Source organism: Ruegeria sp. B10, assembly GCF_056539825.1.
In genome coordinates this window covers 115,343-169,919 of the sequence record NZ_JBQFVP010000004.1, presented here as the reverse complement: position 1 = coordinate 169,919, position 54,577 = coordinate 115,343, and the positions used below count along the sequence as shown (strand labels likewise).

Sequence of the window (54,577 nt, the reverse complement as noted above, 5' to 3'; positions counted from 1 at the left end):
CTGATGCTGATCCGGGCCTACCGGATCCGAGGCCATCTGGCCGCAGATCTGGATCCGCTGGGCATGCGCGCGGCCAGCACACACCCGGAACTCGATCCGAAGACCTATGGCTTTACCGAGGCCGACATGGACCGGCCGATCTTTATCGACAATGTTCTGGGCCTGCAGATGGCCTCGATGCGGCAGATCGTCGAGATCGTGAAGCGCACCTATTGCGGCACCTTTGCGCTGCAATACATGCATATCTCAGACCCGGAACAAGCCGCGTGGCTGAAGGAGCGGATCGAAGGTTACGGCAAAGAAATCGCCTTTACCAAGGAAGGCCGTAAGGCGATCCTAAACAAGATGGTCGAGGCCGAGGGTTTCGAGAAATTCCTGCATGTCAAATACATGGGCACCAAACGGTTCGGTCTGGATGGTGGCGAAAGCCTGATCCCGGCGATGGAGCAGATTATCAAACGCGGTGGTGCTCTGGGCGTCAGCGACATTGTCATCGGCATGCCGCACAGAGGCCGCCTGAATATTCTGGCCAACGTGATGGGCAAGCCCTACCGCGCAATTTTCAATGAGTTCCAGGGCGGCAGCTTCAAGCCTGAAGATGTGGATGGCTCTGGCGACGTGAAGTATCATCTCGGTGCCTCCAGCGACCGTGAGTTTGACGGCAACAGCGTCCACCTGTCGCTTACTGCCAACCCCTCGCACCTAGAAGCCGTGAACCCGGTGGTTTTGGGCAAGGTCCGCGCCAAACAGGATCAGTTGAACGACACCGACCGCACCAAGGTTATGGGCATCCTGCTGCACGGTGACGCGGCCTTTGCCGGTCAGGGTGTGGTCGCCGAAGGGTTTGGCCTGTCCGGCCTCAAGGGCCACAAGACCGGCGGCACTATGCATATCGTCGTGAACAACCAGATCGGCTTTACCACCGCGCCGCACTTCTCGCGATCCAGCCCGTATCCGACCGATATCGCGCTGATGGTCGAAGCGCCGATCTTCCACGTGAATGGCGACGACCCCGAGGCGGTTGTTCACGCAGCCAAAGTCGCGACAGAGTTCCGCCAGAAGTTCCACAAGGACGTGGTCATCGACATCTTCTGCTACCGCCGCTTTGGTCACAACGAGGGCGATGAGCCCATGTTCACCAACCCGATCATGTACAAGAAGATCAAGACGCATAAGACCACTCTGTCGCTCTATACCGAGCGTCTGGTCAAAGACGGCCTGATCCCGGAAGGTGAGATCGAGGATATGAAGGCCGCCTTCCAGGCCCATCTGAATGATGAGTTCGAGGCCGGCAAAGACTATAAACCCAACAAGGCCGACTGGCTGGACGGGCGCTGGTCTCACCTGGACAAGAACAAAGAGGACTATGTGCGCGGCGAAACCGCCATCGCCCCGGCGACTCTGGCCGAGATCGGCAACGCGCTGACCCACGCCCCTGCGGATATTGCGGTACACAAAACCGTTGCGCGTCTGCTGGACCACAAGAAACAGATGTTCGACAGTGGCAAGGGCTTTGACTGGGCCACAGGTGAAGCGCTGGCCTTTGGCTCGTTGCTGACCGAGGGCTTTCCGGTTCGACTGTCCGGTCAGGACGCGACGCGCGGGACGTTCAGTCAACGTCACTCGGGCTTTGTCCATCAGGAAACGGAAGAGCGGTTTTATCCGCTGAACAACATCCGCGAGGGTCAGTCGCACTACGAAGTGATCGACTCGATGCTGTCTGAATATGCGGTTCTGGGTTTTGAATACGGCTACTCGCTGGCCGAACCCAACGCTCTGGTCCTGTGGGAGGCGCAGTTTGGTGACTTTGCCAACGGGGCGCAGATCATGTTCGACCAGTTCATCAGCTCGGGCGAAAGCAAATGGTTGCGGATGTCGGGTCTGGTGACGCTGCTGCCGCACGGGTTCGAGGGGCAAGGCCCCGAACACAGCTCGGCGCGTTTGGAGCGGTTCCTGCAGATGTGTGGTCAGGACAACTGGATCGTGGCGAACTGCACGACACCGGCGAACTATTTTCACATCCTGCGCCGCCAGCTGCACCGTACCTTCCGTAAACCGCTGATCCTGGTGACCCCGAAATCGTTGCTTCGTCACAAGCTGGCGGTCAGCACGGCCGAGGATTTCACCACTGGCTCCAGCTTCCACCGGGTGCTGTGGGACGATGCGCAGCGGGGCAACTCAGACACCAAGCTGGCAGCGGACGACAAAATCAAGCGCGTGGTTCTGTGTTCCGGCAAGGTCTACTACGACCTGCTAGAGGAACGCGACGCCCGTGGTATCGACGACGTCTACCTGATGCGGATCGAGCAGTATTACCCCTTCCCAGCGCACTCGCTGATCAACGAGCTTGAGCGTTTCAAAGGGGCTGAGATCGTCTGGTGCCAGGAAGAGCCTAAAAACCAAGGTGCCTGGACCTTCATTGAGCCCAATATCGAATGGGTGCTGACCCGTATCGGCGCCAAACATACACGGCCGCTCTATGTCGGCCGCGCAACCTCGGCCTCGCCTGCGACGGGTCTGGCCAGCCAACACAAAGCTCAACAAGAAGCGCTCGTGAACGAAGCGCTGAGCCTCGAAGGAAAGTAAACGATGACCATTGAAGTTCGTGTTCCCACGCTAGGCGAGTCTGTTACCGAAGCCACGGTTGCGACCTGGTTCAAGAAACCCGGTGATGCCGTGGCCGTGGATGAGATGCTCTGTGAGCTTGAAACCGACAAGGTGACGGTCGAAGTCCCCGCGCCCGCCGCTGGCGTTATGGGCGAGATCGTCGCCGCCGAGGGTGAAACCGTTGGCGTCGACGCCCTGCTGGCGACCATCGCTGCAGGCGAAGGTGCAGCCCCTGTCCCGGCCGCAGCAGCGCCCGCCCCTGCGGCCGCTCCGGCAGCGTCGGGTGGCAATGTTGATGTGATGGTGCCCACGCTGGGTGAATCGGTCACCGAAGCCACCGTCTCGACATGGTTCAAACAGGTTGGTGACGCGGTCGCGCAGGACGAGATGCTGTGTGAACTGGAGACCGACAAGGTCTCGGTCGAGGTTCCCGCCCCTGCTGCTGGCGTTCTGGCGGAAATCGTTGCGCCTGAAGGCACAACCGTGGATGCCTCGGCCAAACTGGCCGTGATCTCGGGCGCCGGCGCCGGCGCTACTCCTGCACCCGCCCCTGCCGCCGCCGCAGCCCCGGCCGCAGCAGCAACTGGCAAAGATGTCGCCAACGCTCCGTCGGCAGAGAAAGCCATGGCCGAGGCCGGTCTGTCCGCCGCTCAAGTCTCGGGCACCGGACGTGATGGCCGCATCATGAAAGAAGACGTGGCCCGCGCCGTGGCAACGGCTGCTGCACCCGCGCCTGCTGCCGCTCCGGCTCCGGCCCCTGCGCCACGCGCGCCTGTGGCCGCCGATGACGCCGCGCGCGAGGAACGGGTCAAGATGACACGCCTGCGCCAGACCATCGCCAAGCGTCTGAAAGACAGCCAGAACACCGCTGCCATGCTGACCACCTATAACGAGGTGGACATGACTGAGGTGATGGCCCTGCGCAGCCAGTACAAGGACCAGTTCGAAAAGAAGCACGGCGTGCGTCTGGGCTTTATGTCCTTCTTCACCAAGGCCTGCTGCCATGCGCTGAAAGAAGTGCCCGAGGTGAATGCCGAGATCGACGGCACCGACATCGTCTACAAGAACTTCGTCCACATGGGTGTCGCCGCCGGTACGCCCACAGGCCTGGTGGTTCCGGTCATTCGCGATGCGGACTCGATGTCTTTTGCAGCAATCGAAAAGGCCATCGCGGAGAAAGGTAAACGCGCCCGTGACGGCAAGCTGAGCATGGCCGAAATGCAAGGCGGCACCTTCACCATCTCGAACGGTGGCGTCTATGGCTCGCTGATGTCTTCGCCGATCCTGAACCCCCCGCAATCGGGTATTCTGGGCATGCACAAGATCCAGGACCGCCCGATGGCGATCAACGGTCAGGTTGTGATCCGTCCGATGATGTATCTGGCGCTGTCCTATGACCACCGGATCGTTGACGGCAAAGGCGCGGTGACCTTCCTTGTCCGCGTGAAAGAGGCGCTAGAAGACCCGCGCCGCCTGCTGATGGATCTGTAATCATGGCAACGCATGTTCTGTGGCAAGCCGATGTGGCAGACTTTGATGCCTGGCTGAAGGTGTTTCGCGAAGACATCGCGATGCGCCAGGCCGCTGGTATCCACGACCTACATGTCTGGCGTGACCCCGATCAAAAGGATCACGCCATCGCCATGTTCGAAGTGGATGACATACAAAAAGCCCGCGCTTTCTTCGACTCGGAAGAGCTGGCCATGCATCTCGAACGCGGTGGGGTCGCCCATATCCAGGTGAAACTTCTGGACCCGGTCTTACCGTAAAAACTCTGCTGTGTGCGGGACCACCCCGCACACAGTCCCGCAAATACACGTGAAGCGCGCCTGCTATTGATGTCAGAGAATGCTAACCGACAAACGGACTCTGGTTGAAAAAGGATACTCGTCATGTCTTCCGAACTTTCCATTCTTGCTCTGTACGGCCTTCTGATCGTCGTAGTGGTTTTGCTGAATGTGCTGACAGCCATGTCGCAGGTCGGGTTGATGACATTGGGTGGCGCACGAGATGATATGCCCGCCCTGACCGGCGTTGCGGGCCGGGTCGAGCGGGCTCTGACCAATTCGGTCGTCGCCATGGCCCTGTTTGCCCCTGCCGTTCTGATCCTGTCCGCCAAGGACGCCTTCACCTCCGGATCGCTGCTAGCCGCGCAGATTTTTCTGATCGCGCGTGTCGTTTTCGTTCCGGTCTACGCCTTCGCAATCCCGGTTCCCTTCCTGCGCACTATCGTGTGGATGGCTGGGTTTCTTGCGACGATCTACCTTTACCTGCTAGCCCTATAGCTTAGTACGCCGCGCCAGGATGCGGCCAAGACACACCAAGGAGTGCCCTCAATGTCCAGCTATGACGTCATCGTAATTGGAGCCGGTCCCGGCGGCTATGTCTGTGCCATCCGCTGCGCCCAGCTGGGTCTGAAAACCGCCGTTGTCGAAGGGCGTGAGACGCTGGGCGGCACCTGCCTGAACGTGGGCTGCATCCCGTCGAAGGCGCTGTTGCATGCCTCTCATCAGCTGCACGAGGCAGAGCATAACTTTGCCAAGATGGGCCTGAAGGGCAAATCTCCGTCCGTCGACTGGAAACAGATGCAGGCCTACAAGGACGAGGTGATCGAGGGCAACACCAAGGGCATCGAGTTCCTCTTCAAGAAGAACAAGATCGACTGGCTGAAAGGCTGGGGGTCAATCCCGGCTGCCGGCAAGGTCAAAGTGGGTGATGAGGTTCACGACACCAAGAACATCATCATCGCATCAGGCTCCGAGCCTTCGGCCCTGCCGGGTGTCGAGGTTGACGAGAAGGTCGTCGTGACCTCAACCGGGGCGCTGTCGCTGGGCAAGATCCCGAAGAAGATGGTAGTGATTGGTGCCGGTGTGATCGGTCTGGAACTGGGCTCGGTTTACAGCCGTCTGGGCGCTGAAGTGACGGTGATCGAATTCCTCAAGGAAATCACCCCCGGCATGGACCCCGAGGTGCAGAAGACCTTCCAGCGGATCCTCAAGAAGCAGGGTCTAAACTTCGTGATGGGTGCGGCGGTGCAAAAGACCGAAGCGTCAAAAACCAAAGCGAAAGTCACCTACAAGCTGCTCAAGGATGACAGTGAACATGTAATTGAAGCCGATACCGTTCTGGTCGCCACCGGACGCAAGCCATACTCGGACGGGCTGGGGCTGGATGCGCTGGGTGTCGAGATGACGCCGCGCGGTCAGATCAAGGTCGGCTCGGACTGGCAGACCAACGTGCCGGGCATCTACGCGATCGGCGACGTCACCGAAGGCCCGATGCTGGCCCACAAGGCCGAAGACGAAGGCATGGCCGCCGCCGAGCAGGTGGCCGGCAAGCACGGCCACGTGAACTACGGCGTCATCCCCGGCGTGATCTACACCTGGCCCGAAGTTGCCAATGTGGGTGAAACCGAGGCGACTCTGAAAGAACACGGCCGCGCCTACAAGGTCGGCAAGTTCATGTTCATGGGCAATGGCCGGGCCAAGGCCAACTTTGCCTCTGACGGATTCGTCAAGATTCTGGCCGACAAGGAAACCGACCGGATTCTGGGTGCCCATATCATCGGCCCCGCTGCGGGCGACCTGATCCACGAGGTTTGCGTCGCGATGGAGTTCGGCGCCTCAGCCGAAGATCTCGCCCTGACCTGCCACGCCCACCCGACCTATTCGGAAGCCGTGCGTGAGGCCGCTCTGGCCTGTGGTGACGGCCCAATTCATAGCTAAAGCTTTCTGACCCCGGCAGCGATCAGCCTGTCGGGGTCAACCAGGCATCCAGATAAGTTTCCAGCCTGTCGGTGAACGTTGTTGCCGAATGCAACGCGCAGAACCTGAGAGACATGGCCTGAATCGCAAAGGCCTGAACACCTTCGGCCAAAAGTTCGGACGGCACATCCTTGCGCGTCTCGGCCACTTCAAGCCACATCATCACCACCCGGAAATACCGCTCAAAGCAATAGGCGATCGGCCCAACATCCGCGATGGCGGTTGCGCCGGAATACCGGATCAGCAGATCAAATACATACCGTTCGGACATCATGAAGCTGTGGACCGGTTCCAAGGCAGCGATAAGCTGTTTGACGGTTTTGGGCGATTGCCCCGCTTCGGCCTGATCCAGACACGCATTCAATCTGTCCGCGATCAGGATTTCCATTAACGCGTCCTTGTCGCGAAAATGCGCAAAGAAGGTGCCCTTGGCGACACCGGCCGTTTGCACCACCTCTTCCACCCGAAGGCCCTCATACCCACTTTTCTGAATTAACTCTTGCGACACCGCCACCAGGCGGGCGCGGGTTTTCAACTTGCGTTTCTGAACTGTCTTTTGCATGAGGCCAGATTGCATGTTTTTTGACCGTGGTCAAATTTTATATTGACCGTGGTCATTTTTACATTTTATAAACTGACCACGGTCATTTTTAGGAGACATCCCATGCACGCCAAGAAAATCCTGATCCTCGACGGACACCCTGCCGAAAGCAGCCTGTCCCGTACTTTTGCGAAAACATACGGCGACGCTGCGCGCCAGAACGGTCATGACGTCCGCCTGATCCATCTGAGCGACCTTCAGTTCGATCTCGATTTTGGACAGGGCAACTATCACGAGTTCAAACCCCTCGAACCCGAGCTTGAGCAGCTGCTGCAGGATTTCGAATGGAGCGACCATCTCGTTATGACCGCGCCGATGTGGTGGGGTGGCCTGCCCGCAAAGCTTAAAGGCCTGATTGATCGCATGTTCATCCCGGGACGAACGTTCGATACGAGAAACACCACCAAACTGGGCTTTCCGGCCCCGATGCTGACCGGTCGCACCGCGCGCGTCATCCTGACCTCGGACACACCCGGCTGGTTCATGCGCCTGATCTACCGTCAAGCACTGATCCGGCAAGTCCGCGATCAGATACTCGGCTTTGTCGGCTTCAAGCCAACGCGGTTCACATATTTCGCAGGGGCCAGCGAGCCAAAGCCAGGAAGCGTCGATCGCTGGATTTCCAAGGTCGCCAGAATTGGCGCAGAGGCTATCTAGGTGCCCTATCTACCACATTGTCTTTGCGGCGCGCGCGCGCCATTCGGAGTCGTATTGCGCGCCGCCTTCCTCACCGGATGAGGCTTCTGCAAGGATCTCGCCAACCGTGGGCAATCCACTGCTTTGATCTCCGCCGGTCCATGTCCCAGCCCGCATCAAGGCCCGGGCGCATTGGGTGTAGATCTCGGCAATCTGGATAACGATCACGGTGGCCGGTTGCTTGCCTTGCTTGTCGAACCGCGCCCTCAACCCTTGATCCGCAGATACCCGTGCCGTCCCGTTCAGGCGAACCACAGTGTTGGAGCCGGGCACGATAAACAACACCGAAACCCTCGGATCGCGCACGATATTGCGCAAGGAATCCAGACGGTTGTTCCCCCGCCAATCCGGCATGGCCAGCGTATTGGGATCAAGCTCCAAAACAACGGGCCCATCGTCCCCGCGCGGGCTGCCATCGACGCCTTCGGGGCCAACGGTGCTGAGGACACATAGGCGCGATGCCATGATCCATTGCCGGTAGAGCGGCGTCAGGCTGTGCGCTACCTTGCGCAACGACGGCGCTGCGGGCGTGCCATAGAGCGCCTCTAGGCTCGGGATGTCTTCAATGAACTCCATCCGGATCAAACCCCACTTCTTTCATCAAAGCGTCTGAGCGTGTCTCGATCACATCTTCCAAACGGTTCAGAAACGCGTCCCGTTCGACGCCCGGTTCGATCGGGTCGAGGAAATCGACGATCGCCAACCCCGGTTTGCGCAAGATACCACTGCGCGGCCAGAATACGCCGGCATTGGTCGCAACTGGCACACAGGGAAAGCCCAGCCCGCTGTACAGGATCGCCGTGCCGACCTTGTATGGTTTGGACACGCCCGGCGCGACGCGGGTGCCCTGAGGGTAAATCACCAGTTGGCCGGGTTCGGCGAATTCCTTGGCGACGTCTTTAACCATCTTGGCCACTGCCGCCCCCTTCTTACCGCGATTGACCGGGATGCAGCCCAAACGACGCGCATACATTCCGATGACCGGGGTCCAGAGAAGCTCTCGCTTCATGATGAATTTACCATGCGGGATGGCGTTGAAGATCATGATGATATCAAGGAAAGACTGGTGCTTGGCCCCGATGACAACCTCGCCGGTGGGTACCGTGCCACGCACCTCGCACCTTATGCCGACCATCCATCGCGCCAACCACATCGTGCTGCGCGCGTAAGTTTTGCATGCGCGCAAAGCGCCCTGTTTCGTGAAGATCGCGTATGGCAGATAGACGATTCCAAGGATCAACATCCAAACGTAAATCACAATCATGAAGATCAGGGAACGGATCCATTGAAAGCCCTGTGACATCAGGAAAGCTCCTTCAACTTGCGGCGGGCGGCGGTCCAGGTGGCGAAGAAGGCAACCACAGCGCCCAGAACGGGGATCAGCAAGGGCAACACCCAGCCAAGCCCCTGAAACCCTACTCCGGTCAGAAATCCGCCCTCGTCCGAGGGGTCGGGCAAGAGCAAAACGCCCGTCATCCCCAACATCGTCCCGACAAATGCGCCGAAGAAGGCGCGGTAGGTAAAGCGGCGGACAAATGCGCCGGCGATGAACCGATCCCGCGCGCCCACTTGCCGCAGCACTGCGATGATGCTGGCATTCGCAGCAAGCGAGGCGTTGGCTGCCAGCGTGATCATAGCCGCGGTAGCGCCTCCGATCAGCAGGATCGAGACCCAGCCCAGCCGTCGCAGGGACATCGCCGCATCCACCAGGGGCTCGCGCCAACGGGTGTGGTCATCCAGAACCGCTCCGGGCACTTCGGCGCCCAATCGCAGACGGAGACCAGCCGTATCCAGACCCGGCTCACCTTCAACGATTTCAACCAGTTGCGGGATGGGTAGTGTCTCAATCGGCAAGTCCGGCCCAAACCACGGGGACAGCAGCGCGGCCTGTTCCTCGGCCGTCAACGCGCGGGCCGAGGCGACGCCGGGTGTCTGGCCAAGAACGGTCAGCGCGGTTTCCGTCTGTGCCGCCATCTGCTCGGCCGGGGCGTTGATACGCAAGGTGGCAGCCCCCGCCAGCTCCGAGGCCCAACGGTCTGCAATCCGGCCCGAGGCAAGTGACAGCGCCAGCGCAAACACCGCCAGAAACGCCATTGCGCCTGAGACAAATAGGGTCAGATGCGCCGTGTACCCGGTCGGAGGGACAACGCGATCTGCGCGCGTATCCCGGCGCAGCAGGTTGCGGAGGTCGCCATTGCTCATAGGTCCGCTCCAGCCAGATGCAGTTTACGCTGCGAGATACGCAACACGCGGGCCTGAACTTGGCTTTTGGCCGCGCGGATCAGACTCAGGTCGTGGGTAGCGATCAAGACGGTCTTGCCCATGCGGTTCAGCTCGATCAGCAGACGCAGCAGCCGTTGCGACATCTCCCAATCGACGTTGCCAGTCGGCTCATCCGCCAGCACCACGTCGGGCGACAAGATCACGGCTCGGGCCAAAGCCGCGCGTTGGCGTTCACCACCCGACAGTTCGGGCGGATGGGCGTCAAGCCGGGCCCCTAGCCCAACCCAGGACAAAAGCTCGGTCAAGTTGTCTTGCTCTTCCGACTCGGCCCGTCCCGACACCATCAGAGGCAGGGCCACGTTTTCAGCCAGCGTCATGTGGTCCAGAAACTGGCAGTCCTGATGCACCACACCGACCCGGCGCCGCAGCAGGGCCATCTGATCCCGATCCAGACGCGCGATATCTTCGTCAAGCACGCTCAACCGACCCGAGGTCGGCAACAACGCGCCATAGCACAGCTTCAGCAACGTGGTTTTGCCTGCGCCCGAAGGTCCGGTCAGGAAATGGAACGAGCCGGGCTGCAATTTGACTGAGACATCGCTCAGCAATGCGCCGTCGCCATAGGTATAGCTGACATTTTCCAGCTCGATCACAGGTGTCCCCAGTTCTTTTGCCGATCTTCTTGCCCGAGCTTGCCTGCGGTTTCAATGCCTGCACCGAGTCCAATTGGCGACACTTGCCCCGTGAAACCGAAAACGCCCTTTGCTGTTGGGTCTTAACGGAATATCATCCCTGAAAAAACTACTATCGGGCCGAACGTCAGGCCGGGGAGGCAGTATGAGACTTACATGTCCGAATTGCGGCGCTCAGTACGAAGTGCCGGACGAGGTTATCCCCGAAGAGGGGCGCGATGTGCAGTGCTCCGCCTGTGACCAGACGTGGTTTCAGCCCAAGCACCCGGAAGACGCAGCACCCACTGCCGACGCGCCTGAAGCCACCGCCGAGCCGGACGCTAAGCCAGAGCCGACCCCTGAACCCGACACAAAAGTTGAGTTTGTTGATGAGCCGCCGTCCGATACTGGCAAAACCGGCAATGTCGACCCGGCCGTTGCGAGCATTCTGAAGGAAGAGGCCGCGCGTGAGGCGGAGCTGCGCTCTCAAGAAGGCAGCAGCCTTGAGACGCAACCAGATCTGGCGCTGGAGGATTCTGTCGAACCCGAGTTTCAGATCAAGCACCCAACTGCGACCGAGACCGCCGAGGATGCGGGTCAAAAGGATGAGCTTCCTGACGTTGAGACCATCAATTCAGGCATGATGAGCGACGAGGGCGACGACACGCCCCCGGCCAAACAATCCCGTGGCTTCGTGCGCGGTTTTGCCGTGATGCTGATCATCGGCGTGATCCTCTATTTGATCTACGGCAATGCGCAACAAATCAGCGAGGCCGTGCCGCAAGCAGATCCGGTGCTGGACTCCTACGTCTCTTTGATTGATCAGGCCCGTATCTGGCTTGAGACGCAGGCCGGGGCAGGCGCGCCGCAGGAATAATGCGTTCGGGTTTTACCTTAGTCATCAAGTGACACGAATGTCCCGATAACGCTGAAGGCGTGGCAGGGTATTTGTGTCTCAGGTTTAAGCCGAAACGATATAGCGGCTCAGAACCGTTCCAACAGACGCTTGAGGTATTCCAGCTCGATCTCGGGCCGGTCGGTTTCTCCGGTCCGACGGCGGATTTCGTCCAGCAACTCACGCGCGCGGCGGTAAACGTCTTCACCCTGCAACAGGTTGTCATCGGTGGAGATCGACCCGGCCGCACCGGGATTTCGGCCCAGCGGGTCGCGGCTGTTGGCTTGCGCCTCACCTTCCTCGGTGCCTTGTCCGGATTGGTTCTGCTGATTCTGCGCCATGGCTTCACCCAGTGATCGCATGCCTTCGCGTAGAGCCTCCATCGCCTCGGACTGCCGGTCGATCGCTTCGGCCAGATCATTGCCGCGCAGCGCCTCTTCCGCCTCTTCCATGGCACCTTCCGCGCGGCCCAGCGCATCGCGCGCCGCGTCGCCTTCGGGGGTGCCTGCACCTGGCAAACCCTGTTGCTGTCGGTTCAGTTCCTGCCGCAGGGCCTGCTGCCGATCCGCCAAAGACCCCTCACCAGGTTGGCCTTCACCAGCCTGATCCGAACCCTGACCCTGACCGCCCTGACCCTCGTGGCTTTCGCCACGGCCCTGACCGCCATTGCGGCCTTCATTGCCCTGGTTTTCTCCGGCCTGAGCGCCGGGGTTGAACTGTTCCTGCAGATCGCGGAATGCCTGATCACTCAAGCCTTGCTGTTCGCGCAGAGTCTCGGCCAAGCCTTCCATGGCCTGTTGCCCCTCGGATTGACCACCCTGCCCCTGGCCTTGGGTGACACGCATGTTCTCCATCATCTGCTGGAACTCTTCCAGCGCCTGCTGCGCCTCGGCCATGCGGCCCTGTTCCATCAATTCCTGAATGCGATCCATCATGGCCTGCAGATCGTCCTGCGTCATTTGCATGCTTTCGCCATTCTGACCGGACTGGCGCTCATCACTGTCGCCGTTTTCCTGCGCAAGACGCTGCAACTGGTTCAGGTAATCCTGCGTGGCCTCTCGCAGTTCCTGCATCAGTTCAGCGATTTCCTCATCGCTGGCCCCGTTTTGCATCGCCTCAGTGAGACGCTCCTGCGCCCGGCGCATCCGCTCCAGCGCATCAGCCAGAGTGCCCTCTTCGATCAAAACCGCCAGATCCCAAAGGGCCTGCGCGATCTCGGCCTGTTGTTTATCCTTCAAACCGTAGTCGTTGAAGTTTTCCAACCGCCGCAGGGTGACCCGCAAGCGCAGATAGGCGGTATCGGAGCGAAACAGTTCCTCGGGCCGGTGCGAGATCGCCCGCAGAACCTGGGCCACACGCGGCGCATTGGTCCGCGACCAGAGTAGATCGCGGCGCTGTTCGATCACCGCAGCCGCCAGGGGATCAAAGAATCGGCGCGCAGGTAGATCGGTCAAATATGGCTCGGACGTGCTTTCCTGGTCCGAGGCGTCGCGCGCCATCAACGTGATGCGAACCGGCAGATGCGCCCATGGGTGCTGTGAGAAATCCTCGATAAGATCTTCGGTGAAATCCGCGCGGTCTCCGGTGATCGGCATTGGCAATTCGACCTCGATCACCTCGCGCGGTTCAGGGTCAGCCGTCAGACCATAGCGACGATCTACCGAGGCCATGTCCAACTCGATAACCGCCGAGCCAGAGACAATCCCATAGTCATCCGAAGCCGTAAAGGGCAGCTTCATCTGCCCGCCTGCCTCGGCTTCGGCCTTATCAGCAACCGCAATGCTCGGCGGGGTGTCGGGAATGACGTCCACCATCCAATCCCGTCCTGCGGGGCCATCAATGCGCATCTGGCCTGAACGGGCGACGGTGAAATCCTGCTCAGTTTCGGTCGCGGCCTCGGCACCTAAGGGAGAGCTTGTTTCGGTCAGGCTATGCGCGCCGACCTCGCCATAAAAACGCAGAGTAACGCGACTGCCTTGAGGGATCGACAGCGTGGGACCCGTCTGATCGGCCAGATAGAGAGTCGGCAGTCCGGTATAGCGTGGGGGTTCGACCCAACCTTCCCATGTTGGTCCTTGCCCCGCCACTGCAGTTCCGGGGGCCATCTCGGCCACCGAGCCAATCCGCCAGAACGAACCGAACAGGGCTGCGACCACCAGCGCCAGCAAAGCTGCGTAGCGCAGAGCGTAAGGATCGCGCGAGGCCAGTCTCAGGTCGGGTTTGGCAACGCGCGCTTGCGCGGCACTGTCCGCCATCCGCGCCTTGTGCGCCTGCCAGAGGGCAACCGAATCCGCATCCCCCGCACCAATCGCCTGATCATCCATCAATGCCTGAATCGGACGCCCGGGCAGGGTTTCATCCAATCGGGCCAGCGCTTCGGCTCGTGATGGCAGGTGGAATTGCCGAATCCCCCAGATCGCGCTGACAAGCAGCGCAATGGCTACGACGACAGCTGCGCCCCACACGATCTCAACCCGCACAACATCATGCAGACCCAGCATCAACGCGGCCAAAACAGCCATCAAAACCGAGAAAAACGGCCAAAACGCGCGCGAAACCTGCTCGGCCAGCAATCCGGCATGTGTCATCCACACGGACAGACGGGGAACGGGCAGGTTTGGTTTGTCGCTCAAAGCGGGCCTCCGGGTGTTGGCCCGCGCGCCTACCGCGTCAGAGCCACTCAGGTATGGTATCGCGGTTTATGATTTCGTCAAAGCTTGGGCGTTCACGAATTACGGCAAATTGATCCCCATTCACCAAAACCTCGGGGATCAGGGGGCGCGTGTTGTATTCGCTGGCCATCACCGCGCCATAGGCACCGGCGCTGCGGAAAGCGATCAGATCACCCGGTGCAAGCGGTGGCATGTTGCGCTGTTTGGCAAAGGTATCACCGGATTCGCAGACCGGGCCCACGATGTCATAGGGTTGTTGTTCGACCCCCGCTGTTGGTTCCTGTACCGCAACGATATCGTGATGCGCCTCATACATGGCCGGGCGGATCAGATCGTTCATCGCTCCGTCAAGGATGAGAAAATCTCGCCCTTCGCCGGATTTCACATAGATCACCTTGCTGACCATCAGACCGGCATTGCCCGCAATCAGGCGACCGGGTTCGATTTCGATCTCGCAGCCCAGATGGCCCAAAGTTTTCTTGATCAGAGCGCCATATTCCAACGGCAAAGGCGGCGCGTCGTTCGAGCGTGTGTAGGGAATGCCAAGCCCACCGCCCAGATCGAGGCGGCGGATGTTGTGGCCCTCTGCCCGCAGCTGCTCGGTCAGTTCGGCGACCTTGGTATAAGCCAGCTCAAACGGCTCAAGCTCGGTCAGTTGCGAGCCGATATGGACGTCGATGCCGATGACCTCCAACCCCGGTAGCGAGGCCGCGTTGGCATAGACCTCGGACGCGCGCGAGATCGGGATGCCAAACTTGTTCTCGGACTTGCCGGTTGCGATTTTGGCATGGGTCTTGGCGTCCACATCCGGGTTCACCCGAACGGTGATCGGCGCGACAACACCGAGGTCTGTCGCCACCGCGTTGATCACTTCCATCTCGGGCTCAGATTCGACGTTGAACTGGCGGATGCCGCCGGTCAGCGCTGTGCGAATCTCATCCGCCGTCTTGCCAACGCCCGAAAAGACGATTTTGTCGCCCGGCACACCGGCGGCCTTAGCGCGCAGGTATTCCCCGCCCGAGACCACATCCATTCCAGCACCCGCCTGCGCCAGCGTTTTCAGGATCGCCTGATTGCTGGCGGCCTTCATCGCATAGCAGACAAGGTGATCAGTGCCTTCAAGCGCGTCATCGAACAGCTTGAAATGCCGCAACAGGGTCGCAGTCGAATAGACATAGAACGGGGTTCCGACCGCGGCTGCGATTTCGGAGATCGGGACATCCTCGGCGTAAAGCGCGCCGTCGCGGTAGAGAAAGTGATCCATAAAAGCGCGATTAGACCAAAACCGCCCTGTGGATCAATGGATTCGCGCTGAAACGATATGCCGCAGAGCGATCAGAAATCGTTCGACACCCCGACACGCGCATAGCCGGACACTGAGACTCCGGTTGAACTGGGCTCTTTTTGCGGCGCCGGCCGTTGGCTGGAGGTCGGCTCGCAAGCCGCAAGCGCGACGAGCGCCAAAAGAAATACGAAAATTCGCATGAGGTCAGTCTCTGAGTATTAGAACGAAGGGCCGCGCCTCGGCGTGCCAGACACTACTTGGGTGTTTTACCCGGAATTACAACGAGATCAGCGATTAAACGCCCAGATAGAGGCCAAAGCCCCCGCGGCGGAAGCCGATGCCTCCGCCTACATGCGTTCCGCTCGAGCCGACGCCAACACCCACGCTTGCCGTTGGCTGAACCGGCTCACCATCCGCGCCACATCCGGCCAGCGCGAACCCAGCCGCCAAAATCACCGCTATGCGTAGAACTGTCATCACACCAGCGCCTTCCATCGCTCAACCTGCACCCGCACCTGATCCGGGGCGGTGCCACCATAGGACTGACGTGAGTTTACAGAGTTTTGGACAGTAAGGACAGAATAGACGTCATCGGTGATATCAGCATGGACCGACTGCATGTCTTCCAAGGTCAGATCAGGTAGGTCGCAGCCCTTGTTTTCAGCCATCGCAACCAGCGATCCAGTGACATGGTGAGCGTCGCGGAACGGCAGGCCCAGAACCCTCACCAGCCAATCGGCCAAATCGGTCGCGGTCGAGAATCCCGACCCCGCAGCGGCAGCAAGGCTGTCGCGGTTGGCGGTCATGTCCTTAACCATGCCTTCCATCGCGGCCAGAGCCAGCATCCAGTTGTCGGCGGCGTCAAAGACCTGTTCTTTGTCTTCCTGCATGTCCTTGGAATAGGCCAGCGGCAGGCCTTTCATCACCATCATCAGCGCGGTGTTTGCGCCGTAGATGCGGCCGACTTTGGCGCGGATCAGCTCCGCTGCGTCGGGGTTTTTCTTCTGCGGCATGATCGAGGACCCGGTCGAGAACCGATCCGAGAGCGTCACAAACCGGAACTGAGCCGAGGACCAGATCACCAGCTCTTCGGCAAAGCGCGACAGGTGAACGGCGCAGATCGAGGCATTGGACAGAAACTCCAGCGCGAAGTCGCGGTCGCTGACGGCATCCAGCGAGTTCGCGGCGGGGCGGTCAAAGCCCAGCGCCTCGGCCGTCATGTGACGGTCGATAGGGAAGGACGTTCCGGCCAGCGCGGCGGCACCAAGGGGAGATTCGTTCATCCGAGCGCGCGCATCACGCACACGGCTGAGATCGCGGCCAAACATCTCGACATAAGCCATCATGTGATGGCCCCATGTCACCGGCTGCGCTGTTTGCAGATGTGTGAAGCCGGGCATGACCCAATCTGCCCCGGCCTCGGCCTGCGCCAAAAGCGCGCGGATGAGGGCCAGTAGGCCGGTTTCTGCCGCGTCCAACTGATCACGCACCCAGAGTTTGAAATCGGTTGCCACCTGATCATTGCGCGACCGACCCGTGTGCAGACGGCCCGCGGGCTCTCCGATCACCTCTTTCAGGCGCGCTTCGACGTTCATGTGGATGTCTTCCAGCGCGGTCGAGAACTGAAATTCTCCGTTCTGGATTTCTGACAAGACTGTGAGTAGCCCTTCCCGAATGGCCTGCGCGTCACTATCACTAATAACGCCTGTCGCCGCCAGCATAGCGGCATGGGCGCGCGAGCCTGCGATGTCCTGGGCTGCCATCCGCTGATCGAACCCGATCGAGGCATTGATTGCCTCCATGATCGCGTCTGGACCGGCGGCAAAGCGGCCGCCCCACATCTGGTTCGAGGATTGATCGGTCATGTAAGAAAACCCGGAGTTGATATGCGCCTATTTCGTCTGATCCCCCTTTATATGGCCCTTGCGCTGGGTGCAAATGCCGCTTTGGCGACCGATGCCGAAACGCTCGGCCCCTTGCGTGAAGACAGCCTGAAACGACTGATCCTGCATAAAGAACCCAAACCGGTGACGCCGGTTGATTTCCAGCTGGAAGATGACGGCGGGACAGCCTCACTTGCGGACTACAAGGGCAAATACGTCCTGCTGAACTTCTGGGCCACCTGGTGCGCGCCCTGCCGCAAGGAAATGCCCCAGATCGCCGAACTACAGGACGAATTCGGAGGCGACAAGTTCGAGGTTCTGACGCTGGCGACCGGGCGCAACTCGCCTGCCGGAATCAAGAAGTTCTTTGAGGAAAACGGCATCGCCAACCTACCCCGCCATCAGGATCCCTCGCAAGCAGTGGCACGTGAGATGGGTGTCATCGGTCTGCCGATCACGGTCATCATCGACCCGGACGGCAATGAAATCGCCCGCCTGATCGGCGATGCCGAATGGAACTCGGACAGCGCGAAGGCGATCATTTCGACTCTGGTCGAGGCCAACAGCTAAGCTGACGCAACGCCACCTTTGACAGCCCATCCTCCGATCCGCACTCTGTACGCAGGAGGATGGAATGCCACTGGAAATTCTGTTGGTGCTTGTGGTCGGTGGGATCGCCGGGGTCACTCTGTTGCTGCATCTGACCGGCAGATCGCAGCGGTGCGTTCTGTCTCCTGAAACCGCGCGTGATCAATGGGTCCGGCATTTCCCGGAAGACACAATTATCGACGTCACAGTTGCCCATGATCGCCACGCCGCGCTGGTACGGACGGAAAAAGGGCCGGGTCTCATCTGGTCCTTTGGCGCGGATACTGTGGCGCAGCATCTGCTGGACTATGACTTGCTGGATCGCACCGACGGGTTCGAGATTCTGTTCCACGATTTCGGCACCCCCAAAGCCATCATCCATCTGGATGAGTTTGAGCGCCCCCACTGGCGCAACCTGATGGAGCCCGCATGACCGACCAGATCACCTATCCCGACGCTGTCCAATGGGCCGTCCCGTTCTTCATCGCCGCCATTTTGGCCGAGTTCGTCTGGATCGCAGTCAAAGGTCGCGGCGGGCGGTATGAGACGCGCGATGCCGTGACCTCTCTGATCATGGGGGCAGGCAATATTGCATCGGGGTTTCTACTGGGGTTCATCGCCTATGGGTTCTTCATGTGGCTGTGGCGGATCACGCCGCTCGATCTGGGCACGTCGATCCCGATCATCATCCTTTGCTTTGTGCTGGATGACCTGCGGTATTACTGGGTGCATCGGTTCGGCCACCGTATCCGCTGGGTCTGGGCCAGCCATGTGAACCATCACAGCTCGCAGCACTACAACCTGACCACCGCGCTGCGGCAGACCTGGACCTATACGTTTACCTTCATGATGGTGGTGCGCGCGCCGCTGATCCTGCTGGGTTTTCACCCGGCGATGGTGCTGTTCGTGGGCGGCATCAACCTGATCTACCAGTTTTGGATTCACACCGAAGCCATCGGCAAAATGCCCCGTTGGTTCGAAGCGGTCATGAACACTCCCAGCCATCACCGGGCGCATCACGGCCGCAACGCGCGCTATCTGGATTGCAACTATGCTGGCGTTTTCATCATCTGGGACAAGATGTTCGGCACTTTTGTCCCCGAGCAAGAGAACGACCGGGTCGACTATGGGCTGGTTCACAACATCGCCACCTTCAACCCGCTGCGCGTCGCCTTTCACGAATGGGTCGGCATCTGGCGCGATGCGACCCAACCCGGCCTGAAGCTGAAGCAACGCCTCGCCTATTGTTTTGCCCCGCCCGGCTATAGCCACGATGGAAGCCGGGATAGCTCAGAGCAGATCAAGGCAAAGCATCTGGCCCGCCATCCTGAAGATCTCGGAACGCCCGGATTCGAGCAAACCCGCGAAAACCTGCCTAATTCCGCAGCAAAACAGGCCTGATCCCGGCGTTACACCACGTCGCTTTGGTTGAAATCTGGCCTGAACGGTCCATATGGAGTGTCACGCGTGACATAACCAGTGACCGGAGGCCGGAATGACCCGAGTAACAACCGTATCAACCACAGTCGGACTGCTGGGCGTGCTTCTGGCCATGTTCGCCGCCATCGCAACGGCAGCATCAGCGCTTGTCCTGATCGGGTTTTCCATGATGATCCTTGGCGTAATGGGCGCGGTGTTCGGAGCAGCGGCCTCCCTCAGCCATGCGTGGCAATCTGCGCGCTAATCATCACCTGCATTAACCACAGATTCATCTGTTTCCTGCGACACTGCAACCGAAGAGCCATTCGGGATCAGCGCGCATGCGGGACAAGACAGTTGCAGAGTCAGGGGAAGGGCCAGACAGCCCTTTGACCTCGGCAGTTTCCGGTCGGGATCAATCAGTACTGCAGATGGCCTCGGATGCAGTTCGGCACAAACAATGTAAACTGGCCTTTCAGCCGGTGATGCAGGCACAGGCCCCTCATAACGTTGCCTTCTACGAAGGGCTGATCCGCGTTTTGGATGAAACCGGACGGGTCATCCCTGCGCGGGATTTCTTGCCTCAGGTGGAAAACACGCCGATCGGGCGCGAGCTGGATTGCATCGCGCTAGAGATGGGGTTGCAAACGCTGGTCAAGAACCCTCAGATCCGGTTGTCGATCAACATGTCGGCGCGCTCGATCGGGTATTCGCACTGGTCCCGTATTCTGGATCGTTTTCTCAAACGGGACAGCAATCTGGGCGAACGACTGATTTTGGAGATCTCCGAGAAGTCCGCGATGCAGGTGCCCGAGCTGGTGATCGACCTGATGGACAGGTTGCAGGAGCGTGGTATTGCCTTTGCTCTGGACGATTTCGGCGCAAGCAATTTCAGTTTTCGGCATTTCCGCGAATTCCTGTTCGATGCCGCCAAGATCGACGGTCAGTTCATTCGCGGTATCAGTACCGACCCCGACAACCAGGCCCTCGTCCGCGCATTGATCGCAGTCGCGCGAGAGTTCGAAATTCTGGTCACAGCCGAATCAGTCGAGAATCCGCAAGACGCAGCTTTTCTGAGCGCAAGCGGTGTCGACTGCATGCAGGGTTTCCTATTTGGCGCGCCGTCGCTGTTGCCGCTGTGGAACGCAGAAAGAAATTCCAAAACAGGGACTTAGTTGGGCAATCGGCACGCGAACACTTGCCTGATTGCCGCCTGAGGCAAGCTGTCCGTTGCTGCAAGTGCAGCATTGCGCTATTGCAGAAGTCACTAGAGGGGGGAGAAATTGGCGCTCTGGTACGGGCAGAGGGAGCCCTCTGCGGTCCGCGTCGTCACATTTCCCGCTGGACCACGACGGTAAAGGACAAATTATATGACCAATGTAGTAATCGCATCCGCCGCACGCACAGGTGTGGGCAGCTTTGGCGGCTCGTTTGCCAATACCCCCGCACATGATCTGGGCGCTGCCGTCCTCGAAGCCGTCGTCGAACGCGCCGGCGTCGACAAAGGCGAAGTCAGCGAAACCATCATGGGTCAGGTCCTGACCGCCGCTCAGGGCCAGAACCCCGCACGTCAGGCGCATATCAACGCCGGGCTGCCGCAAGAAAGCGCGGCTTGGGGCATTAACCAGGTTTGTGGTTCGGGCCTGCGCGCTGTTGCGCTGGGTGCTCAGCACATCCAACTGGGCGACGCGGATATCGTCGCCGCTGGCGGGCAAGAAAACATGACCCTGTCTCCCCACGCCGCTGCCCTGCGCGCGGGTCACAAGATGGGCGACATGAAATACATCGACACCATGATCCGCGACGGTCTGTGGGATGCGTTCAACGGCTACCATATGGGCCAAACCGCCGAGAACGTCGCCGAGAAATGGCAGATCAGCCGCGACATGCAGGACGAATTCGCCGTTGCCTCGCAAAATAAAGCCGAGGCTGCGCAGAACGCAGGCAAATTTGCCGACGAGATCGTTCCGTTCACCATCAAAACCCGCAAGGGCGACATCGTGATGGATAAGGACGAATACATCCGTCACGGCGCAACAATGGAAGCAATGGCCAAACTGCGCCCGGCCTTCACCAAAGACGGCTCGGTCACTGCGGCAAACGCCTCGGGCCTGAACGACGGCGCGGCGGCGACCCTGCTGATGTCGGCTGAAAACGCCGAAAAACGTGGGATTGAGCCTCTGGCCCGTATCGCATCCTACGCGACTGCCGGTCTTGACCCGTCGATCATGGGCGTTGGCCCGATCTACGCTTCGCGCAAAGCGTTGGAGAAAGCAGGTTGGTCGGTTGACGATCTGGATCTGGTCGAAGCCAACGAAGCCTTCGCCGCGCAGGCCTGCGCCGTGAACAAGGACATGGGCTGGGATCCTTCGATCGTGAACGTGAACGGTGGCGCGATTGCCATCGGCCATCCGATCGGAGCATCCGGCTGCCGTGTTCTGAACACGCTGCTATTCGAAATGAAGCGCCGTGATGCCAAGAAGGGTCTGGCCACCCTCTGCATTGGTGGCGGCATGGGTGTCGCCCTCTGCGTGGAGCGCGACTAAGTGCGTTGACATCTAAATAGAAAAGGGCGTCCACTGGACGCCCTTTTTTGTTACAATCAAGCTTTACACAACCGCTGCGACAATATCGCCAGACAGAAAGACAAGATCGAACACGAAACGATATTGCGCAATATTCTCTCTCAGAGTAACAGAATTACCAAGACGACCAAAATTGGAGGAGTCATCCATGGCACGTACAGCACTCGTAACCGGCGGTTCTCGCGGCATCGGCGCAGCAATTTCCAAGGCGCTCAAGGCCGAAGGATACAATGTTGCCGCCACCTATGCGGGGAATGACGAAGCCGCAGCAAAATTCACCGAGGAAACCGGCATCGCCACCTACAAGTGGAACGTGGCCGACTATGACGAATCCAAAGCGGGCATCGAAAAGGTCGAGGCCGAGGTCGGTCCCATCGACATCGTCGTCGCTAATGCGGGCATCACGCGCGACGCGCCCTTCCACAAGATGACGCCTGAACAGTGGCATCAGGTCATCGACACCAACCTGACCGGCGTTTTCAACACCGTACACCCCGTCTGGCCCGGCATGCGCGAGCGTAAGTTCGGCCGCGTCATCGTCATCAGCTCGATCAACGGTCAGAAAGGCCAGTTCGCTCAGGTGAACTACGCAGCCACCAAAGCGGGCGATCTGGGTATCGTGAAGTCTCTGGCGCAGGAAGGTGCCCGTGCGGGAATCACCGCCAACGCGATCTGCCCCGGCTACATCGCAACCGAAATGGTTATGGCTGTGCCTGAGAAGGTCCGCGAGTCGATCATCGGCCAGATTCCTGCCGGCCGGTTGGGTGAGCCAGAGGAAATCGCGCGCTGCGTCGCCTTCCTGGCATCGGACGATTCGCAGTTCATCAATGGTTCGACCATCTCGGCCAACGGCGCTCAGTTCTTCGTCTGATTTCGGCGCACTAAACGAAAACGGGCCGGTCCTTTTGGACCGGCCCTTCTTTATCCCGTAAGTCCGCGCGCGCTGCGGTCAGCGGGAACCAAACACCCATCCCAGAACTTTGTGAACAAGCTTGCTGCGCTCTTCATGGGCACGACGAATTGCAATCTGGACAGACGGGTTTGTTGACATCTCGATCATGGCGGATCCCCTTTGCTAAAGCTGAACTTGACTTGCCCTAAACATGACCCTTGATTGAAAAAGGCACAAACGAGAGTTTTCAAATCTTCAGATAAGTATTACTTAAGTGACATGAGTGATCGCCTCCCACCTCTCACCGCTTTGCGCGCCTTTGACGCTGCCGCGCGGCACATGTCCTTTGCCAAAGCCGCAGAAGAGTTGAACGTCACGCCCGCGGCGCTGTCCTTCCAGATCAAGTCGCTTGAGGACCATTTGGGCCATCCGCTGTTTCGCCGCCTGAATCGCGCGGTCGAGCTGACCGAGGCGGGCAAAGCCCTCGCTCCAGGAGCTGCCGAGGGGTTTGCGTCACTCAAGGCTGCGTGGGCCGCAACACGCAGGCTTCAGGACAACACCACCCTCACCGTGACGGCCGGTCCCGCGCTGACCGCCAAATGGCTGGCTCCGCGCCTTTATGATTTTGCCCGCGCCCATCCCGAAATCGACCTGAGGTTCTCAGCCACCCTGCGCAATATGGACCTTGAGCGGGATGACGTGGATGTCGCGATCCGGTTTGGCTATGGCGGGGATGATGGGCTCTATTGCGTACCGGTTCGTAAAGAGTGGCTAACCCCTGTCATGACACCCGAATTGGCCGCCGAGTTCACAACTCCCGAAAGCCTGCGCGACGCGCCTCTGATTCATGACGATTCGATTGCGTTTTTGAAACCTCCGGCGGATTGGCCGACGTGGTTCCGCGCTGTTGGCGTCGAGTTCACGCCGACCCACGGGGCACATTTTTCCAACGCGGATCACGCGATTGACGCGGCTGTCGCCGGAGTGGGCGTGGCCTTAGGGCGACGGGCGATGATCATCAAGGACATGATGGAGGGGCGGCTTGTCGCGCCGTTCAAAACCGCCATCGAGACCAAAGGCCGCTTTCGCTTTCTTTGCCTGCCCGGCGCGGAGAACCGGCCTCAAGTCGCAGCATTTCGCGATTGGTTTGTTGCGGAGATTGAAAAAACCGCTCATATCTCGGATGAATTCACCATCGTTCCTGTAGAAGACGTCTCATCCACATGACCAGACAACGCGCCACCGCCATCGGCTTCATTGCGGTTTTGCTTTGGGCGCTGCTGGCCCTGTTCACAGTCGGGTCAGCCCCAACACCGCCGCTTCTACTGAATGCGATCTGCTTCAGTATCGGCGGTACTTTGGGGCTTGTCTGGACGTGGCGATCGGGCGGATTGTCCCAGCTGCGCCGCATCAGTTGGAAAGTCTACGCTTTTGGAACGGTGGGCCTGTTCGGCTACCACGCGCTATACTTCTCGGCCCTTCGGATGGCCCCGGCGGCCGAGGCGGGGCTGATCGCCTATCTCTGGCCACTGCTTATCGTCCTGTTCTCGGGCCTGTTGCCCGGAGAGAATCTACGCGCTGGCCACCTGATCGGGGCCTGTTTGGGCTTTGCCGGGGCTGCGCTGATCATCACCGGAGGCGGCAGCGCCGGGTTTCAAGCCGACCACCTACCGGGATACGCGCTGGCGTTCCTATGCGCATTGACATGGTCGGGCTATTCCGTGTTGTCACGGAAGCTGGGAGAAACGCCCACAAGCTCGGTCGCGGTGTTCTGCGTGTTCACGGCGATCGCCTCATGGGGCTTGCATTTCGCGCTTGAGGCACCTGTCTGGCCGGACACCGCGCTCAGTTGGTTATCGACACTGGCCCTTGGTCTGGGGCCGGTCGGTCTGGCGTTCTATGTCTGGGATATCGGGGTCAAGCAGGGCGACATTCAGATGCTGGGCACCAGCTCTTACGCGGCGCCTTTGCTGTCTACCGTGGTTCTGGTTTTTGCCGGGATCGCCATGCCGACATGGACATTGGCGATCGCGGCGGTCTTGATCACCGGCGGGGCCGTGGTTGCGGCGCGCGCCAGTCTTAAAGGTTAGGTCGATAAGCGCTCGATCTCTTCCTTCAGCCTTAGCTTCTGTTTCTTTAGCTGGGCGATATGAAGATCATCAATGCCTGGCGCGCGTTGAGCTTGTTCCACTTCGAGACCGAGAGATTCGTGCTTCTTCTTCAGTTCCGTCAGATGTGCGCTCACGCTCATGGCGATCCTCCTTGTTTACGTGTCTAGATGTCACGTAAGAAGTTGAGCATATCGTTTCCACCCTGTCACGCCGCAGACGCGAAGAAAAAGTGATAAATCCGACAAATTCGGCTGGTCATTGCCGATTGACGTGAAACGGCCCCAACGCCGCGCCCAGCCGCAGCACATCCGAGAGTTCCGGCGTATAGCTGTCGCCATCGCGCTCATGCCGTTGACCCTCATGCAGGATGATAGGCGCATGCAGCCGGAACGCAGCCCGCCCGCCTTTTCGGGCCCGTAGAATCACAAGCTCGGCCTCTCGCCCCACGCGGGCTGCAAGCGGTAGCACTTCGACCGAGCCCAGACGTCCCCGACAGGCCAAAAGCATATCTTGCAGACGATCCGCCTTTTGGATCATGTGCAGATAGCCGCGGGGGACCAGCCGTTTGGCCGCGACATCAATCCAATCGGCAAGAGGTGTCTGCTCCCCCAAAGCCACACTGCGCCCCCGGTCCATGGCTGCGCTATGTGCGCCTGCGCGATAGTAGGGCGGGTTGGCAATCACATGGTCGAACTGGCGCTGCTTCAGATCGGAGGGCAGTTCGGTCAGATCAGCCGAAACGACCTCCAACACCATATTGTTATCTGCGGCATTGCGTCGAGCCAGATCCGCATAGGCCGTTTGCAGTTCAGCACCGCACAGGTCCAATCCGGGGACTCGTGTCGCTAAGCACAGTATTGCCGCCCCTGCCCCGCAGCCAAGTTCTAGCACCGATTGGCCGCTGGTGGCAGGCACGCTGGCCGCCAGTAGAACGGGGTCTACGCCGGCGCGATAGCCCGACACGGGTTGCCAAAGACGCAGCCGCCCGCCGAGGAAATCGTTCCGGCTTAGCTCATCCTCCTTGAACCCGGTCATCGCCCCAGTGGGATCTCGTTGTCGCGCATCACGCGCTCTGCTCGGGTCAGGTCATCGGCCCGAACCATCAGACGACGAGGGAAAATTCCGATACCGCCTTCGAGGATGCTCATATTTACGTCCATCTGAAAGCAGTCTATATCCTCGCCCTCAAGAAGAGCGGATGCAAAGGCCAGGATTGTCGGATCGGTGCTGCGCAATAGTTCTTTCATGGGGATGGATGTAAGGGCAAGGCAAGGCGAAAGTCGAGCCTTGTATCAGGAGTGTGATGGGCATCAGCACAATCTCGAAGCCGCACGAACGGCTGGCCGAAATGTTGACCGGCGAAATGGAGGCGGTGAATACGCTGATCCGGACCCGCATGGCGTCCGAACACGCGCCCCGTATCCCCGAGGTGACTGCGCATCTGGTCGAAGCGGGCGGCAAGCGCCTGCGCCCGATGCTGACATTGGCTGCGGCGCGGCTGTTTGGCTATTCGGGCGAGCATCACGTGCGTCTGGCCGCGACTGTTGAGTTCATTCACACCGCGACTCTGTTGCATGACGATGTGGTCGACGAAAGCGCCCAGCGACGCGGGCGGCCCACAGCGAACCTGTTGTGGGACAACAAATCCAGTGTGTTGGTCGGCGATTATCTGTTTTCTCGCAGTTTCCAGTTGATGGTTGAAACTGGATCGCTGCGCGTTCTGGATATCCTCGCCAATGCATCGGCCACGATTGCCGAAGGTGAGGTGCTGCAGATGACCGCCGCCACCGATTTGAACACGGATGAGAGCATCTATCTGCAGGTCGTACGCGGCAAGACCGCAGCCCTGTTTTCCGCAGCGACCGAGGTTGGCGGCGTGATTGCGGAAGCCTCAGACGCGCAGGTCAAAGCTCTGTTCGACTATGGCGACGCCCTGGGCATTGCCTTCCAAATTGCTGACGATCTGTTGGATTATCAGGGTGATAGCAAGGCAACCGGCAAGAATGTGGGTGACGATTTCCGCGAGCGCAAACTGACCCTGCCTGTGATCAAAGCCGTTGCGCAGGCCACAGCGGATGAGCGTATCTTCTGGGAGCGCACGATCGAAAAAGGCCGCCAGCAGGATGGCGATCTGGAATATGCGCTTGGGCTTATGAACAAGTACCAGACGCTCGAGGCGACCCGTCAGGACGCGCTGGGATGGGCGAACAAGGCCAAAGCCTCGCTTGTGGTTCTGCCAAATCACGAAATCCGCACTCTGCTGCGCGATCTGGCCGACTACGTGGTCTCGCGCCTTAACTGAGCATAGTTGCGCGGCACCACCAATCTGGCTGGGCCGCGCCGATCTCATAGGCTGCGAAATGCGCGGCCTTCATCGACGGGTAGAGCGCAAAACAGGTCGACCCTGACCCCGACATTCGGGCCAGCAGCACATCCCTTGTGTCCGCCAATTCCTCCAACACACGCCCGATTTGCGGGGCCTGGCTTATGGCGGGCTGTTCAAGGTCGTTTCTTTGGACGGCAAGCCAAGCGGCGTAATCTTCCACGCCTGCGAATGAAGGGATTTGATCCGGCAAGCCCGGATTGTCCCGCGACGACATAGCGCTAAAGACCGATCCGGTCGGAACCTCAACCCCAGGATTGACCAGCAGGACAGGCAATGGGGGCAAAGCGACCCGGTCCACCTGCTCGCCAATCCCCCGCATCCGCGCAGCCTCGGCCACCATGCAGACCGGTATATCGGCCCCTAACGCGGTCGGAAGATGCGTTGGGATATCAAATCCTTGCGCCGCCGCGTGGCGCAGCATGGCCGCCGCGTCCGAGGACCCTCCGCCAATGCCGCCGCCATGGGGCAGAACCTTGTTCAACGTGATATGGCCTGTCCAACCGGTGCCCTCGGCGGCTTTCCAGACGAGATTTCGGCTGTCCGTCGGAACCCCGTCGGCATGCTCTCCGCTGACCGAGAGCGAAAGGCTTTCGCCCGGCTCAAACGCCAGCTGATCGCCAATGTCAGCAAAAGCCACCAGCGAATCCAACAGATGATAGCCATCCGCGCGCTGGCCGGTGACATGCAGGGTTAGATTGACCTTCGCGGGCGCAAAGCCGCTAGTTGCCATTTGCAACCTTCAACGGATCCGCGCCCTCTTCGGACAGAACCGTATCCAGACCGACCTCAAGCTTGCGACGGATGCGTTCGGGATCAGCCTCACCATCGGTGTCTTCGGGATCAACGAAGGACAGGGCCCGTTTCCACTGGAACTCAGCCTCACGGGCGCGTCCAACGGCCCAGTAGACGTCGCCCAGATGGTCGTTGACCACAGGATCCACCGGCATCAGCTCAACCGCGCGCTCCATATGCTCGACCGCTTCGTCATAGCGACCAAGGCGGAACAGGACCCAGCCCAGGCTGTCGACGATATAACCACTGTCGGGGCGAGCCGCGACGGCGCGTTCGATCATGTCCAGCGCCTCATCGAGTTTTTCGCGACGTTCGACAAGCGAATAGCCCAGATAGTTCAGAACCTGCGGCTGATCCGGGTTCAGCTCAAGCGCGCGACGGAAATCGGCTTCGGCCTGATCCCATTGCTTGAGGCGCTCATGAGAAATCCCGCGCGCGTAGTGCAGGAACCAATTCGCGGTCGAGACACCCTCCGCCAGATCAATTGCGGTGTTGTAGGAATCAACCGCGGCGGCATAGTTTTCCTCGCGGCGCTGCAGATCGGCCAAAGCGACATGGACACTGGGAAGATCAGGCTTTTCCGCAGCCAGCGATTGCAAAACCTCAACCGCCGCATCGGTTTTGCCGGATTGCCCCAGAACATCAGCCCGGCCCAGTTCGGCCACGTGGTGATCGGTGCTGTCCTTGGGAACCGCGCGATACGCTTCGACCGCAAGATCAAGCTGGCTGAGTTCCGACAGAAGCTCAGCGCTCATCAGAAGGGCGTCGACGTGATCAGGCCGCAGGAAGCTGGCCGTGCGAGCATAGAGCAGAACGTAGTCCGGCGCGGCCTCGTCATTCAACGCGGCACCCACCGAAAAGAAGATCTCGGCCATGCCGTCTTGCGCCGTTCCTGCATGGGTGAAGGGCAGCGTTTCGCCATCAGACAATCGGCTTGTGTAATCTGCGATCGACGGATCGCTTCCGGCCTGAAACACATCGGCCAGGAAGGTCAGAGCGTCCTCATTCCGGTCAAGCTGCGACAGAACCTCGGTCCGGGCTAACGCGGTGCGGCGTGTGAACCGGGCCACGACCCCGTCATCGGCCGCGAAAATCGCCTCAGCCCCCTCGAAATCACCGATCGACGCCAAAGCCATCGCTTTGTGATAGAGGGCAAACTCGCGCAACCCTTCCTGGGTTGTAACCGAGTCGAACTGCTCCATCGCCTTGGTCATCTCACCCTGACCAAGATAGGCCCAGGCAATCATCAACCCATCGACCAATGGACCCACGCCCTGCGTTTCGGGATCACGTGACAGCAGGGTCTCCCAATCGCCCTCTGCGATCAGGTTTGCGGCGATGGCAATCCGGGCTGCTTGGCTCGGAAGGCCATTCTCTTCAATCGTCTCAGCGATGGGCAGTGCGCGCTCAACTTCGCCCAGCGCCAGCCGCGCGACGACGACGCTTTCCAACAGCAATGCGTTCTGCGGATCAGACCGCAACGCCTGCGCATAATACCTTTCGGCGGCGGCATAGTCGTTTTCGTAGATTGCCTGACGTCCGGCCAAATAGGCCCCGGACCCGGTATCCGAAAATGCCGGGATTGCGACCGAGGATGAAAGCAGCGCGGCCAGTGCCACGCGACGAACCAAGGAAACCACCAAAATCCTGCCTTGCTATCGTTGACTGCACGTTAAGCTAGGGCCTCGGCCGGCAAGAGGCAATGGCTCAAGGTTCACGACGCCGCCATTGCACCGGTTTTCGCCTAAGAACTGGCCGCCCTGTTGCACGGATCAAGCAGGAGCGCCGTCCAACACTCAATGGCAGCTCATCAATAGGGCTTTTGGTTGGCTCACCCTGGCGGAGGATTTGGGTGCCCTTCGCGTTTCATAAAGCACATGTTCGGTTTGGGTGATTTCAACTCATTCAGAGTGAAATATTTTTGCGATTGCGCAATAGGCCGACTGACGGAATGGTGCTTCCAAACACTGTTGGCAAACCAGACACGGTATAAACATACGATGAAGTCACATGCGAAAGTAGTTGTGGTCGGGGGCGGCTGCGTTGGGGCCTCTATCCTTTATGGTCTGACCGAACATGGCTGCACAGATGCGGTGATGTTGGAGCGGACGACGCTAACGTCAGGGTCCACTTGGCACGCCGCCGGTTTGCTTGTGACCTTTGTACGGTCGCGAAACGTGTCGAAGATGACCATGGAAACCATCCGCATTTATACCGAGGTTGAGGAAAAGATGGGGACCTCGGTGGGCCTTCGCAAAGTGGGCCAGCTGCGCGTTGCCAATACCGAAAAGCGCTGGGATGAGTTCCAGTCCTATATCTCGATCGCCGAAGCCGCCGGGGTGCCATGCAAGCTGCTGACACCGGAAGAGATTGCCGAGGTTCACCCTCTACTGAACCAAAGCCCGGATATTCGTGGCGGCATCCTGCATACCGAAGACGGCTATGTGAATCCCGCCGACATCACCATGGCGCTGGCCAAGCTGGCGCGCGATGCCGGGGCCAAAGTCTATCAGAACACCGAAGCCACCGCTTATGAAAAGCTTGAGAACGGCCACTGGAAAGTGACCACCAACCAAGGTGAGATCACTTGCGAGCATCTGATCTTTGCTACCGGCAACTACGCCCGAGAAAATGCGCGCCGTGTGGGTCTGGACCTGCCCTGCATCCCGATCGTTCACCAATATTGGACGACCGAGACCGTTCCCTTGCTGAAAGAACGCAAGGCACAGGGTCTGCCGGAATTCCCGATCCTGCGGGACGAGGATTATGGCGCCTATCTGCGCGAGGACGTGGGCGGCATCCAGTTTGGCCCCTATGAATTCACCAAGGACCTCAAGCTGTTCGCCGAAGACCGCGTGCCGCCTGATTTCGGGGCCGACCTTCTGCCCGAAGATTTCGATGCCGTGGAAACCCAGTGGGAACGCGCCATCGAACGGGTTCCGACACTGGGCGAGGTTGGAATCAAGGCCAATACCCGCGGCCCGTTCCAGATGACCCCGGACGAGCTGCCTCTGGCTGGCCCCGCGCCGGGGCACGAGAACCTGTGGCTGGCCGAAGGGATGCCCGGCGGTATCCTGTGGGGCGGCACGGTCGGGAACCGTCTGGCCAAGTGGATCGTGGATGGCGATCCGGGCATGGACATGTCGGAACTCGACCCGCGCCGGTTCTCGGACTACGCCTCGAAACGGTGGACCATGGACAAGGTGCGCGAGACCTGGGGCACCCATATGGATGCGCACATCCCCGGTGAGGATTTCCCCGAAGCCCGTCCGATGAAAACCGCAGGCTCCTACGATCTGTTGACCGCCCATGGCGCCGTCTGGACCAGCTTCAACGGTTATGAATTCCCGCGCTGGTTTGCCAAATCGCCCGAAGAGGCGATCCCCGAACACTCCTTCCGCCGCACCAATCATATGGGGTTGGTACAAGAAGAAGTGCGCCGCACTCGCGAAGAGGCGGGCTTCATCGAGATGTCTCCGATGACCAAATTCACCGTGCGCGGGCCGGGCGCGGCCAAATGGTTGGACGGCCTGATGGCGAACAAACTGCCCAAGGTGGGGCGTATGACCCTGTCGCTGATGCTGAACGACAAGGGCGGGATGGATGCGGAATATTCCATCGTGCGCAAGGCGCAGGATGATTTCTACCTGATCTCGACCCCGAATTGGCAAGCCTATAACTGGGACCAGATGCAGCGTCTGCTGCCCAAAGACGGCTCGGTCGTGATGGAGGACATCTCGGAACAGCTGGGCGTGATCGCTCTAGCTGGTCCGAAATCGCGCGAGATCCTGTCGAACCTGACCGACAATGATCTGTCGAACGAGGCCTTCCCCTGGCTTTCGGCGCAAATGGGTGAGGTAGGCTATGCCAAAGGCGTTCACCTGCTGCGCGTCTCCTACACCGGTGAGCTGGGATGGGAGTTGCACCATCCGGCGGGCTACAACCGTCACCTCGTGGATCTGCTGCTTAAGGCGGGCGTAAAACCCTTCGGCCTTGAAGCGCTGGAGTCCATGCGGCTCGAGAAATCCTACCGGGCCATCAACCGCGAGATCTGCAAGGACCTGACCCCGTTTGAAGCCGATCTGGGCCGGTTCGTCGCCATGACCGAAAAGATCGGCGGGCAAGTGGTCGAACGGGACTTCATCGGCAAACCCGCTCTGCTGAAACAGCAGGAGACGGGAGGATACAACACTCTGGTCACGTTGAAATTGCCATATTGCGATACGTCGGTGATGTTTGACGAAGGCGTCTATTCCGACGGCAAACTGATTGGGCGCGTTACCTCGGGCGGGTTCTCATACTATTGCAACCACGACATCGCGATGGCGCTGGTGCCGCAGAACATGACGGCACCGGGCACCAGAATGCAGGTTCTGGTCCATAACGAGATGCGCGAGGCCGAGGTCATCGACACCTGCGCCGTGGACCCCACCAGCGCCCGCGCACGCGCCTGAAAAGAACAACAAGGGGGCTTGCGGTCCCTTTCACGAACACAAGGACAGGATCTAGCAGATGACCGATATCTCAACGAAAACGCTCTCACTCCAAGAGGTTAGGGAATTGGCGAAATCCGTCCTTGTGGCTGCGGGCATGGATGATACGGGCAGCGACATGATCGCTGAGATCGTCGTGAAATCCGAACGTGACGGTCCTCGCAGCCACGGTTTGCGCATGCTGCCGGTCTACGCGCAGAGCTTTACCTCGGGTTATGCCAACCCCGCTGCCCACCCCACGTGCGAGCGTATCGCACCGGGCGTTCTGCGCGGCGACGCAGACAACGGGTACTACCAGATCGCCGCAGCCGCAGCCCGGGACGAGCTGATTGCTATGGCGCGCGAAAACGGGATCGCTGCCTTTACCTGCGCAAATAGTCACCACCTAGGCGCGTTGCGCTTTGACACCGAACCGCTTGCCGAGGCGGGTTTGGTGGCCTTGGCCGTCGTCAACTCGCTGTCGATGGTGGTGCCGCAGGGTGGCGTGCGCCCTGTCTTTGGCACCAACCCGATGTCATTTGCCTGCCCGCGCGACGGCATGGAGCCCATCGTTTGGGATCAGGCGTCCTCGACGGTTGCGTTGATGGATATCCGCATGGCCGCCGCCGAAGGGCATGACCTGCCGCGCCCTGCGGGTCTGGCCCCGGACGGCCAGCCTAGCGCCGACCCAAACGCCATTCTGGAAACCCGCAGTCTGTTGCCCTTTGGCGAGCACAAAGGGGCCGCGATTGCCTTCCTGATCGAGGTCATGGGCGCTGCATTGGCCGGAGGTACCCTCTCGGTCGACAATGCCGAGCGCGAGGCGCATGGCGCGTTGAACGTCAAGGGCGGCGCGACCCTGATTGCGATGGATCCGACACGGTTCGGAAATGCCGCCTTCAACGACTATGTCACGCGCATCTGTGCCGAGATCGAAGGCAACGGAACCGCGCGCATACCCGGTGACGGGCGGCTAAAGAACCGCGCCGCGTCTCAGGCCGGAGGCGTCAGCGTCAGCACCGAGTTGTTGTCGCAGTTGCAAGACTTGCAGTAAGGCGTCCAACCGATGGCAAAGGTGGTTGTGATCGGCGGAGGCGTCGTGGGAACCTCCTGCGCGCTGGCGTTGCAGGCCGATGGGCACGCGGTTTCGGTTGTCGAGCCCGGACCCGTGGGTGAAGGGGCTAGCTGGGCCTCGTGCGGCTGTATCGCCGTAGGTGAGATCGTACCGCTGTCCCAGCCGGGCATGCTGATGAAGGTGCCGGGCTAGCTGTTGGACCCCGAGGCGCCCTTGGCGCTGCGCCCTTCCTCGGCGCTGCGGATCCTGCCCTGGTTCGCGCGCTTCACCGCAAATGCGCGTCGGGCGCGGATACGGGCCATCGCGGCGGATCTGGCGCGGCTGACCTTTGCCGCCACCGATGATTTCAAGGCGCAACTGGCCGATATCGGTCGACCGGAATTGCTGGTAGAAAAGCCGGTGATCAAACTGTTCGACGATGACAGCGACCGCGCCACCATGGCCGCCGCCTTTGATCTGGCCCGAGAGCTGGGCTGTTCTATCGAATACATCCCCGGCCCCGCAGCGCATGAGATTGATCCGGCCATCGCGCCCGATTTCAAACACGCCGCCCTGCTGCATGACTGGAGCTTCGTGACCGAGCCCAAGCGCCTGGTCGAAGCCCTGCATCAGGCCTTTGCCAGCCGAGGAGGCACAGTATTCACAGGCGAGGCCGAGGCGTTCCAACACAACGGTCGCAAAATTCAGGGCGTGCGCCTTGCAGACGGTCAGGTTCTTACGGCGGACGAGTTCGTGCTGGCGGCGGGCACAAACTCACGCGGCTTGGCGCGGGATTTGGGCGTGCCAAGCCAGTTGGAAGGGGTGATCGGCTACTCTACCGCTTTGCCTGACAGCGGTGTCGACCTGGCCCACACCGTGTTCTACGCCAAAGGCGGGTTTGGGATCACACCGTATGAGGACGCTCTGGCCGTGGCTGGGACCATCGAGTTCGCGGATGCCGACGCGAAACCCAACTGGAACCGCGCCGATATTCTGGTCAAACGCGCGAAACGCGTGTTGCCGCGGCTTGGAACGGACAAGGCCGAGCGCCGCATGGGGCGACGTCCTTTTACTCCCGATACCCGCCCCATTATTGGCCGCAGCGACCGATTGGCGAATGTCACTTTCGCCACCGGCCACGGACAGTTGGGCCTGACGCTTGGGGCGACAACCGCGCAGCTGGTGGCGGATGAGATCGCGGGCCGCGCGCCCTCAATCGACATTCAGGCCTTCAGACCGGACCGGTTCCAGGGTCAAGGCAAGCTCAACTTTGTCATCCGCCCGCCATCGACCGTGTAGACCTGCCCGGTGATAAAGCCGCTTTCCTCGGCAGCCAGAAACGCCGCCAAGGCAGCCACTTCTTCGGGCCTACCAGTGCGCGCGACCGGGTGAATCTGGCCGATATCCCGGCGAAACGCATCCGGGTTGGGCATTGAGTCGATAAAGTCGAGGTTCAGCTCGGTGTCGATCCAGCCCGGAGCGATGGCGTTGCAGCGGATACCTTCGGCCCCGTGATCCACCGCCACGGCACGGGTCAACCCGTGCAGCCCAGCCTTGGACGCGCAATAGGCTGCGTGGCCGGGATTGCTGCCCAGTCCCTCGATCGAGCCTGTATTGACAATGCTGCCCTTGGTTTTGCGCAGATGGGGCAAAGCGGCCTGAATCATCAGGAACGGTGCGGTCAGGTTGACGGTCAGGTTTTTCTGCCAGTCATCCAACTTCATCTCTTCGACGCGGGCCTCCTGCATCATCCCGGCATTGTTGACCAGAACGTCCAACTGCCCGGCGCGGGCGATAACCTCGGCTACTACCTGTTCAGGCGCGGCTGGGTCGGTGAAATCGGCTGCGATCCCTTCGAACCGGTCATCGCCACCGCGCTGAGCGGTGAAGACGCGCGCGCCTTCCTCCGTCAGCCGTGCCGCGATGGCCTGCCCGATCCCAGAGCGCCCGCCGGTAACCAGCGCAACCTTGCCCTCAAACCGCCTCATGCGACCGGCTTCCCGCCATTGACCTCAACCAGCGTGCCGCACATGTAGCGCGCCGCATCCGAGGCGAGGAACAGGACCACATCGGCAATATCCTCAGGCTCGGCGATCCGGCCCAGAGGCACTGTCTTACCCAGTTCGGTCACGGCCTCGTCAGGATCAAATCCACGCTTGGCAAAGCCCGAGCGCAGCATCGGTGTGTTGACCTCATTCGGGCAGACGGCGTTGATGCGGATACCCTGATGCGCGTGATCCATCCCCATACATTCGGTCAGCGAGGCGATCGCCGCCTTGGTCATGCAATAGAGCGCATGGTTTGGCCCCGGCGCCTTGCCACCCCAGCAGGACGCGGTGTTGACGATGGCTCCACCGCCCGCCTCGGCCATCAAAGGAATAGCGGCGCGGCAAATCCGGAAAGGTGCCTCGACATTCACGCCCAAGGACAAGCTCCAGTCGGCGTCCGAGGTTTCGGTCACTGCGCCGCGGGTGATGACGCCGGCATTGTTGATGACGATATCGAGGCCGCCCAAAGCCTGTTGCGCGTTGGCAGCCAGTTGGTCGCAATAAACCGGGTCCAGCAGATCGCCGGGCAGATGCGCCTCGGCCTCGATCCCATCGGTCGAGCGATCGGCAACCGCGACCCGAGCGCCCTGCGCGCGCAGCTGTTTGACGATGGCCTGCCCGATCCCTCCGGCCGCGCCGGTGACGAGGGCGTTTTTGTCCTGAAACATGTCTTAGTCTTCCCAGATTGCGACGGCCTGCCCCAGCAGGTCCCGGTTCATTGTCACGCCGAGGCCCGGCGCATCGGGCGGCAGAACGCCACCGTTTTCGATTGGGGCGTCAAACGCCCCGGTCTGGATCGTCACCATGTCGCGCGGGTCCAGAACACAGCGCAGTAGCCGTTCGGGCACGGTCGCACCCATATGGAAGATCGAGGCGGCCGACAGGGTTGAACCCACCGTGTCCTGCACACTGATTGTCAGACCGGCAGAGCGACAGATGTCGCGGTGACGGCGGGCATGGGTCAGGCCCCCGGCTTTCGAGATTTTCAGCCCGATGCCATCGGCCACATCCAGCGCCACCAGCTTGGCGATATCGCCATCCTCTTGCGCCAACTCGTCCAGAATGATCGGCACGTCACAGCGCTGGCGCAGGGAAAGCGTCTCGCGCCATGTGGCGCAGGGGGCCTCCAGCACGAAATCCAGCCCGTTCGGCAAGGCGCGGAGCATCCGCAGCGCGGTTTCCGGGATCAGTCCGCCATTGGCGTCAACGATGAAGTACTCACCCGGTTGCCGATCCGCCAATGAGGCCGCGATGCGTTCGGCATCCAGCGCCGGGCCGCCTTCGGAATCCATCGCACCGACCTTGACCGAATGGCCCATATAGCCCATCGCGCGGTGTTCCGCGACGCGCGCGCGCATATCCTCGGGCGTGCCCGCGTAGATCGAGCTGATTGCGGGCAGGCGATTGCCCGTCGCGCCGCCCAGCAGTTTATAGACCGGCAGGCCAACCGATTTGCCGAACAGGTCCCAACAGGCCAGATCAAGTGCCGATTTCGCGTGGTTATGGCCCAACAGCGCTTCATCCATCGCGTCATTGATCCGGTCCACATCGCGCGGGTCTCGACCGATCAGATAGGGGGCGATTTCTTCGACCCCGGCGCGGGCGCCCCGTGCATGGGCGGCGATGTAGTTCGGGCCGAAGGGGGTGGATTCGCCCCATCCCTCGGCCCCGTCATCGGCGGTGATACAGACGATGACGCTGTCAAATCCGGTGTAAATGCGCCCGCCCGACAGCTCATAAGAGCCGCCCGCATAGGGCAGATGCAGTTCAAAAAGCTCAATATTGCGGATTTTCATGAGGTCACCTGCGGCGGGATCAGCACCAGCTGCCCGGTATGTGTTTTGGTCAGAAACTCTTCCTGCGCTGTCGCGATCTCGCTCAGCGGATAGGTCTTGGCAACGACGGGGCGGATTTCTCCGGCCTCGATGTATTTCACGAGGTTTTCGAAGACGATGTCCTCCTGAAAGGTGCAGCCAAACAAGGTGAGGTCTTTGAGGTAGAGCGTTCGCACGTCTATTTCACAGATAGGTCCGGCAATGGCCCCGGCGGTCGCATACCGCCCGCCCCGGCGCAGCACGTCCAACAGGCTGGGCCATTGCGGGCCGGCCACCAGATCGACCACCACGTCGATCGAGCCCTCCCCCAGTTCCGCCACCAGATCGGCATTGCGGTCCAGCACGCGATCTGCGCCCAAAGCCCGAACGGCCTCGGCCTTTGTAGGCGAACACATTGCGATCACATGCGCGCAGCGCCGTTTCGCCAGTTGCACCGCAGCCGAACCGACACCGCCCGAGGCACCGGTGACCAGAACTGTCTCGGCCCCGACGCTGGCGCGGTGCAGCATGCCCTCGGCGGTGGAATAGGCGCAGGGGATTGCGGCCAGTTCCACATCCTCCCAGTCGCAACTCACGGCATGGGTTTCCCGCGAAGGTGCGACGCAGAACTGGGCAAAACCCCCATCGCATTCACTGCCGATGGTCCAGCATTCAAAAGGGCGGTAGTCCACATAGGTCCGAAGCATGTTGCGCACAATCACACGCTCGCCAATGCGCGCCGGGTCGACCTCATCGCCTACGGCAGCAACATAGCCACAGACATCAGCGCCCTGAATGCGGGGGAAGGTCAAGGGCGTGCCAGACCAGCTGGCATCGTCATCGTCCACAGTCTCAAAACCTGAGGCACCACCGGTATTGGTGTCCTCGGTAACCGCCTTGGAGTACCAGCCGATCCGCGTGTTGATGTCGGTGTTGTTCACACCCGCGGCAGCTACTCGGATCAGAACCTCTCCGCGCCCAGGCATCGGGACTGGCACGTCCGAGCGGTAGTCCAGCATCTCGATACCGCCATGGCCGGTCAGTTGAACCGCATGCATGGTTTCGGGGATCATGGTGTTCTCCTTAGTATGAGGCGACGGGCGCGCCGAACAGCGTTTCGTCGGGGCTGACGCCCAGACCCGGCCCGGTCGGGCGCTGAATGTGACCGCCTTGGATGGTGATACCATTTTCGGGATCGTAGTTGCCTTCGATATAGGGGGCGGCGAGCCACGCGCCCTCCATCAGTGTTGGACGCACGGTGGATGCAATCTGCGTGCAGGCGGCGGCGATGATGTCCCCGCCCCAGCTGTCATCACAGGTATGAGGCAGGTTGCGCGCCTCGCAAATGTCGCGGAAGGTGCGCATGTTCTGAAGGCCGCCGATTCGGGTCACTTTCATGCCAAACCCATCCACCAGCCCGGTCCCGGCGGCCGAGATCACGGTATTCAGATCGACGCTGTTTTCATCCATGTAGATGCCATGGCTCACCTGAGGGCGGATCTTTTCCAGGTCCTGATGGGTGTTGCAGGGCTGTTCCATGATGAAGGGCACATCCGGGCATTCACGACTGACGCGCAACGCATCGCGCGTGGTCCACCCGCGATTGCCATCGACTGCAAGGCGCATGCCTGTTCCGCAGACAACCTCCCAGACTTTGTGGATGGTTTCGATATCAATCTCAACCGGACGGCCACCCACTTTGATTTGCAAGCGAGGATACCCCTCGGCCAGCTTCTCTTTGGCAAGGCGCGCGATATCGTCCGGCGCGCCCACACCCGTCGCATAGTAAGAGGGCACGCGATCAGTCTGCGCGCCGCCCAGCAGGTTGGCGACGTTCACGCCCAGTTTCTTGCCAATCAGGTCATGGGCCGCGATGTCGATGGCGGCCTTGGCATAGTTGTGCCCGTTCAGCAGCCCGTTCATCCGGTGGTGCAGGGCCACAGGCCACAGATCCGCGCCGATCAGGCCTTTTGCCATCGCCTTCAAGGCCGCCCGCGCGCCCTCTGCATGCGCTTCGGCATAGGTGGGGCCGACCGGGCAGGTCTCTCCCCAGCCGATCGTGCCATCCTCGGCCACCAGCTTGACCAGCGTGGTGTCCAGCGCCCAGACCTCGGCGTTGGCCATGGTGTAGGGGCCGTTTTTGACCGGCAGATCATGGGCGTAGATGTGGATTTCCTTGATCTTCATATCCGTCTCTTTTGTCCTTTGCCGGAGGCCCGGCCTAGTGAATATCGGCAGCGGCCAGCAACGCGCGGGCGCAACGCATCGTGGCCAAGGTTGCGGCCTCGGCACCCATCAAACGCGCGCTCTCTGTTAGACCTTCGTGCAGGATGAACAGAGCCTCGGCCAAAGCCTCGACATCGCAATCGGGGGCCACGTGGATTAGCCGGGTGCGGAACATGTCGCGCACATGCTGTTTATGCGTCGTGACGGCATCGCGGATTGCGTCACTTTCGGGATAGGCCGCCAGCGCGTTGCGGAACAGACATCCGGTGTTTGAAACCTCGCGCAGCCAGTCCGCCAGGCGGGTCAGAACACGCAACACATGATCCGCGCCCCGGAGTTGATCGGTGCCGATCCAATCGGAATAGGCGGCGTCTCGATGATCCAACGCGCCTATGACCATCGCTTCGCGGCTGGGAAAATACTTGTAGAGCGTGCGCAGGGAAACATTAGCGCCCTCTCGCAAGGCTTCTACACCTTGGGTGGCAAATCCCATCTCTGAAAACTGCCGGTCTAGGTTTTCTGCGATTTTCTGCTGTGTCTCAGTCATATCTCGGTGGTAGAGCGATCACTCTACCCACACATCACCGTTTGCGACACTGACTTTCTTGCCAACGACAAAAAATGCCACCGGCGAGACCGGTGGCATGAAACAGGGGCGGGATGGCGGCAGGGTCGCGCCGCCAGTGCCAGGCTTTCAGTTACATGTTGGGATAGTTCGGGCCGTCGCCACCCTGCGGCGTGGTCCAGGTGATGTTCTGGCTCGGGTCTTTGATATCGCAGGTCTTGCAGTGGACGCAGTTCTGGAAGTTGATCACGAACCGCGGACCGTCGTCATCCTCGACCATCTCATAGACGCCAGCCGGGCAATAGCGTTGCGCGGGCTCGGCGAATTTGGGCAGGTTGACGGCAACCGGGATTGACGGGTCGCCCAGTTTCAGATGGCAGGGCTGGCTTTCCTCGTGGTTGGTCATCGCGAAGGACACGTTGGTCAGACGGTCAAAGGACAGCGTGCCATCGGGCTTGGGATAGTCGATCGGCTTGTGCTTGCTGGCCTCTTCGGTCGACTCGGCGTCGTTCTTGCCGTGACCCATCGTGCCGAACAGCGAAAAACCCAGCGTGTTGGTCCACATGTCCAGACCACCCAGCGCCAGCGATGGCATGAGGCCCCATTTCGACCACATCGGCTTGACGTTGCGCACTTTCTTGAGGTCCTGGCCAATGGCGCCTTCACGCACGTCGGTTTCATAGGCCGTCAGCTCATCACCCGAACGGTCAGCCTTGATGGCGTCAAAGGCGGCCTCTGCTGCGGCTTTGCCCGACAACATCGCGTTGTGGTTGCCCTTGATGCGCGGCACGTTGACCATACCGGCCGAGCAGCCTAGCAGCGCCACGCCTGGAGCAACCAGTTTCGGCATCGACTGATAGCCGCCCTCGGTGATTGCGCGGGCGCCATAAGCCACGCGCTTGCCGCCTTTCAGTAGCTCAGCGACCATCGGGTGATGCTTGAAGCGCTGGAATTCCATGTAGGGGTACAGGTGTGGGTTCTTGTAGTTCAGATGTACTACGAAGCCGACATACACCTGGTTGTTTTCCAGGTGATAGATGAAAGAACCACCACCAGCGTTGCTGCCCAGAGGCCAGCCCATGGTGTGCGTGACTGAGCCTTCCTTATGCTTGGCCGGGTCGATCTCCCAAATCTCTTTCATGCCAACGCCGTATTTCTGCGGCTCTTTGCCAGCAGACAGGTCGTATTTGGCGATGACTTCTTTGGACAAGGAGCCGCGCACGCCTTCGGACAAGAACACGTACTTGCCGTGCAGCTCCATGCCCGGTTCGGTGCCGGGGCCGTAAGAGCCATCTGCTTCCAGACCGAAGACACCGGCGACCACGCCTTTGACTTCGCCGTTTTCGCCGTAGACCAGCTCGGAACAGGCCATGCCAGGGAAGATTTCCACGCCCAGCTCTTCGGCTTGTTCGGCCATCCAGCGGCAAACATTGCCCATCGAGACGATGTAGTTGCCGTGGTTATTCATCAGCGGCGGCATCGGTGCGTTGGGGATGCGCAGCTTTCCGGCCTCACCCAGCATATAGAAGTTATCTTCGTTCACCGGCGTGTTCAGCGGTGCGCCTTTTTCTTTCCAATCCGGGATCAGAGCGTCCAGCCCGCAGGGATCAAGAACCGCGCCCGACAGGATATGCGCACCCACTTCCGATCCCTTTTCCAGAACCACGACATTCAGGTCGGCATCCAGCTGTTTCAGACGGATGGCCGCCGACAGGCCTGCGGGGCCTGCGCCCACGATCACCACATCGTATTCCATCGCTTCGCGTTCAATCTCGGCCATCGCGGGCTCCTTAGCTAACTTTCCGAATTGGCGCTTTTCTCATGCGGTCGGCGCAATTTTGTTTCACGGCTGATTACATGGTGAGAAAGACTCAGGTCAATCGAAACACGGCGTAACAATGCCGCTATTCGACACTTCACGTGTTTGGCGAGTCGCCCATAAGGTATCTGGGACCGCTACCATGTGATTTGGCGCGGTCATCGGGGTTGTAAAGAGCGCATTTCGGCAGGCTGAGGCACCCGCAGCCGATGCAGCCGTCCAGATTGTCGCGCAATCGCGTCAGGGTATTGATTCGCTGATCCAGATGGGCGCGCAGCGTGACGCTGATGTCTTTCCAATCCTGCGGCGTCGGGGTTCGGTTGCCGGGCAGGCCCGATAGCACCTCACGGATCTCTGGCAAGGTCAGGCCGAATTGCTGGGCGATCATCACAAAGCTCAACCGCCTGATATCGGCCCTTTGATACCGCCGCTGCCCGCCTGCGTTGCGCCAGGGCGAGATCAACCCCTGCGCCTCATAGTACCGGATCGCCGACACCGCCAACCCGGTACGCCGTGCCAAAGCGCCAATTGCCAGACCTTCGGAAGCTGCCATTTCACCCTCGCAAGAAATACCTTGACCTAAAGTTAGGTTTAGAAATTACGCTGAGTCGTGACAAGCCTGAAAAAGGAAAGGACCTGCCATGATGGCCACGCTTGAACACACCAACTTCACCGTCAACGATCCCAAAGCCTCGGCCGCGTGGATGCACAAAGTGTTTGGATGGGATATCCGCTGGGAAGGCGCCGCGATGGCGGGCGGCTATACGGTGCATGTCGGCACAAAACACACCTATCTTGCCCTCTACCGCCCCGAACACCCCGAGCCATCAAACGAAAGCAGCTATGACGTGGTCGGCGGCCTGAACCACGTGGGCGTTCTGGTCGAGGATATCGACGCGACCGAGGCCAAGGTGCGCGCGGCAGGTTTTACACCGCATAACCACGCCGATTATGAGCCGGGCAAGCGGTTCTATTTCGACGATGACAACGGGATCGAGTTCGAGGTGGTGCAATATGATTGAGATGTTGTGGCTCTGCACCCCGTCACAGCGGTGGCGCAGGAACAAGCCCCCGGACCACCGCCACAGGCGCGAACCGCCTCAGCGGAACGGCGTTAAGTCGCAAATCGACGTGTGACGCCCTCTTGGCCTCTTGCATTTCACGCTCCATTTGGGTCAGGTACTGAACGACCCATCATTCGCCCCGACGCTTTCCCCGCGGCGGGGCGGCTCAATTTATGCGTGGACAACAAGATTATGGAAAAGATTCCAATGACGCCTGCGGGCAATGCCGCGCTCGAGGCGGAGCTGAAAAACCTCAAATCCGTCGAGCGCCCGGCGATCATCGAAGCTATCGCTTCGGCCCGCGAACTGGGTGATTTGAAGGAAAACGCCGAATACCACTCGGCCCGTGAAAAGCAGGGCTTCATCGAAGGCCGCATCAAAGAGCTTGAGGGCATCCTGTCGCTGGCCGATGTAATTGATCCGGCCAAACTGTCGGGTGCGATCAAGTTCGGCGCCAAGGTCACGCTGGTCGATGAAGACACCGATGAGGAAAAGACCTGGCAGATCGTTGGTGAATACGAGGCCAATATCGAAAAAGGCCTTCTGAACATCAAATCGCCCATGGCCCGCGCCTTGATTGGCAAGGACGAAGGCGACAGTGTCGAAGTTCGCACCCCCGGCGGTGTCCGTTCCTACGAAGTTCTCAACATCGAATTCGCCTGACCCGGAGGGTCTGTCATGTCGGGGCAACAACCAGACCAGGAAAGCGAACGGCCGACCTCTCTGGGCATCTATGATCGCCCTCAGCGCCCGTCTGTGACCTCGATCGAGATTGCGGCCGGGGTGCTGAGTGTCATCTGGTTGGTGGTCTCGGTCGTGTTCCTTGTGCTGCCCGACCAGACACAGGGCGGCGGGTTCATTGTGACCCTGTTGGCGGTTTTCCTGCCGGTGGCGATGATCTGGGTTGCCGCAACGGCGATGCGCGCCAGCCGCGTCATGCGCGAGGAAAGCGCACGGTTGCAAACCGCGATTGATGCAATCCGTCAAGCCTATGTCGTTCAGCAACAGCGCGCCGCCAGCTCGTATGAACCGACGGTGTCCAAGAAGCTGGACGAAATCGCCGCTGTGACCAAAAAGGCCGAGGACGCGCTGGCCACCTTCTCCAGCAAGCGGCGTGAACCCTTGCAGGTCGCCCCACCTGCGCCGGGCGGGCAGACCTCTCTGGCGCTGGGCACTACCGCCGAAGAGATCACGCCGCCGCTGACCACCGATACCTTCATCCGCGCGCTGAACTTCCCCGAAACCGAGAAAGACATCGAGGGCTTCACCGCGCTTCGGATGGCGTTGAAGGATCGAAAAGCATCCAAACTGGTACAGGCTTCGCAGGATGTTCTGACCCTGCTCAGCCAAGAGGGCATCTATATGGATGACCTGCGACCCGATATGGCCCGGCCCGAGGTCTGGCGTCAGTTTGCGCAGGGCGCACGCGGACGCTCGGTCGCGGCTTTGGGCGGAATTCGGGATCGCTCGTCGCTGGCGCTGACGGCGGCGCGAATGAAACAGGACCCGATTTTCCGGGATGCCGCACACCATTTCCTGCGCCGATTCGACAACATGATCGTCGAATTTGAAGCCAATGCCAGTGACGCGGAACTGACCGCCCTTGGAGACACAAGAACCGCGCGGGCCTTCATGCTGTTGGGGCGCGTGGCTGGCACCTTCGACTAGGCGGCAGGTACAGGCCAGCTCATCTTGGTGGCGCGGCTGAAGCCGAACAGGTGCCGAAATGGACCCGTCTTCTCAACACCTACGGGTTTGAACCCTTCGCGTTCGTATAGGGCCTGTGCGCGAAGGTTGGTGTCGATCACATCCAATTGCACCTCGGCCATACCACGGCGCTGCGCCTCAGCCTTGATGGCAGAGAGCAGTGTTGTGCCAATGCCCCTCCCGCGGGCCTCAGCCGCGACAAAGATGCCGTCCATCTGGAACACACCGGGCTGCAGATCGCGCTCCAACACGCTCAGAACCACGCCGCGCCAGATCGATCCGAACCAGCCATAGACGCGGGCAAGGTCCGACAGGCTGCCACCCGCCAAGCCGCCTTTGTTGGTCTTGAACCCCGCAAGGCCCAGCATCCGGCCATCAGCATCACGCGCAACCAGCGCGAATTCCGGGTCGAGGGCCGTTTCAAAGAAGGCCAAACCTTTTTCATCCGGCCCCATCACCTTGTGCAGCTTGGCCGCAAAGGCCTGCCAGAACAGGGCTGCGGCTTGTGGCCTTTCAACCTCGCTAAAGCCTTTGGAAACCGTGACCGTCACAGCCCAAAACTGCCGTAAGGGATAAAGCGCACCAGATCGCCCGGCTGGATGTAGCGCGCGCCGTCTTCGATCTCAACCAGCCCCTCGGCCCAGCTTAGCCCGCTGATCCGGCCAGAGCCTTCCGAGTGGAAAACCTCGACCCGCCCCTCGCGAATACGCGCGCGCAGATATTCGCGGCGACCGGGTTTCTTGCGTTTCTCAAAACCGGCGGGCACTTCGAAGCCCTGTGGTTCCTCCCACCCCTGCCCCGACATCTGGCACAGGGCCGGGCGAGCGAAGATCAAGGTACAGACCTTGGCGGCCACCGGGTTGCCGGGCAGGCCAAAAACCGGTGTACCCGACCACATGCCCAGAGCCAGAGGGCGACCGGGTTTGAGGGCAATACGCCATTCCTGCATCGCCCCCGCCTCGCGCAGAAGGGCTGAGACATGGTCCTCCTCTCCCGCCGAAGCGCCGCCGCTGGTCAGGATTACATCGGCCTGCGTTGCGGCCTCATCCAACCTTGCCCTTAGGGTTTCGCGGTCGTCGGCGACGCGCCCTAGGTCGACCGGCACAAAGCCCATGCGGTCGATCAAAGACAGCAACATCGGCCGGTTCGCATCATATATCTGCCCGACACCTGCTGTCTCGCCCGGCTCGACAAGTTCATCCCCGGTGGACAGAACGGCCACGCGCAGAGGTTTGCGCACCGGCACCTCGGAAATACCGACCGCTGACAAAAGCGCCATATCGGCCGGTGTCAGCTTGCGACCGGCTGTCAGGGCGACCTCACCCGCCGCTAAATCTTCCCCCGCGCGACGCGTGTTTGCTCCCTGCTTCAACGGGCCGTGAAAGGCAATGTGACCGTCCTGAACGGTAACGTCCTCTTCCAAGATGACTGTGTTCACTCCTTCGGGCAAAGCCGCGCCGGTCAGGATGCGCAACGCGTGGCCTGCAGGCACCGCGCCATCGAATGGAATTCCCGCCGCGGCGCGCCCCTCGGTCAGTGGCATCACCTGTGCGCCTTCGGCAGCGGGGCCTGCGAACCCATAGCCATCTACTGCCGTATTGGGTTGTGGCGGGTTTGAACGCAGCGCCATCACGTCCTCGGCCAGAACGCGACCCATCGACTGCGCAAGCGCCACTACCTCGGCCCCTGTGACGGGGCGCAACCGATCCCGCAGCAACGCGAGCGCGTCATCCACCGGCGTCCAGTTCACCCCGGCGGGCAAGGCAAAACAATCGTTTCGCAATGGCGGAGGCGATATGTTCGGTTTGTCCTGCGCTACACCCAAGATCCACCCCTCCTCTGAGGCTGAAACGTTCAATTGTCTGTCCAATTCCTGATCCGTCATCCACGACAGAGTCAAGGCAACCTGTTCAACCTGCCACGCATCCTTGATCCGATCCGGCGGCGCTGCACCAAGGTTGAGCGAGGGCCAGATCTCGACAAACGCCACCGGTTTATCCAGAGGCTGAAAGGGCCAAACGGCGATCTTGCCCGCGAAGGCGTGGCGTAGCCGGTTCAACACCGGCAGGCCCATCATCACCTGCCCACCGACTGCCCCTGCCCCAGCCATTTGCCAGCAGGTAAAGCTGCCTTTGGCTAAATGCTCGACCTTTCGTCGATCCGGAAACGGGTTGTGATAGTCCTGTTTCGTGCGCGGCAGGCCAGCGATGTCGCGCCGCAGACCATTCATCCAGAACGGGCCTTTGCCGCCAAAGCCCGAATTGATCTCCCCCGCGAGGTCAAAGCGGTTGTTGGCGCTCAGAGAGTCCTCAATCCGATCTTCGAACCAGTCCCACACGGCAAGCGGATCATGTGTTCCGGTGATTGCCTTGGCAAAGCCTGCGGGATAGCCGAAGGGGAAATCAAAGCCTAGCATCAGACGGCGACCTGCAGACAGTTCAGTGTCGATCAGACTGTGCAGGCACTCCTCGGCGACCACCCGATTGCGTAGATAGTCCAGCGCCTGCACTGCGCCGTCGCGCACCACGCAGACCCAGATGGCATCTTTGCGAGGGCGCGGTCCAGTGTCGTTGCCTCCAGACCAATCGACCATCACAAAGCTGTCGAAAAGGCTCACAAACCGACCTCGAAGAGGATGAAATCCGCGATGGCGGCCGTGTCGTTCAGATCGAACACGGGTCGGTCCAACTTCAGCGGAGTATCACTGGCCACAGCGCGGATCGTGTCATCCGACGGGGCGATCAGGTCATTGCCCGGCTCGGCGCGGAAGGCCTCGACCTTGGGGTGGCGTTCGCGTTTATAGCCCTCGATCAGCACCAGATCGACTGGCGAGAGGCGGGCCAGCAGAGAGGTCAGCGTAGGCTCCTCCGCTCCGCGCAGCTCTTGCATCAGGGCAACGCGCTGGCCCGAGGCTAAAAGAACTTCGCTCGCGCCTGCCATTCTGTGGCGATGGCTATCGCGACCCGGCTGATCGACGTCAAAGGAATGATGTGCGTGTTTGACCGTCGATACGGTGTAGCCGCGCCTGGTGATCTCGGCCACCAGCCGCTCCATCAACCCGGTTTTGCCTGCGTTCTTCCAGCCGGTGACGCCGTAAATCCTCATGCCTGCTCCAACAGTTTTTCGGCGCGCGCAAGGTCGTCCGGTGTGTTGACGTTGAAGAACGGATCGAACGGGTCTGCAGGAAACAGCGCCTCGCGACCGTCATGCTTGTCGGTCCACAGTACGACCTTGCGCAGCCCGTCGTTCAAAGCGGTACGTAGATCATCTCGCAGCGCCACGGGCCAGAGGCCAAATGTCGGGTGCCGGTTGACCCGTTTGCCGCCTGACTTCAAAGCCTCGTCCCCGGTGCGGGGCGTCGTGGCAAGGACCAAAGGGTGCGTTTGACCTTGAGCAGCCTCGGTCAGCCGCGCAACCAAATCACGCGGGAAGAACGGCGTGTCTGCGGCGGCGGTGACGATACTGTCAGCCCCTTGCTCTGCCGCCCAATCCAGCCCAGCTAGAACCCCCGCCAAGGGGCCTGCAAACCCCTCAATCGTGTCCGGCAAGACGGGAAGATTCACTTCCGCAAACCGCGCTGCATCACCATTGGCGTTCAACGCGAGGCCATCCACCTGCGGACCGAGCCGGTCGATGACATGAGACAACAAGCTCTGCCCGCCGATCTGCAAGAGCCCTTTGTCTCCACCGCCCATCCGGCTCGCAAGGCCACCTGCGAGGATCACTCCGAGGGGTTTGGTCATACCATCAGCCATTGGCACTTTTCCGGCGATGTTTCTTGTCCTCGACGGCCACGCTCGCTGGGTCCACGTCGCGTAGCAGGCGATCCTCGCCGGACAGGCACACAAAGCGCTGCCCGCGCATGCGACCGATAAGGGTCAGGCCGACCTCGCGGGCGATCTCGACGCCCCAGGCGGTGAAACCGGACCGGGAGGCCAGAACCGGAATGCCCATCATCGCCGTTTTGATCACCATTTCTGAGGTCAAACGCCCGGTGGTGTAGAGGATCTTGTCCTCTGCCGTCTCATTCTCGGACAGCATCCAGCCGGCGATTTTATCGACGGCGTTGTGGCGACCCACATCCTCCATATACACAAGCGGTCGGTTTTCACGGCAGAGAACCGTGCCGTGAATCGCACCCGCCTCGAGGTACAAAGACGGCGTGCGATTGATCTTGGCGGCCAGATCGTAGAGCCACGAGGTCCGGACCGACACTTGCGGCAGGCGCACGTCCTCCAACCCCTCCATCATGTCGCCAAAGACCGTGCCCACGGCACAGCCACTGGTGCGGGTTTTTTTCTTCAGCTTGTCCTCATAGGAGGTTTCGCGCGCCGTCCGCACAACCACGGTTTCGAGGTCATCATCATAGTCGACCCGTGTGATTTCATCATCAGCCAGCAACATCCCCTGATTGCGCAGGAAGCCCAGCGCCAGATACTCGGGATAGTCGCCAATGGTCATCGCGGTCACGATTTCCTGGGAATTGAGGAAGATCGTCAGCGGGCGTTCCTCGACCACCGAAATCTGGCTGACTTCACCATTCTGGTCCACACCTACGACGGCGCGCGTCAAACGGGCCGCGCCGGGATCGGGGGCGATGATGTAGTCCGAGACGTCCAGTTCTGTCACCAATTGCAACCCCTTCCCAAGACCGCTACTGCTGCTGCGAATACCATAGGATTTAGCCATGGCAGACGCCACAACCAAGTCATACTTCTGGAAAGGGTTTCGCGACGGGACACCCTTCATTTTTGTCGCGATTCCCTTTGGAACCCTGTTCGGGGTTTTCGCCGCCGAGGCCGGGCTGGATATCGTGCAAGTCGTCGCCTTCTCGGCCACCGTTTTCGCCGGAGCAGCGCAATTCACCGCCCTGCAATTGCTACAGGAGAACGCGCCGATAGCCATTGTGCTGGCCTCGGCTCTTGCGGTGAATTTGAGAGTGGCGATGTATTCAGCCTCACTGACGCCGTTTCTGGGGGCTGCCCCCATGTGGCAGAGGGCCTGCGCCGCCTATCTGACGGTTGACCAATCCTATGCCTGCTCGATCGTGCAGTTCGAGAAAGAGCCAAAGATGACCGTGCCGCAGCGCATGGCTTATTTCATCGGCTCGGTCACGCCGATCACGCCGTGCTGGATTCTGGCGACCTATCTGGGCGCGGTTTTGGGTACCCGGATTCCCGAAAGCTGGGCTTTGGATTTCGCCCTGCCGATTACCTTTCTGGCCATGCTGGGGCCGATGATGCGGACGCTGCCCCATGTCATTGCAGCCCTTGTGGCGCTGGTCGTGTCGTTGCTGGCCGTGAGCGTGCCGTTCAATCTGGGCCTGCTGATCGCCGGAACCGCAGGCATGATCGCTGGTGCTCAGGCCGAGGTGATCTTGGATCGTAGAAAGGCGCACGCATGACGCAGATCGACCCCACCACCATGTGGACCGTCATTATCGGCCTGGCCATCGGCAGCTTTGCCCTGCGCTTTGTGTTCATCGGCTTTGTCGGAGACCGCCCGATGCCACCCTGGCTGCTGCGCCACCTGCGTTACACCGCCGTGGCGATCCTGCCCGCTCTGATCGCGCCGCTGGTCGTGTGGCCCGCCGCGACCGAGGGCCAACCAGATGCGGCCCGAATGGCAGCTGCGGCTGTGACGCTGTCTGTTGGAGTGTTCACCAAAAACGTGCTGGCCGCGATCTTTTCCGGCGCGGCCACACTTTACGGTCTGCTTTATCTACTGGCTTGAAGCCGCGTCCAGCTGGTTCAGAGCGGCGTTATTGGCTGCCAGACCTTTTTGCAGATCGGCATCGTCATTCTCGCGATATTCTTCAGTGATGACACCGGGAATTTCGGCGAACTGTTCTGAAAGTTTGATCGGAAAGAAAGTCACTTCGATCTGCTCGAATCCGGGCACCTGCTGCAACAGGCGCGCGGTGGAATTGGCGCAAAAAGACCCTGCGACAGGCCCGGTCTGCTTGGCCAATTGCAGCGCGATCTCGGCCTGTTGCGGCGTCACCTGAATGGTCTGGATGCGGGCAAAATGCGTCTCGCGCGCGTGAGAACTGCGATAGGCACGCTCAACCGCTGGGGTGATGCCATAGAGAACATCATCCCGCACCGGAACGATATCCGCCCGGAACGAGCCTGCGGGGTCAAAAATCACCCTCTCGCTAGCACCAATCATCAACGAGGTATGCGCCCCTGAACCGGAGCGCGTGTTGATCATCGTATAGAGCGTCAGGGTCGACGGCCCCGGATCACGGTAAGACCGCGATACGATCTCAGCCTGATCTGCCTGAGGGCGTTTAGAATTCGCGCAGCCAGCCACTGTTGCCGCCAGCAGGCAGGCGATCAAAATTCTGAACACGGTCGACCCCGAAAGATTTAGGACGCGTAAAGCGCCAGCAGGAACGCTAGTATCGCGATAGCGACGCAGCACCAGACGGTAGCCTTGATGAAGCCCTCAAAGGTTTTGGTTTGGACGGTGATGTCCATTTCGCCGTGCTTGTGTTCAGCCATGAGTCTCAGATTCCCAGTTCGCGTGTTTAATCGCTGGATAATCGAAAATTTCGGGCCTGTCACCACGTCATTCCAGCGCAGGGACCCTGTCACCCAACACAAAACACCCTGGATAGCCGAATCCCCACCGCCACGGCAGTCCGCTACAGGGGCCGCCGCCGAATCGGACCGCGCCGTAGAGGGCATCCGAGGTCAGCGAATGGACCGAGCGGATCTGCTCGGGGGTCATGTCATAGCGTTCCGCATAGGCCTGTGCGTGGGTCTCGCCATGGGTTTCGACACAGACCTGCAAAGCCTGGTCAGCGGCGAGGCGCGCATCATAGCTGTCGGAGGCCGTCTGCGCGTCACCGGCGTTGTGATAGGCGCGGTCATGGGTCACGCAGCAGTACTCCCAGGGCGGATGTTCCTGATACAACTCGCCGATCTGAGGGAACGTATCGGCCACCCAGCGCCAACTGGCCGACAAGCCGCCCGAGCATCCATCAGTTTCGAACGGTATCAGCTCGGCGACGCCGCGTTGTGCAATCATGGCACGGTGAGAGGGCATCTCGACCGCGCGCATCAGGTCTTGGGACGTGGCCGGGCTGGCCAGCAGAAACAGACCCAGCGCCAGTTTACGGGCTGTCATCGCGCATCGCCTCGGTATCGACTGTCATGCCGAAAGTTGTGGCCAGCCAAAGCAGCACGCGTTCCGCCGGGCCCATCTCGGCGCGGACGCGTAGAACTTCGCGCGCCATGGCCGGGCGGTCCGTGATCAGCCCGTCCACCCCCATCGAGGCCATTGCGGACATCTGCAGCGGGTCGTTCACCGTCCAGACATAGATCTCCTTACCCGCCGCGTGGACCGAGCGGATCAGTCCCGGGGACACTGTTGCCGCGTTCACAGCAACAAAATCGCCTTCCAGCCCCGCCAGATTGCCCACCGCCGTCGCAGCCAGCACACCCGCGCGCCAATCCGGGCGCAGCGCCTTCATCTTTTGCACGGCCGGATATTTCAGCGACATAGTGGCGATGTCGTCCTGCATCTCGAATTCTTCGACCAACGCGGCGACCCGATTTTCCAGATCGACATCGTGGCCGTAATATTTCAGCTCGATAATGACTTTGGATTTGCCTTTTGTCGCCTCCAGCACCTCACGCAGGGTTGGGGTGCGTTGGTCAGCATATTCAGGACCAAACCAGCTGCCGATGTCGATGGTTTCGACATCCTCCATCGTAGCGTCCCAGATTTTTGTCGGGACCCCGGCCAGTTTCATGAAGTCACTGTCATGGGCCACGATAACAACGCCATCGGCTGTTTCCTGAACGTCGATCTCAACCCAATCCGCGCCATCTTCGATCGCTTTAAGAACGGAGGCCATGGTGTTTTCGGGCCGCAGCGCCGCAGCCCCCCGGTGGCCGATAACATCGGCATGATCCTCGGCTTGAACGCGTTCCAGCAGGTTGTGGCCGAACCAGCCACCCAGAAGAAGCGCAGCTGCCGCCAGCCCGACCGCTGTGAACAGCGAGGCCTGCATGCGGCGCGGCTCAGGGTGGGGCGGCTCATCCGTCTGAGGTTCAAAGAACTTGTCCAGCAGAACGGCCAATGCGCCCAGCGCAGAGGCGGCCAGCACCAGCCCGGCCAGAGACCAAAGCCCTGCAATCGCGAGGCTATAGGTCAGCGCCAATTTTAGGTTACTGCTGCCTTGCAACGGCACCAGTCCAAACAAAAGCCCGGCCACCCATGCAATCGCCGCCGCAATTGCAAGGCGCATCGCCAGCCATGCGACCAAGGCCAGTTTCAAGCGCCCGCGTTTGCCCTCCATCCGGGACGTGCTGATATTGAACACATGCGCCGGGTGAACGTTTTCAAACAGCACAAGATGAAGTGACAGAGCCCAGCCCGACAGCTTGCGGATCAGCACCCACGCCATGGCCAAAGCCACCGCGCCGATCAGGGCCACAGCCACCCAAAAGGCGGGCGGGTGGAAGGTCAGGTAGTAGTTGATGTCGTATTCGGTCAGCGTCCACCATGCGATCAACGCAGCGACCGCAAGAAACGGCAGCGCCAATAGCAAAACCCGCAGAATAAACCGGGCCGCAAAGCCGAAAAGCGATGGCAGGCGCGATAAGACCAAACCGATCGCCGCACTCCCCGCGCGCCACGGATCGGCCTCTCCCATCCTCAGAGAGGCTGCCATGACCGCGAAGACAAACACCTCGGCCAAGAGAAATAGGCTCAGCACCACGATCGCCGCGATGAACCCGGCGGGTGAGAGGATAAACGCCGCGATATCCTGATCCGTCAGCGCAGTTTGATCGGACAGCGAAACCGCCAGATTGACCGCCAGAGCGACACCGGGCGCGACCAGCGCGATTAGCAGCAGCCGCACCGCCAGATAGATGGGCACAAAGACTCTACGTCTTGCCCAGGCGCCGGAATAGGCATTTGTAACGGTTGAAAAAATGGACATGAGAACACCCTTGAATGATGCATGCATTCAAGGGTGTGCAGGCATGAATTGCAAGTCAGCTGTCTTCGAGATCCGCAGCCAGACGGAACCCGATGCGGTTGGCGGGCTTGTCCTCGACCGATTTGGGCAAGGCGCGCAGCATCACGTTCAACTGGCTGACATGCTGCACCAGCTGCGTTCGAGCGCCCGTTCCGTCCGAGCCGAAGAACGTGATGATATCTGGGTCGAAATAGCCCATCCCCTGAATCCGCATCACACCCGCGTCACCTCCGGTGAAACCCATTGCGACCTCGTGATCGCCATCCAGCGTTTTCTCGAAGTTCTGGATATAAAGGATTAGACGCTCATATGCCCATTGCGCGGCGCTCTTGGTTTCAACAGGTTTTTTCAGCTGCCCCGGCAGGGGCTGGGTGCCGGACTCGGCCTCGGAATCCGCGTGAACCTCATAGCACCGCGGCAGGGCATCCGCTTCAGCAGCCTCGGCCGAGGTTTCGATCTTGTCCTGCATTCATCACCCTTTGCGCTGAAACGTCCACGCCCCGTCCGCGCGTCGCGTCCGGGTTACAGCTCCACTGTGATGAAGATGGTTCATATGTGCAACCGCTTCGACCAGAGCCAGCCCGTATTCGCCTTCACGAATGGTACGCTTGAAGAGCGGCGCAAAGCACTCGGCTGCGGCTTTGGGTTGGTCCAGATATTCCAGCAGACGCTCTAGCGCGCCGTGGTGGTTCTCGATCAGCTGACGCATGCGCAGCGGCAGACCGGTGAAGGGCAATTTG

At 60.4% G+C, this 54,577-nt stretch carries 59 protein-coding genes (2 of these 59 cut by a window edge); 26 read left to right on the top strand and 33 right to left on the bottom strand.

The genetic code is table 11. The features are described from left to right. The 5 genes from ACR0J4_RS07170 to lpdA all read left to right on the top strand — a co-directional run. A protein-coding gene (locus tag ACR0J4_RS07170; RefSeq protein WP_170642772.1) for a 2-oxoglutarate dehydrogenase E1 component crosses the window boundary here: on the top strand, positions 1 to 2,586 show its 3' portion. 372 nt of this gene lie to the left of the window's left edge; only the last 2,586 of its 2,958 coding nucleotides appear in the window; the start codon falls outside the window, past its left edge; its stop codon occupies positions 2,584 to 2,586. Between the two features lie 3 nt (positions 2,587 to 2,589). Beyond that, positions 2,590 to 4,098 (top strand): 2-oxoglutarate dehydrogenase complex dihydrolipoyllysine-residue succinyltransferase, encoded by a 1,509-nt coding sequence (gene odhB / locus ACR0J4_RS07165; protein ID WP_170553568.1) that lies wholly within the window; start codon positions 2,590 to 2,592, stop codon positions 4,096 to 4,098. A gap of 2 nt (positions 4,099 to 4,100) precedes the next feature. Then, the gene (locus ACR0J4_RS07160) at positions 4,101 to 4,376 is read left to right on the top strand and encodes a hypothetical protein (protein WP_170469015.1); all 276 of its coding nucleotides are present in this window, start codon (positions 4,101 to 4,103) and stop codon (positions 4,374 to 4,376) included. A gap of 123 nt (positions 4,377 to 4,499) precedes the next feature. Beyond that, positions 4,500 to 4,892, top strand: a complete 393-nt coding sequence (locus tag ACR0J4_RS07155) for an MAPEG family protein (RefSeq protein ID WP_170469016.1) — start codon at positions 4,500 to 4,502, stop codon at positions 4,890 to 4,892. A 51-nt stretch (positions 4,893 to 4,943) separates the two neighbouring features. After that, positions 4,944 to 6,332 carry a dihydrolipoyl dehydrogenase gene (gene lpdA, locus ACR0J4_RS07150; RefSeq protein WP_170642771.1) on the top strand — a complete coding sequence of 463 codons (1,389 nt, stop codon included), beginning with the start codon at positions 4,944 to 4,946 and terminating at the stop codon, positions 6,330 to 6,332. Positions 6,333 to 6,354: 22 nt separating this feature from the next. Here the strand turns inward: lpdA and ACR0J4_RS07145 are convergent, their stop codons facing one another. Next, positions 6,355 to 6,933, bottom strand: a complete 579-nt coding sequence (locus ACR0J4_RS07145) for a TetR/AcrR family transcriptional regulator (protein ID WP_170642770.1) — start codon at positions 6,931 to 6,933, stop codon at positions 6,355 to 6,357. A 102-nt stretch (positions 6,934 to 7,035) separates the two neighbouring features. Here ACR0J4_RS07145 and ACR0J4_RS07140 point away from each other — a divergent pair, with 102 nt between their 5' ends. Then, positions 7,036 to 7,629 (top strand): NAD(P)H-dependent oxidoreductase, encoded by a 594-nt coding sequence (locus ACR0J4_RS07140; protein WP_170490972.1) that lies wholly within the window; start codon positions 7,036 to 7,038, stop codon positions 7,627 to 7,629. Positions 7,630 to 7,638: 9 nt separating this feature from the next. Here ACR0J4_RS07140 and ACR0J4_RS07135 read toward each other — a convergent pair whose 3' ends face one another. Genes ACR0J4_RS07135 through ACR0J4_RS07120 form a run of 4 tightly spaced genes read right to left on the bottom strand, consistent with a single transcriptional unit; the run spans position 7,639 to position 10,544 of the window. Beyond that, positions 7,639 to 8,244, bottom strand: coding sequence for a pyridoxamine 5'-phosphate oxidase family protein (locus tag ACR0J4_RS07135; protein ID WP_170642769.1), 606 nt, complete (start codon positions 8,242 to 8,244; stop codon positions 7,639 to 7,641). Then, entirely contained in the window at positions 8,231 to 8,971 is a 741-nt protein-coding gene (locus tag ACR0J4_RS07130; protein WP_170642768.1) for a lysophospholipid acyltransferase family protein, read from the bottom strand. The genes ACR0J4_RS07135 and ACR0J4_RS07130 overlap by 14 nt, the downstream gene beginning before the upstream one ends. Beyond that, positions 8,971 to 9,870, bottom strand: coding sequence for an FtsX-like permease family protein (locus ACR0J4_RS07125; RefSeq protein ID WP_170553602.1), 900 nt, complete (start codon positions 9,868 to 9,870; stop codon positions 8,971 to 8,973). The genes ACR0J4_RS07130 and ACR0J4_RS07125 overlap by 1 nt, the downstream gene beginning before the upstream one ends. Then, complete coding sequence (locus ACR0J4_RS07120) at positions 9,867 to 10,544, bottom strand: ATP-binding cassette domain-containing protein (RefSeq protein ID WP_170642767.1); 678 nt, start codon at positions 10,542 to 10,544, stop codon at positions 9,867 to 9,869. Before ACR0J4_RS07120 ends, ACR0J4_RS07125 begins: the two co-directional genes overlap by 4 nt. A 184-nt stretch (positions 10,545 to 10,728) precedes the next feature. Here ACR0J4_RS07120 and ACR0J4_RS07115 point away from each other — a divergent pair, with 184 nt between their 5' ends. Then, positions 10,729 to 11,439, top strand: a complete 711-nt coding sequence (locus ACR0J4_RS07115) for a zinc-ribbon domain-containing protein (protein ID WP_170642766.1) — start codon at positions 10,729 to 10,731, stop codon at positions 11,437 to 11,439. 107 nt (positions 11,440 to 11,546) lie between these two features. Here ACR0J4_RS07115 and ACR0J4_RS07110 read toward each other — a convergent pair whose 3' ends face one another. The 4 genes from ACR0J4_RS07110 to argH form a co-directional block, all read right to left on the bottom strand. Beyond that, positions 11,547 to 14,090: a TIGR02302 family protein gene (locus ACR0J4_RS07110; protein ID WP_480668351.1), complete on the bottom strand. Its 2,544-nt coding sequence runs from the start codon at positions 14,088 to 14,090 to the stop codon at positions 11,547 to 11,549. A gap of 37 nt (positions 14,091 to 14,127) precedes the next feature. Beyond that, positions 14,128 to 15,393 carry a diaminopimelate decarboxylase gene (lysA, locus tag ACR0J4_RS07105; RefSeq protein WP_170642765.1) on the bottom strand — a complete coding sequence of 422 codons (1,266 nt, stop codon included), beginning with the start codon at positions 15,391 to 15,393 and terminating at the stop codon, positions 14,128 to 14,130. Positions 15,394 to 15,708: 315 nt separating this feature from the next. Further along, positions 15,709 to 15,891 (bottom strand): argininosuccinate lyase, encoded by a 183-nt coding sequence (locus tag ACR0J4_RS07100; RefSeq protein WP_170379008.1) that lies wholly within the window; start codon positions 15,889 to 15,891, stop codon positions 15,709 to 15,711. Then, on the bottom strand, positions 15,891 to 17,279 hold the full coding sequence (gene argH / locus ACR0J4_RS07095) for an argininosuccinate lyase (RefSeq protein ID WP_170642764.1): 1,389 nt from the start codon (positions 17,277 to 17,279) through the stop codon (positions 15,891 to 15,893). Before argH ends, ACR0J4_RS07100 begins: the two co-directional genes overlap by 1 nt. A gap of 21 nt (positions 17,280 to 17,300) precedes the next feature. Here argH and ACR0J4_RS07090 point away from each other — a divergent pair, with 21 nt between their 5' ends. The 9 genes from ACR0J4_RS07090 (at position 17,301) to yddG (ending at position 24,871) form a co-directional block, all read left to right on the top strand. Further along, positions 17,301 to 17,867: a TlpA disulfide reductase family protein gene (locus ACR0J4_RS07090; protein WP_170553615.1), complete on the top strand. Its 567-nt coding sequence runs from the start codon at positions 17,301 to 17,303 to the stop codon at positions 17,865 to 17,867. Between the two features lie 64 nt (positions 17,868 to 17,931). Next, on the top strand, positions 17,932 to 18,318 hold the full coding sequence (locus ACR0J4_RS07085) for a hypothetical protein (RefSeq protein WP_170553618.1): 387 nt from the start codon (positions 17,932 to 17,934) through the stop codon (positions 18,316 to 18,318). Continuing rightward, positions 18,315 to 19,286, top strand: a complete 972-nt coding sequence (locus ACR0J4_RS07080) for a sterol desaturase family protein (RefSeq protein ID WP_170642763.1) — start codon at positions 18,315 to 18,317, stop codon at positions 19,284 to 19,286. Before ACR0J4_RS07085 ends, ACR0J4_RS07080 begins: the two co-directional genes overlap by 4 nt. A gap of 94 nt (positions 19,287 to 19,380) precedes the next feature. Beyond that, positions 19,381 to 19,569, top strand: a complete 189-nt coding sequence (locus ACR0J4_RS07075; RefSeq protein ID WP_170639893.1) for a hypothetical protein — start codon at positions 19,381 to 19,383, stop codon at positions 19,567 to 19,569. Between the two features lie 76 nt (positions 19,570 to 19,645). Beyond that, on the top strand, positions 19,646 to 20,479 hold the full coding sequence (locus ACR0J4_RS07070) for an EAL domain-containing protein (RefSeq protein WP_170642762.1): 834 nt from the start codon (positions 19,646 to 19,648) through the stop codon (positions 20,477 to 20,479). A gap of 195 nt (positions 20,480 to 20,674) precedes the next feature. Further along, complete coding sequence (locus ACR0J4_RS07065; protein ID WP_170379022.1) at positions 20,675 to 21,850, top strand: acetyl-CoA C-acetyltransferase; 1,176 nt, start codon at positions 20,675 to 20,677, stop codon at positions 21,848 to 21,850. A 187-nt stretch (positions 21,851 to 22,037) separates the two neighbouring features. Next, positions 22,038 to 22,760, top strand: coding sequence for an acetoacetyl-CoA reductase (gene phbB / locus ACR0J4_RS07060; RefSeq protein ID WP_170379024.1), 723 nt, complete (start codon positions 22,038 to 22,040; stop codon positions 22,758 to 22,760). 300 nt (positions 22,761 to 23,060) lie between these two features. Further along, positions 23,061 to 24,008: a transcriptional regulator GcvA gene (locus tag ACR0J4_RS07055; protein WP_170642761.1), complete on the top strand. Its 948-nt coding sequence runs from the start codon at positions 23,061 to 23,063 to the stop codon at positions 24,006 to 24,008. After that, positions 24,005 to 24,871, top strand: coding sequence for an aromatic amino acid exporter YddG (gene yddG, locus ACR0J4_RS07050; protein ID WP_170642760.1), 867 nt, complete (start codon positions 24,005 to 24,007; stop codon positions 24,869 to 24,871). The genes ACR0J4_RS07055 and yddG overlap by 4 nt, the downstream gene beginning before the upstream one ends. On the opposite strand, the gene ACR0J4_RS07045 is transcribed toward yddG, so the two are convergent. The 3 genes from ACR0J4_RS07045 to ACR0J4_RS07035 all read right to left on the bottom strand — a co-directional run bounded on the left by ACR0J4_RS07045 (position 24,868) and on the right by ACR0J4_RS07035 (position 26,139). Then, positions 24,868 to 25,032 (bottom strand): YdcH family protein, encoded by a 165-nt coding sequence (locus ACR0J4_RS07045; protein WP_170379030.1) that lies wholly within the window; start codon positions 25,030 to 25,032, stop codon positions 24,868 to 24,870. The two genes, yddG and ACR0J4_RS07045, sit on opposite strands and share 4 nt — an antisense overlap. A 115-nt stretch (positions 25,033 to 25,147) precedes the next feature. Continuing rightward, positions 25,148 to 25,927 (bottom strand): methyltransferase, encoded by a 780-nt coding sequence (locus ACR0J4_RS07040; RefSeq protein ID WP_170642759.1) that lies wholly within the window; start codon positions 25,925 to 25,927, stop codon positions 25,148 to 25,150. Then, positions 25,924 to 26,139, bottom strand: a complete 216-nt coding sequence (locus ACR0J4_RS07035) for a putative signal transducing protein (RefSeq protein WP_037316655.1) — start codon at positions 26,137 to 26,139, stop codon at positions 25,924 to 25,926. The genes ACR0J4_RS07040 and ACR0J4_RS07035 overlap by 4 nt, the downstream gene beginning before the upstream one ends. A 56-nt stretch (positions 26,140 to 26,195) precedes the next feature. Between ACR0J4_RS07035 and ACR0J4_RS07030 the strand changes: the two genes are divergently transcribed. Continuing rightward, positions 26,196 to 27,194, top strand: coding sequence for a polyprenyl synthetase family protein (locus ACR0J4_RS07030; protein WP_170553639.1), 999 nt, complete (start codon positions 26,196 to 26,198; stop codon positions 27,192 to 27,194). Here the strand turns inward: ACR0J4_RS07030 and ACR0J4_RS07025 are convergent. Then, positions 27,187 to 28,008, bottom strand: a complete 822-nt coding sequence (locus ACR0J4_RS07025) for a 4-(cytidine 5'-diphospho)-2-C-methyl-D-erythritol kinase (RefSeq protein WP_170642758.1) — start codon at positions 28,006 to 28,008, stop codon at positions 27,187 to 27,189. The genes ACR0J4_RS07030 and ACR0J4_RS07025 overlap by 8 nt on opposite strands. Beyond that, positions 27,998 to 29,710: a tetratricopeptide repeat protein gene (locus ACR0J4_RS07020; RefSeq protein ID WP_170642757.1), complete on the bottom strand. Its 1,713-nt coding sequence runs from the start codon at positions 29,708 to 29,710 to the stop codon at positions 27,998 to 28,000. The genes ACR0J4_RS07025 and ACR0J4_RS07020 overlap by 11 nt, the downstream gene beginning before the upstream one ends. A gap of 360 nt (positions 29,711 to 30,070) precedes the next feature. Between ACR0J4_RS07020 and ACR0J4_RS07015 the strand changes: the two genes are divergently transcribed. From ACR0J4_RS07015 to ACR0J4_RS07000, 4 genes are read left to right on the top strand one after another with little or no spacing between them, the layout of a single operon-like run. Continuing rightward, on the top strand, positions 30,071 to 32,524 hold the full coding sequence (locus ACR0J4_RS07015; protein ID WP_170642756.1) for a GcvT family protein: 2,454 nt from the start codon (positions 30,071 to 30,073) through the stop codon (positions 32,522 to 32,524). Positions 32,525 to 32,582: 58 nt separating this feature from the next. Further along, on the top strand, positions 32,583 to 33,596 hold the full coding sequence (locus tag ACR0J4_RS07010) for an Ldh family oxidoreductase (protein WP_170553652.1): 1,014 nt from the start codon (positions 32,583 to 32,585) through the stop codon (positions 33,594 to 33,596). Between the two features lie 12 nt (positions 33,597 to 33,608). Continuing rightward, complete coding sequence (locus tag ACR0J4_RS07005; RefSeq protein ID WP_480668350.1) at positions 33,609 to 33,809, top strand: FAD-dependent oxidoreductase; 201 nt, start codon at positions 33,609 to 33,611, stop codon at positions 33,807 to 33,809. 21 nt (positions 33,810 to 33,830) lie between these two features. Further along, positions 33,831 to 34,895, top strand: a complete 1,065-nt coding sequence (locus ACR0J4_RS07000) for an NAD(P)/FAD-dependent oxidoreductase (protein ID WP_480668349.1) — start codon at positions 33,831 to 33,833, stop codon at positions 34,893 to 34,895. Here ACR0J4_RS07000 and ACR0J4_RS06995 read toward each other — a convergent pair. The 8 genes from ACR0J4_RS06995 to soxR all read right to left on the bottom strand — a co-directional run bounded on the left by ACR0J4_RS06995 (position 34,850) and on the right by soxR (position 42,621). Continuing rightward, the gene (locus ACR0J4_RS06995) at positions 34,850 to 35,584 is read right to left on the bottom strand and encodes an SDR family oxidoreductase (RefSeq protein WP_170642755.1); all 735 of its coding nucleotides are present in this window, start codon (positions 35,582 to 35,584) and stop codon (positions 34,850 to 34,852) included. The two genes, ACR0J4_RS07000 and ACR0J4_RS06995, sit on opposite strands and share 46 nt — an antisense overlap. Beyond that, on the bottom strand, positions 35,581 to 36,312 hold the full coding sequence (locus ACR0J4_RS06990) for an SDR family oxidoreductase (protein WP_170553658.1): 732 nt from the start codon (positions 36,310 to 36,312) through the stop codon (positions 35,581 to 35,583). Before ACR0J4_RS06990 ends, ACR0J4_RS06995 begins: the two co-directional genes overlap by 4 nt. A gap of 3 nt (positions 36,313 to 36,315) precedes the next feature. Next, positions 36,316 to 37,440, bottom strand: a complete 1,125-nt coding sequence (locus ACR0J4_RS06985; RefSeq protein WP_170642754.1) for a mandelate racemase/muconate lactonizing enzyme family protein — start codon at positions 37,438 to 37,440, stop codon at positions 36,316 to 36,318. Then, positions 37,437 to 38,531: an alcohol dehydrogenase family protein gene (locus tag ACR0J4_RS06980; protein WP_170747349.1), complete on the bottom strand. Its 1,095-nt coding sequence runs from the start codon at positions 38,529 to 38,531 to the stop codon at positions 37,437 to 37,439. Before ACR0J4_RS06980 ends, ACR0J4_RS06985 begins: the two co-directional genes overlap by 4 nt. Positions 38,532 to 38,541: 10 nt before the next feature. Further along, positions 38,542 to 39,645, bottom strand: a complete 1,104-nt coding sequence (locus tag ACR0J4_RS06975; RefSeq protein ID WP_170642753.1) for a mandelate racemase/muconate lactonizing enzyme family protein — start codon at positions 39,643 to 39,645, stop codon at positions 38,542 to 38,544. Between the two features lie 34 nt (positions 39,646 to 39,679). Then, entirely contained in the window at positions 39,680 to 40,231 is a 552-nt protein-coding gene (locus ACR0J4_RS06970; RefSeq protein ID WP_170642752.1) for a TetR/AcrR family transcriptional regulator, read from the bottom strand. Positions 40,232 to 40,382: 151 nt separating this feature from the next. Further along, on the bottom strand, positions 40,383 to 42,029 hold the full coding sequence (locus tag ACR0J4_RS06965; protein ID WP_170379055.1) for an electron transfer flavoprotein-ubiquinone oxidoreductase: 1,647 nt from the start codon (positions 42,027 to 42,029) through the stop codon (positions 40,383 to 40,385). 136 nt (positions 42,030 to 42,165) lie between these two features. After that, the gene (gene soxR / locus ACR0J4_RS06960) at positions 42,166 to 42,621 is read right to left on the bottom strand and encodes a redox-sensitive transcriptional activator SoxR (protein WP_170379057.1); all 456 of its coding nucleotides are present in this window, start codon (positions 42,619 to 42,621) and stop codon (positions 42,166 to 42,168) included. 88 nt (positions 42,622 to 42,709) lie between these two features. On the opposite strand from soxR, the gene ACR0J4_RS06955 reads away from it, so the two are divergent. From ACR0J4_RS06955 to ACR0J4_RS06945, 3 genes are all read left to right on the top strand, one after another. Continuing rightward, positions 42,710 to 43,090: a VOC family protein gene (locus ACR0J4_RS06955; RefSeq protein ID WP_170480896.1), complete on the top strand. Its 381-nt coding sequence runs from the start codon at positions 42,710 to 42,712 to the stop codon at positions 43,088 to 43,090. 234 nt (positions 43,091 to 43,324) lie between these two features. Next, positions 43,325 to 43,795: a transcription elongation factor GreA gene (greA, locus tag ACR0J4_RS06950; RefSeq protein WP_170379061.1), complete on the top strand. Its 471-nt coding sequence runs from the start codon at positions 43,325 to 43,327 to the stop codon at positions 43,793 to 43,795. A gap of 15 nt (positions 43,796 to 43,810) precedes the next feature. Beyond that, a complete protein-coding gene (locus ACR0J4_RS06945; RefSeq protein WP_170642751.1) occupies positions 43,811 to 44,800 on the top strand; it encodes a hypothetical protein in 990 nt (329 codons plus the stop codon). Here the strand turns inward: ACR0J4_RS06945 and ACR0J4_RS06940 are convergent. From ACR0J4_RS06940 to ACR0J4_RS06920, 5 genes are read right to left on the bottom strand one after another with little or no spacing between them, the layout of a single operon-like run. Beyond that, positions 44,797 to 45,390, bottom strand: a complete 594-nt coding sequence (locus ACR0J4_RS06940) for a GNAT family N-acetyltransferase (protein WP_480668348.1) — start codon at positions 45,388 to 45,390, stop codon at positions 44,797 to 44,799. The genes ACR0J4_RS06945 and ACR0J4_RS06940 overlap by 4 nt on opposite strands. Then, positions 45,387 to 47,432, bottom strand: coding sequence for a molybdopterin-binding protein (locus tag ACR0J4_RS06935; RefSeq protein ID WP_170642868.1), 2,046 nt, complete (start codon positions 47,430 to 47,432; stop codon positions 45,387 to 45,389). The genes ACR0J4_RS06940 and ACR0J4_RS06935 overlap by 4 nt, the downstream gene beginning before the upstream one ends. 20 nt (positions 47,433 to 47,452) lie before the next feature. Then, positions 47,453 to 47,944, bottom strand: coding sequence for a molybdopterin-guanine dinucleotide biosynthesis protein B (mobB, locus tag ACR0J4_RS06930; RefSeq protein WP_170642750.1), 492 nt, complete (start codon positions 47,942 to 47,944; stop codon positions 47,453 to 47,455). Further along, positions 47,941 to 48,582 (bottom strand): molybdenum cofactor guanylyltransferase MobA, encoded by a 642-nt coding sequence (mobA, locus tag ACR0J4_RS06925; protein ID WP_170642749.1) that lies wholly within the window; start codon positions 48,580 to 48,582, stop codon positions 47,941 to 47,943. The genes mobB and mobA overlap by 4 nt, the downstream gene beginning before the upstream one ends. Positions 48,583 to 48,586: 4 nt before the next feature. Beyond that, complete coding sequence (locus ACR0J4_RS06920; RefSeq protein ID WP_480668347.1) at positions 48,587 to 49,528, bottom strand: formate dehydrogenase accessory sulfurtransferase FdhD; 942 nt, start codon at positions 49,526 to 49,528, stop codon at positions 48,587 to 48,589. Here ACR0J4_RS06920 and ACR0J4_RS06915 point away from each other — a divergent pair. Continuing rightward, positions 49,527 to 50,243, top strand: coding sequence for an AzlC family ABC transporter permease (locus ACR0J4_RS06915; RefSeq protein WP_170642748.1), 717 nt, complete (start codon positions 49,527 to 49,529; stop codon positions 50,241 to 50,243). The genes ACR0J4_RS06920 and ACR0J4_RS06915 overlap by 2 nt on opposite strands. After that, on the top strand, positions 50,240 to 50,572 hold the full coding sequence (locus ACR0J4_RS06910) for an AzlD domain-containing protein (RefSeq protein ID WP_170469111.1): 333 nt from the start codon (positions 50,240 to 50,242) through the stop codon (positions 50,570 to 50,572). Before ACR0J4_RS06915 ends, ACR0J4_RS06910 begins: the two co-directional genes overlap by 4 nt. Here the strand turns inward: ACR0J4_RS06910 and ACR0J4_RS06905 are convergent. The 6 genes from ACR0J4_RS06905 to ACR0J4_RS06880 form a co-directional block, all read right to left on the bottom strand. Continuing rightward, on the bottom strand, positions 50,561 to 51,193 hold the full coding sequence (locus tag ACR0J4_RS06905) for a hypothetical protein (protein ID WP_170379075.1): 633 nt from the start codon (positions 51,191 to 51,193) through the stop codon (positions 50,561 to 50,563). The two genes, ACR0J4_RS06910 and ACR0J4_RS06905, sit on opposite strands and share 12 nt — an antisense overlap. Before the next feature lie 17 nt (positions 51,194 to 51,210). Beyond that, positions 51,211 to 51,345, bottom strand: a complete 135-nt coding sequence (locus tag ACR0J4_RS06900; protein WP_170379077.1) for an aa3-type cytochrome c oxidase subunit IV — start codon at positions 51,343 to 51,345, stop codon at positions 51,211 to 51,213. A 67-nt stretch (positions 51,346 to 51,412) separates the two neighbouring features. Next, positions 51,413 to 51,973, bottom strand: a complete 561-nt coding sequence (locus ACR0J4_RS06895; protein ID WP_170642747.1) for a hypothetical protein — start codon at positions 51,971 to 51,973, stop codon at positions 51,413 to 51,415. Beyond that, positions 51,960 to 53,798, bottom strand: coding sequence for a glycerophosphodiester phosphodiesterase (locus ACR0J4_RS06890; protein WP_170642746.1), 1,839 nt, complete (start codon positions 53,796 to 53,798; stop codon positions 51,960 to 51,962). The genes ACR0J4_RS06895 and ACR0J4_RS06890 overlap by 14 nt, the downstream gene beginning before the upstream one ends. A 55-nt stretch (positions 53,799 to 53,853) precedes the next feature. Further along, a complete protein-coding gene (locus ACR0J4_RS06885) occupies positions 53,854 to 54,306 on the bottom strand; it encodes a DUF6173 family protein (RefSeq protein WP_170379083.1) in 453 nt (150 codons plus the stop codon). A gap of 3 nt (positions 54,307 to 54,309) precedes the next feature. Beyond that, positions 54,310 to 54,577: the 3' portion of an MBL fold metallo-hydrolase gene (locus tag ACR0J4_RS06880; RefSeq protein ID WP_170642866.1), read on the bottom strand. The gene runs 779 nt beyond the window's last position; the window shows 268 of its 1,047 coding nt (coding positions 780-1,047); its start codon lies beyond the right edge, outside the window; it ends in the stop codon at positions 54,310 to 54,312.

Bases quoted from the DNA above. Each gene is read 5' to 3' on its own strand.
- ACR0J4_RS06935 (WP_170642868.1), bottom strand. From the start codon at position 47,432: ATGGTCGATTGGTCTGGAGGCAACGACACTGGACCGCGCCCTCGCAAA.
- ACR0J4_RS06965 (WP_170379055.1), bottom strand. From the start codon at position 42,029: ATGGCCGAGATTGAACGCGAAGCGATGGAATACGATGTGGTGATCGTG.
- ACR0J4_RS06910 (WP_170469111.1), top strand. From the start codon at position 50,240: ATGACGCAGATCGACCCCACCACCATGTGGACCGTCATTATCGGCCTG.
- ACR0J4_RS07010 (WP_170553652.1), top strand. From the start codon at position 32,583: ATGACCGATATCTCAACGAAAACGCTCTCACTCCAAGAGGTTAGGGAA.
- ACR0J4_RS07085 (WP_170553618.1), top strand. From the start codon at position 17,932: ATGCCACTGGAAATTCTGTTGGTGCTTGTGGTCGGTGGGATCGCCGGG.
- lpdA (WP_170642771.1), top strand. From the start codon at position 4,944: ATGTCCAGCTATGACGTCATCGTAATTGGAGCCGGTCCCGGCGGCTAT.
- phbB (WP_170379024.1), top strand. From the start codon at position 22,038: ATGGCACGTACAGCACTCGTAACCGGCGGTTCTCGCGGCATCGGCGCA.
- ACR0J4_RS06990 (WP_170553658.1), bottom strand. From the start codon at position 36,312: ATGTTTCAGGACAAAAACGCCCTCGTCACCGGCGCGGCCGGAGGGATC.
- ACR0J4_RS07040 (WP_170642759.1), bottom strand. From the start codon at position 25,927: ATGACCGGGTTCAAGGAGGATGAGCTAAGCCGGAACGATTTCCTCGGC.
- ACR0J4_RS06985 (WP_170642754.1), bottom strand. From the start codon at position 37,440: ATGAAAATCCGCAATATTGAGCTTTTTGAACTGCATCTGCCCTATGCG.
- ACR0J4_RS07030 (WP_170553639.1), top strand. From the start codon at position 26,196: ATGGGCATCAGCACAATCTCGAAGCCGCACGAACGGCTGGCCGAAATG.
- ACR0J4_RS07090 (WP_170553615.1), top strand. From the start codon at position 17,301: ATGCGCCTATTTCGTCTGATCCCCCTTTATATGGCCCTTGCGCTGGGT.
- ACR0J4_RS07075 (WP_170639893.1), top strand. From the start codon at position 19,381: ATGACCCGAGTAACAACCGTATCAACCACAGTCGGACTGCTGGGCGTG.
- ACR0J4_RS07045 (WP_170379030.1), bottom strand. From the start codon at position 25,032: ATGAGCGTGAGCGCACATCTGACGGAACTGAAGAAGAAGCACGAATCT.
- greA (WP_170379061.1), top strand. From the start codon at position 43,325: ATGGAAAAGATTCCAATGACGCCTGCGGGCAATGCCGCGCTCGAGGCG.
- ACR0J4_RS06895 (WP_170642747.1), bottom strand. From the start codon at position 51,973: ATGACAGCCCGTAAACTGGCGCTGGGTCTGTTTCTGCTGGCCAGCCCG.
- ACR0J4_RS07125 (WP_170553602.1), bottom strand. From the start codon at position 9,870: ATGAGCAATGGCGACCTCCGCAACCTGCTGCGCCGGGATACGCGCGCA.
- ACR0J4_RS07065 (WP_170379022.1), top strand. From the start codon at position 20,675: ATGACCAATGTAGTAATCGCATCCGCCGCACGCACAGGTGTGGGCAGC.
- ACR0J4_RS06920 (WP_480668347.1), bottom strand. From the start codon at position 49,528: ATGGCTAAATCCTATGGTATTCGCAGCAGCAGTAGCGGTCTTGGGAAG.
- ACR0J4_RS07035 (WP_037316655.1), bottom strand. From the start codon at position 26,139: ATGAAAGAACTATTGCGCAGCACCGATCCGACAATCCTGGCCTTTGCA.
- ACR0J4_RS06975 (WP_170642753.1), bottom strand. From the start codon at position 39,645: ATGAAGATCAAGGAAATCCACATCTACGCCCATGATCTGCCGGTCAAA.
- ACR0J4_RS07115 (WP_170642766.1), top strand. From the start codon at position 10,729: ATGAGACTTACATGTCCGAATTGCGGCGCTCAGTACGAAGTGCCGGAC.
- ACR0J4_RS07135 (WP_170642769.1), bottom strand. From the start codon at position 8,244: ATGGAGTTCATTGAAGACATCCCGAGCCTAGAGGCGCTCTATGGCACG.
- lysA (WP_170642765.1), bottom strand. From the start codon at position 15,393: ATGGATCACTTTCTCTACCGCGACGGCGCGCTTTACGCCGAGGATGTC.
- ACR0J4_RS07005 (WP_480668350.1), top strand. From the start codon at position 33,609: ATGGCAAAGGTGGTTGTGATCGGCGGAGGCGTCGTGGGAACCTCCTGC.
- ACR0J4_RS07055 (WP_170642761.1), top strand. From the start codon at position 23,061: ATGAGTGATCGCCTCCCACCTCTCACCGCTTTGCGCGCCTTTGACGCT.
- mobB (WP_170642750.1), bottom strand. From the start codon at position 47,944: ATGAGGATTTACGGCGTCACCGGCTGGAAGAACGCAGGCAAAACCGGG.
- ACR0J4_RS07070 (WP_170642762.1), top strand. From the start codon at position 19,646: ATGCGGGACAAGACAGTTGCAGAGTCAGGGGAAGGGCCAGACAGCCCT.
- ACR0J4_RS07140 (WP_170490972.1), top strand. From the start codon at position 7,036: ATGCACGCCAAGAAAATCCTGATCCTCGACGGACACCCTGCCGAAAGC.
- mobA (WP_170642749.1), bottom strand. From the start codon at position 48,582: ATGACCAAACCCCTCGGAGTGATCCTCGCAGGTGGCCTTGCGAGCCGG.
- ACR0J4_RS06970 (WP_170642752.1), bottom strand. From the start codon at position 40,231: ATGACTGAGACACAGCAGAAAATCGCAGAAAACCTAGACCGGCAGTTT.
- ACR0J4_RS06955 (WP_170480896.1), top strand. From the start codon at position 42,710: ATGATGGCCACGCTTGAACACACCAACTTCACCGTCAACGATCCCAAA.
- ACR0J4_RS06885 (WP_170379083.1), bottom strand. From the start codon at position 54,306: ATGCAGGACAAGATCGAAACCTCGGCCGAGGCTGCTGAAGCGGATGCC.
- ACR0J4_RS07015 (WP_170642756.1), top strand. From the start codon at position 30,071: ATGAAGTCACATGCGAAAGTAGTTGTGGTCGGGGGCGGCTGCGTTGGG.
- soxR (WP_170379057.1), bottom strand. From the start codon at position 42,621: ATGGCAGCTTCCGAAGGTCTGGCAATTGGCGCTTTGGCACGGCGTACC.
- ACR0J4_RS07155 (WP_170469016.1), top strand. From the start codon at position 4,500: ATGTCTTCCGAACTTTCCATTCTTGCTCTGTACGGCCTTCTGATCGTC.
- ACR0J4_RS06915 (WP_170642748.1), top strand. From the start codon at position 49,527: ATGGCAGACGCCACAACCAAGTCATACTTCTGGAAAGGGTTTCGCGAC.
- yddG (WP_170642760.1), top strand. From the start codon at position 24,005: ATGACCAGACAACGCGCCACCGCCATCGGCTTCATTGCGGTTTTGCTT.
- ACR0J4_RS07100 (WP_170379008.1), bottom strand. From the start codon at position 15,891: ATGACAGTTCTACGCATAGCGGTGATTTTGGCGGCTGGGTTCGCGCTG.
- ACR0J4_RS07160 (WP_170469015.1), top strand. From the start codon at position 4,101: ATGGCAACGCATGTTCTGTGGCAAGCCGATGTGGCAGACTTTGATGCC.
- ACR0J4_RS06890 (WP_170642746.1), bottom strand. From the start codon at position 53,798: ATGTCCATTTTTTCAACCGTTACAAATGCCTATTCCGGCGCCTGGGCA.
- ACR0J4_RS07080 (WP_170642763.1), top strand. From the start codon at position 18,315: ATGACCGACCAGATCACCTATCCCGACGCTGTCCAATGGGCCGTCCCG.
- argH (WP_170642764.1), bottom strand. From the start codon at position 17,279: ATGACCGATCAATCCTCGAACCAGATGTGGGGCGGCCGCTTTGCCGCC.
- odhB (WP_170553568.1), top strand. From the start codon at position 2,590: ATGACCATTGAAGTTCGTGTTCCCACGCTAGGCGAGTCTGTTACCGAA.
- ACR0J4_RS06995 (WP_170642755.1), bottom strand. From the start codon at position 35,584: ATGAGGCGGTTTGAGGGCAAGGTTGCGCTGGTTACCGGCGGGCGCTCT.
- ACR0J4_RS07145 (WP_170642770.1), bottom strand. From the start codon at position 6,933: ATGCAAAAGACAGTTCAGAAACGCAAGTTGAAAACCCGCGCCCGCCTG.
- ACR0J4_RS06980 (WP_170747349.1), bottom strand. From the start codon at position 38,531: ATGATCCCCGAAACCATGCATGCGGTTCAACTGACCGGCCATGGCGGT.
- ACR0J4_RS06900 (WP_170379077.1), bottom strand. From the start codon at position 51,345: ATGGCTGAACACAAGCACGGCGAAATGGACATCACCGTCCAAACCAAA.
- ACR0J4_RS07130 (WP_170642768.1), bottom strand. From the start codon at position 8,971: ATGTCACAGGGCTTTCAATGGATCCGTTCCCTGATCTTCATGATTGTG.
- ACR0J4_RS06945 (WP_170642751.1), top strand. From the start codon at position 43,811: ATGTCGGGGCAACAACCAGACCAGGAAAGCGAACGGCCGACCTCTCTG.
- ACR0J4_RS07025 (WP_170642758.1), bottom strand. From the start codon at position 28,008: ATGGCAACTAGCGGCTTTGCGCCCGCGAAGGTCAATCTAACCCTGCAT.